General features: G+C 70.3%; 37 protein-coding genes and 1 pseudogene (1 of these 38 running past the window's edge). 15 read left to right on the forward strand and 23 right to left on the reverse strand.

The genetic code is table 11. The annotated features are described in order from the left end of the window. Together ACE3T5_RS06540 and dnaE are read right to left on the reverse strand one after the other, a co-directional pair. The coding region (locus ACE3T5_RS06540; protein WP_374665707.1) for a filamentous hemagglutinin N-terminal domain-containing protein at window positions 1-6,981 on the reverse strand (6,981 nt) is incomplete at its 3' end. A 241-nt stretch (window positions 6,982-7,222) separates the two neighbouring features. Continuing rightward, the gene (gene dnaE / locus ACE3T5_RS06545; RefSeq protein ID WP_374665709.1) at window positions 7,223-10,681 is read right to left on the reverse strand and encodes a DNA polymerase III subunit alpha; all 3,459 of its coding nucleotides are present in this window, start codon (window positions 10,679-10,681) and stop codon (window positions 7,223-7,225) included. 106 nt (window positions 10,682-10,787) lie between these two features. Between dnaE and ACE3T5_RS06550 the strand changes: the two genes are divergently transcribed. Then, window positions 10,788-13,847, forward strand: coding sequence for a fused MFS/spermidine synthase (locus ACE3T5_RS06550; protein ID WP_374665711.1), 3,060 nt, complete (start codon window positions 10,788-10,790; stop codon window positions 13,845-13,847). Here ACE3T5_RS06550 and ACE3T5_RS06555 read toward each other — a convergent pair. Genes ACE3T5_RS06555 through ACE3T5_RS06565 form a run of 3 tightly spaced genes read right to left on the reverse strand, consistent with a single transcriptional unit; the run spans window position 13,810 to window position 16,080 of the window. After that, on the reverse strand, window positions 13,810-14,715 hold the full coding sequence (locus tag ACE3T5_RS06555; RefSeq protein WP_374665713.1) for a pirin family protein: 906 nt from the start codon (window positions 14,713-14,715) through the stop codon (window positions 13,810-13,812). The two genes, ACE3T5_RS06550 and ACE3T5_RS06555, sit on opposite strands and share 38 nt — an antisense overlap. 48 nt (window positions 14,716-14,763) lie before the next feature. Beyond that, window positions 14,764-15,321 carry a flavodoxin family protein gene (locus tag ACE3T5_RS06560; protein WP_374665715.1) on the reverse strand — a complete coding sequence of 186 codons (558 nt, stop codon included), beginning with the start codon at window positions 15,319-15,321 and terminating at the stop codon, window positions 14,764-14,766. A gap of 54 nt (window positions 15,322-15,375) precedes the next feature. Beyond that, window positions 15,376-16,080 (reverse strand): pirin family protein, encoded by a 705-nt coding sequence (locus ACE3T5_RS06565; protein WP_374665717.1) that lies wholly within the window; start codon window positions 16,078-16,080, stop codon window positions 15,376-15,378. A gap of 104 nt (window positions 16,081-16,184) precedes the next feature. Here ACE3T5_RS06565 and ACE3T5_RS06570 point away from each other — a divergent pair, with 104 nt between their 5' ends. The 5 genes from ACE3T5_RS06570 to ACE3T5_RS06590 all read left to right on the forward strand — a co-directional run bounded on the left by ACE3T5_RS06570 (window position 16,185) and on the right by ACE3T5_RS06590 (window position 21,305). Continuing rightward, window positions 16,185-17,129, forward strand: coding sequence for a LysR family transcriptional regulator (locus ACE3T5_RS06570; RefSeq protein WP_374665719.1), 945 nt, complete (start codon window positions 16,185-16,187; stop codon window positions 17,127-17,129). A 104-nt stretch (window positions 17,130-17,233) separates the two neighbouring features. After that, the gene (gene gluQRS, locus ACE3T5_RS06575; protein WP_374665721.1) at window positions 17,234-18,145 is read left to right on the forward strand and encodes a tRNA glutamyl-Q(34) synthetase GluQRS; all 912 of its coding nucleotides are present in this window, start codon (window positions 17,234-17,236) and stop codon (window positions 18,143-18,145) included. Further along, on the forward strand, window positions 18,142-18,834 hold the full coding sequence (gene trmB / locus ACE3T5_RS06580) for a tRNA (guanosine(46)-N7)-methyltransferase TrmB (RefSeq protein WP_374665723.1): 693 nt from the start codon (window positions 18,142-18,144) through the stop codon (window positions 18,832-18,834). Before gluQRS ends, trmB begins: the two co-directional genes overlap by 4 nt. Window positions 18,835-18,969: 135 nt before the next feature. After that, on the forward strand, window positions 18,970-20,106 hold the full coding sequence (locus tag ACE3T5_RS06585; RefSeq protein WP_374665725.1) for an ABC transporter substrate-binding protein: 1,137 nt from the start codon (window positions 18,970-18,972) through the stop codon (window positions 20,104-20,106). A 44-nt stretch (window positions 20,107-20,150) separates the two neighbouring features. After that, entirely contained in the window at window positions 20,151-21,305 is a 1,155-nt protein-coding gene (locus tag ACE3T5_RS06590) for a radical SAM protein (protein ID WP_374665727.1), read from the forward strand. Here ACE3T5_RS06590 and ACE3T5_RS06595 read toward each other — a convergent pair. Further along, complete coding sequence (locus ACE3T5_RS06595; protein ID WP_374665729.1) at window positions 21,244-23,109, reverse strand: HAD-IIIC family phosphatase; 1,866 nt, start codon at window positions 23,107-23,109, stop codon at window positions 21,244-21,246. The two genes, ACE3T5_RS06590 and ACE3T5_RS06595, sit on opposite strands and share 62 nt — an antisense overlap. Then, the gene (locus ACE3T5_RS06600; RefSeq protein ID WP_374665731.1) at window positions 23,096-23,323 is read right to left on the reverse strand and encodes an acyl carrier protein; all 228 of its coding nucleotides are present in this window, start codon (window positions 23,321-23,323) and stop codon (window positions 23,096-23,098) included. Before ACE3T5_RS06600 ends, ACE3T5_RS06595 begins: the two co-directional genes overlap by 14 nt. 125 nt (window positions 23,324-23,448) lie before the next feature. Between ACE3T5_RS06600 and ACE3T5_RS06605 the strand changes: the two genes are divergently transcribed. From ACE3T5_RS06605 to ACE3T5_RS06620, 4 genes are read left to right on the forward strand one after another with little or no spacing between them, the layout of a single operon-like run. Then, on the forward strand, window positions 23,449-24,216 hold the full coding sequence (locus ACE3T5_RS06605) for a TylF/MycF/NovP-related O-methyltransferase (protein ID WP_374665733.1): 768 nt from the start codon (window positions 23,449-23,451) through the stop codon (window positions 24,214-24,216). A 28-nt stretch (window positions 24,217-24,244) separates the two neighbouring features. Next, window positions 24,245-25,168, forward strand: coding sequence for a WcbI family polysaccharide biosynthesis putative acetyltransferase (locus tag ACE3T5_RS06610; RefSeq protein WP_374665736.1), 924 nt, complete (start codon window positions 24,245-24,247; stop codon window positions 25,166-25,168). A gap of 5 nt (window positions 25,169-25,173) precedes the next feature. After that, complete coding sequence (locus ACE3T5_RS06615; RefSeq protein ID WP_374665738.1) at window positions 25,174-27,153, forward strand: hypothetical protein; 1,980 nt, start codon at window positions 25,174-25,176, stop codon at window positions 27,151-27,153. Further along, window positions 27,150-29,744 (forward strand): class I SAM-dependent methyltransferase, encoded by a 2,595-nt coding sequence (locus ACE3T5_RS06620; protein WP_374665740.1) that lies wholly within the window; start codon window positions 27,150-27,152, stop codon window positions 29,742-29,744. The genes ACE3T5_RS06615 and ACE3T5_RS06620 overlap by 4 nt, the downstream gene beginning before the upstream one ends. 7 nt (window positions 29,745-29,751) lie before the next feature. On the opposite strand, the gene ACE3T5_RS06625 is transcribed toward ACE3T5_RS06620, so the two are convergent. The 7 genes from ACE3T5_RS06625 to ACE3T5_RS06655 all read right to left on the reverse strand — a co-directional run bounded on the left by ACE3T5_RS06625 (window position 29,752) and on the right by ACE3T5_RS06655 (window position 41,654). Further along, window positions 29,752-32,946: a tetratricopeptide repeat protein gene (locus ACE3T5_RS06625; protein WP_374665742.1), complete on the reverse strand. Its 3,195-nt coding sequence runs from the start codon at window positions 32,944-32,946 to the stop codon at window positions 29,752-29,754. A 9-nt stretch (window positions 32,947-32,955) separates the two neighbouring features. Then, complete coding sequence (locus tag ACE3T5_RS06630) at window positions 32,956-33,987, reverse strand: glycosyltransferase (RefSeq protein ID WP_374665744.1); 1,032 nt, start codon at window positions 33,985-33,987, stop codon at window positions 32,956-32,958. Between the two features lie 40 nt (window positions 33,988-34,027). Then, the gene (locus ACE3T5_RS06635; RefSeq protein ID WP_374665746.1) at window positions 34,028-34,852 is read right to left on the reverse strand and encodes a FecR domain-containing protein; all 825 of its coding nucleotides are present in this window, start codon (window positions 34,850-34,852) and stop codon (window positions 34,028-34,030) included. A 55-nt stretch (window positions 34,853-34,907) separates the two neighbouring features. Then, window positions 34,908-36,197, reverse strand: a complete 1,290-nt coding sequence (locus ACE3T5_RS06640) for a surface lipoprotein assembly modifier (RefSeq protein WP_374665748.1) — start codon at window positions 36,195-36,197, stop codon at window positions 34,908-34,910. A 249-nt stretch (window positions 36,198-36,446) separates the two neighbouring features. Next, on the reverse strand, window positions 36,447-37,820 hold the full coding sequence (locus ACE3T5_RS06645) for a hypothetical protein (RefSeq protein WP_374665751.1): 1,374 nt from the start codon (window positions 37,818-37,820) through the stop codon (window positions 36,447-36,449). A gap of 69 nt (window positions 37,821-37,889) precedes the next feature. Beyond that, complete coding sequence (alaS, locus tag ACE3T5_RS06650) at window positions 37,890-40,514, reverse strand: alanine--tRNA ligase (RefSeq protein ID WP_374665753.1); 2,625 nt, start codon at window positions 40,512-40,514, stop codon at window positions 37,890-37,892. 126 nt (window positions 40,515-40,640) lie between these two features. Next, window positions 40,641-41,654, reverse strand: coding sequence for a metal-dependent hydrolase (locus tag ACE3T5_RS06655; RefSeq protein WP_374665755.1), 1,014 nt, complete (start codon window positions 41,652-41,654; stop codon window positions 40,641-40,643). Between the two features lie 134 nt (window positions 41,655-41,788). On the opposite strand from ACE3T5_RS06655, the gene ACE3T5_RS06660 reads away from it, so the two are divergent. Beyond that, window positions 41,789-43,267 carry an NAD-dependent succinate-semialdehyde dehydrogenase gene (locus tag ACE3T5_RS06660; RefSeq protein WP_374665758.1) on the forward strand — a complete coding sequence of 493 codons (1,479 nt, stop codon included), beginning with the start codon at window positions 41,789-41,791 and terminating at the stop codon, window positions 43,265-43,267. A 13-nt stretch (window positions 43,268-43,280) separates the two neighbouring features. Here the strand turns inward: ACE3T5_RS06660 and ACE3T5_RS06665 are convergent, their stop codons facing one another. The 6 genes from ACE3T5_RS06665 to ACE3T5_RS06690 all read right to left on the reverse strand — a co-directional run bounded on the left by ACE3T5_RS06665 (window position 43,281) and on the right by ACE3T5_RS06690 (window position 52,416). After that, window positions 43,281-44,558, reverse strand: a complete 1,278-nt coding sequence (locus tag ACE3T5_RS06665) for a GAF domain-containing protein (RefSeq protein WP_374665760.1) — start codon at window positions 44,556-44,558, stop codon at window positions 43,281-43,283. A 107-nt stretch (window positions 44,559-44,665) separates the two neighbouring features. Beyond that, complete coding sequence (locus tag ACE3T5_RS06670) at window positions 44,666-46,978, reverse strand: PAS domain S-box protein (RefSeq protein ID WP_374665762.1); 2,313 nt, start codon at window positions 46,976-46,978, stop codon at window positions 44,666-44,668. Continuing rightward, on the reverse strand, window positions 46,962-48,176 hold the full coding sequence (locus ACE3T5_RS06675) for an ATP-binding protein (RefSeq protein WP_374665764.1): 1,215 nt from the start codon (window positions 48,174-48,176) through the stop codon (window positions 46,962-46,964). The genes ACE3T5_RS06670 and ACE3T5_RS06675 overlap by 17 nt, the downstream gene beginning before the upstream one ends. 112 nt (window positions 48,177-48,288) lie before the next feature. After that, complete coding sequence (locus ACE3T5_RS06680; protein WP_374665766.1) at window positions 48,289-49,992, reverse strand: mechanosensitive ion channel family protein; 1,704 nt, start codon at window positions 49,990-49,992, stop codon at window positions 48,289-48,291. A 189-nt stretch (window positions 49,993-50,181) separates the two neighbouring features. Then, window positions 50,182-51,306, reverse strand: coding sequence for an ISAs1 family transposase (locus ACE3T5_RS06685; protein ID WP_374665768.1), 1,125 nt, complete (start codon window positions 51,304-51,306; stop codon window positions 50,182-50,184). Window positions 51,307-51,507: 201 nt separating this feature from the next. Further along, window positions 51,508-52,416 carry a LysR family transcriptional regulator gene (locus ACE3T5_RS06690; protein WP_083483057.1) on the reverse strand — a complete coding sequence of 303 codons (909 nt, stop codon included), beginning with the start codon at window positions 52,414-52,416 and terminating at the stop codon, window positions 51,508-51,510. Between the two features lie 170 nt (window positions 52,417-52,586). Here ACE3T5_RS06690 and ACE3T5_RS06695 point away from each other — a divergent pair. Next, a pseudogene (locus ACE3T5_RS06695) lies at window positions 52,587-52,682 on the forward strand (TetR/AcrR family transcriptional regulator); the annotation flags it as partial. Between the two features lie 19 nt (window positions 52,683-52,701). Here ACE3T5_RS06695 and phbB read toward each other — a convergent pair. The 3 genes from phbB to ACE3T5_RS06710 all read right to left on the reverse strand — a co-directional run bounded on the left by phbB (window position 52,702) and on the right by ACE3T5_RS06710 (window position 55,768). Then, on the reverse strand, window positions 52,702-53,448 hold the full coding sequence (gene phbB / locus ACE3T5_RS06700; protein WP_374665771.1) for an acetoacetyl-CoA reductase: 747 nt from the start codon (window positions 53,446-53,448) through the stop codon (window positions 52,702-52,704). Window positions 53,449-53,458: 10 nt separating this feature from the next. After that, the gene (locus ACE3T5_RS06705; RefSeq protein WP_054666179.1) at window positions 53,459-53,902 is read right to left on the reverse strand and encodes a phasin family protein; all 444 of its coding nucleotides are present in this window, start codon (window positions 53,900-53,902) and stop codon (window positions 53,459-53,461) included. 108 nt (window positions 53,903-54,010) lie between these two features. Then, complete coding sequence (locus ACE3T5_RS06710) at window positions 54,011-55,768, reverse strand: alpha/beta hydrolase (RefSeq protein ID WP_123676508.1); 1,758 nt, start codon at window positions 55,766-55,768, stop codon at window positions 54,011-54,013. Between the two features lie 322 nt (window positions 55,769-56,090). Between ACE3T5_RS06710 and ACE3T5_RS06715 the strand changes: the two genes are divergently transcribed. The 3 genes from ACE3T5_RS06715 to hlyD all read left to right on the forward strand — a co-directional run. After that, the gene (locus tag ACE3T5_RS06715) at window positions 56,091-56,699 is read left to right on the forward strand and encodes a TetR/AcrR family transcriptional regulator (RefSeq protein WP_054666182.1); all 609 of its coding nucleotides are present in this window, start codon (window positions 56,091-56,093) and stop codon (window positions 56,697-56,699) included. Window positions 56,700-56,767: 68 nt separating this feature from the next. Further along, entirely contained in the window at window positions 56,768-57,187 is a 420-nt protein-coding gene (locus ACE3T5_RS06720) for a hypothetical protein (RefSeq protein ID WP_054668692.1), read from the forward strand. Between the two features lie 27 nt (window positions 57,188-57,214). Beyond that, window positions 57,215-57,671, forward strand: the start of a protein-coding gene (gene hlyD / locus ACE3T5_RS06725; protein ID WP_123676509.1) for a secretion protein HlyD. Its footprint extends 584 nt past the window's final position; the window shows 457 of its 1,041 coding nt (coding positions 1-457); the start codon lies at window positions 57,215-57,217; the stop codon falls past the right edge of the window.

A 57,671-nucleotide genomic window follows, 5' to 3' on the forward strand; every position in this document is an offset into this window, starting at 1 on the left:
CGGTGCGGGCGTTGGTGCGGGCGTCGGTGCGGGCGTTGGTGCGGGCGTTGGTGCGGGCGTTGGTGCGGGCGTTGGTGCGGGCGTTGGTGCGGGCGCGCCTGCCCCCGCGAGTGCCTCCAGCTGCAGCGAGACCGGCGCAGGGGATGGCGTGACGGCAGCCAGGAAGCCCGGGACGGCCGGCAGGGTGCCGGAGACGACGCCCGAACCGCTGCGCAGCACGTCGAAGGTCTGCCCGGCGGCATAGCTGGCGGCCGGCGTGTTCGACACCGTGAGCACGGTCCCTGGCCCGACGAACACGTTGCCCGATGCGATCACCGCGTCGTGCACCAGGCCGTCCTGCAGTTCCAGCAGCACGCTGCCGGCGCTGGTGTCCAGACCGCCCGTCACCAGCAGCTGGCCCGTGCCGCCTGCCAGCGGACCGGGTGCCAGCACACCCTGGTTCAGCAGGGTGCCCGCCCCCATGTTCAAGGTACCGGTCCCGCTCACCGTGCCGAGGTTGGTGAAGCCGCCCGCGCGCTGGAACTCCGCCCCGGCCTCCACATGCAGCCGTCCTGCCTGGCCGAAGCCGGCACCGACCACCAGCGAGCCCGCTTCCACTGACAGCGTGCCGCTGTTGACCACGTTGACCGTGCTCGCCACGGCATGACTGCCCGCCGCGGTCAGCCGCACGTGGCCTGCGTTGTCCACGGTGCCCGTGCCGCCGTACAGCGCGATCGGTGTCGGATGGCTGGTGTTGATGTTGAACAGCGCGCCCACGGCATTGCCAAGGGTGTTGCCGCCCCCTGCGGTGGCCCCGAGATAGATGAAGTCGTCGCCGTTCAGGTTCAGCGTGCCCTGGTTCGTCCAGGTCTTGCCGCCACCGATGCCGAGGTACCCGCCCGCGGTCGCCATGTCGATGGTCGTCACGCCCCCGGTCGTGAGCAGGCCGGTCCCGCTCACCTGCACCGTGCCCGTCACGTCCAGCGGGCCCACGACGGTCACATCGCCAGGGCCCGTGAGCAAGCCGCCCGCCAGCTCCAGCCGGGGCGTGCCGAGCACCAGTGGCGCATTCACGTTCACGGTGCCTCCGGCCACCTTGAGCGTGCCGGTCCCCGTGAACGCCACGCCGGCGTTCAGGTCGCGGGTGCCGCCCTGCAGGTTGAGCGTGGCGCCGGCGGCGATCTGGTAGCTGCCGGTATCGGTGCCACCACCCTGCAGCCGCAGCTCCCCGGCGGCAACCTGCACCAGCCCGGTGTTGTGGAAGGCAATGCCTGATGCGATGGTCGGCGACCCCGCGCTGTTCTGGTTGAACGTGCCGGCGTTGGCGACCGTGTTGGTGCCGCCGTAGGGCGTGAACGGTGTGGCATGGCTGGTGTTCAGCTGGATGACGCCGCCCGGCGCGTTGCCGAGGGTGTTGTTGCCGTTGGCCGTGGCGCCCATGTAGATGAAGTCGTCACCACCCAGCGTGAGCGTGCCCTGGTTGATCCAGGTCTTGCCGCCTGACAGACCCACCCAGCCGCCGCTGGTCAGGGGCATGTCGATCAGCGTCGTGCCCTGCGTCGTGAGCGTGCCCGTGCCTTGCAGTTGCGCCCCCGTGCCGGTGATCGCCATGGCTCCGGCCACGGTGAGCGGGCTGGCGCCGGTGAGCGTGCCGCCGGCCAGCGTGAGCGTGGGCGTGCTCACCGTGAGGGGCGTGTTGACGCTGACCTGGCCGCCGGAGATTCGCAGGGTGCCCGCGCCGGTGAAGGCCACGCCGGTGTCCAGCTGGCGGGTGCCGCCAGCGAGATCCAGCACCTGCCCCGTGCCGATGGCATAGGACCCGGTGTCCGTGCCGCCGCTGGCGACGCGCAGCGTCCCGCCATTGACCTGGACGGCACCGCTGTTGTGGAAGCTCACGGCACTGTGGATGCCGTGCGTGCCGGTCGCCGCCTGCGTGAGCGTGCCCGCGTTCACCAGCACGTTGGTGCCCGAGTAGAAGTTGATCGGCTCGGCGTGGCTGCTGTCGAGCACGAGCAGGCCGCCGGCCGCATTGAGCAGCGTGTTGGTCCCTGCCGCGGTCGCCCCCATCAGGATGGACTCGTCGCCCTGCACGGTCAGGGTGCCCTGGTTCGTCCATGTCTTGCCGCCGGACAGGCCGACATAGCCGTTGGTGGCCGCCGGCATGGAGACCGTCGTCGCGCCTTGGGTGACCAATGGCGCGGTACCGGTGAGCCTGCTGACACCGGTGATGTCGAAAGGCGCGGCCACGGTGAGGCTGGCCGTGCCGCCGAGCTCGCCGCCTGCCAGCTCCAGCCGGGGCGCGCTGAGCGTGAGGGGGGCATTGACGTTCACCGTGGCACCCGTCAGGCGCAGCGTGCCGGCACCCGAGAAACCAGCCCCGGCCTCCAGGTTGCGCGTGCCCCCCTGGAAGGCCAGCTCGGCGCCGCTGGCCACCACGTAGCTGCCGGTGTCGGTGCCGCTGCCCTCGAGCCGCAGGGCACCCGCGGCCACGTTGACCGTGCCGCTGTTGTGGAAGGCCACGGCGCTGTGCACCGCGCGCGTGCCGGCCACGCCGTGCTGCACGGTGCCAGCGTTCGTGACGACGGCGGTGCCGGTGTAGTAGTTCAGCGGGGTCGCATGGGTGCTGTCGAGGTTCAGCACGCCGCCGACCGCATTGGCGAGCGTGTTGGCGCCCGCGCCCGCGTAGCCGAAGAACAAGTAGTCGTCGCCGGCCACGGTGAGCGTGCCCTGGTTCACCCAGGTCTTGCCGCCGCTCAGGCCGAGGTAGGTGCTGCTGCCGGGCATGTCGATGAGCGCGTCCCCCTGCGTGGTGAGCGTGCCCGTGCCGGCCAGCTGCGCGGTCCCGGTCACGCGCATCGGCGCCGCCACGGTGAGGTTCGCGGCGCCGGTGAGCACCCCGCCGGCCAGCCCGATCGTGGGCGCGGTGAGCACCAGCGGCGCATCCACGCTGACGGTGCCACCGCCGATCTGCAGCAGTCCGCCGCCACTGCCGGCGAAGCCGGCCTGCAGGCTGCGGCTGCCGCCGTGGAAGGAGACCGTGGCCCCCGGCCCGACCGAGTAGCTGCCGGTGTCGACGCCGCCCCCCATGATGCGCAGCGTGCCGGCCGTCGCGCTCACCGTGCCGCTGTTCTGGAAGCTGATGTTGCCGTGGATGTCATGCGTGCCCGCGGCGGACTGCACTAGGCTGCCCTGGTTCTGCAGCGTGGCGGTGCCGGTGTAGAACTGGAGCGGCACGGGTGCGGTGCCCGTGATCTGGATGGTGCCGCCCACATCGTTGACCAGCGTGCTGCTGCCGCCGCCGCTGTAGCCGAAGTAGAGGAAGTCATCGCCGCCCAGGGTGAGGGTTCCCTGGTTGATCCAGGTCTTGCCCGACAGGCCCAGGTAGCCGCCGGAGACGCCCATGTCGACCAGGCTGCTGCCCTGTGTGGTCAGCACGCCGGTACCGCTCAGCATCGCCGCGCCCGTGAAGGCGAGCGGCCCGGTCACGGTGAGCGGCGACGCCCCGGTGAGATGGCCGGCGGCGAGGGCCAGCGTCGGCCCGCCCAGCGTGAGGGCAGCGTCCACGCTGGCGGTGGCACCGCCTACCTGCACGGTGCCTGTGCCGGCGAGGGCCATGCCAGTGGTCCACGTGCGCAGGCCACCGGCGTAGTTGACCACCGCCCCTGCATCGGCCTGCACCGTGCCGGCATCGGTGCCGCTGCCGTCGATGCGGAGCTCCCCCGCCGACGCGCGCAGGGTGCCGGTGTTGTTGAGCGTGATCCCGCCGTGCACGACATGCGTGCCCGCAGCGGCCTGTGTCAGGGTGCCGGCGTTGTTCACCACCGCGCTGCCCGAATAGTGGCTCAGGGGCGTCGAGTGGCTGGACGACAAGGTGATCGTGCCGGTGGCGGTGTTCTGGAGCACCGGGCTGCCACCGCCGGTGTAGCCGAAGAACAGGTAGTCGTCACCGCCGATGGTGAGCGCGCCCTGGTTGACCCAGGTGCGCCCGCCGTGCAGGCTGACGTACCCGCTGGCCGGCGCGAGATTCAGTGTCGTCGCGCCCTGCGTGGTGAGCGTGCCGGTGCCCTGGAAGCTGGCGATGCCGGTGATGAGGAGCGGCCCGCTGACCGTGACCGGCCCGGCCCCCGAGAGGCTGCCGCCCGAGACCTGGAAGCTGTTCACGCCCAGGCTGGCCGCGCCTGTCAGCGTGCCGCTGGCCAGGCCGAGCGTGGTGGCGGCCAGCGTGGTCGGGCTGTCCACGCTGACAACGGCGCCCTCGATCTGCACCAGGCCCGGCCCGCTGAAGCTGACCCCGTTCCAGGCGCGCGTGCCGTTCGCGAAGCCCACCTGCGCCCCGGCATCCACGGCGTACACGCCGCTGTCGGTGCCGCCACCCCCGAGGGTGAGCACGCCGGCATCCACGTTCAGGGTACCGCTGTTGTGCACGGTGATGCCGCTCTGCGTCTGGTGCACGCCGGCCGCGGTCTGGTTGAGCGTCCCAGCGTTGGTGAAGGTGGCCGTGCCGCTGTAGAAGTTCAGCGGCAGAACGTTCGAGGTGGACAGGTTGAACGTGCCGCCCGCGGCGTTGGTGAAGCTGTTGGTGCCGCCTGACGTGTAGCCGAAGTACAGGTAATCGTCGCCGGCGAGCGTGAGGGTGCCCTGGTTGACCCAGCTGCGCCCGCCCGTCACCGCCACGTATCCGCTGGGGGTGGAGAGGTTGACGGTGGTAGTGCCCTGCGTGGTGAGCGTGCCCGAGCCGGTGATCGTGCTGGTGTCGCCGATGGTGAACGCGCCGGTCGTGGTCACCGGGCCCGTGCCCGAGAGCGTGGCGTTCTGCAGGCTCATGGCGCCGGCCGTGAGGCTGCCTGTCACGGCCAGGTTGCCGCCATACACGGCCAGCGTGGGCGTGGCCAGGGTCACGTTGCCGGTCACGTTGACGCTGGTGCCCGTCATCGCCACCGTGCCGGTCCCCGCGAAGGTGGTGCCGGCGGCGAAGTTGCGCGTGCCGCCGGACAGGTTCAGCATCGTGCCCGGTCCCAGCGAATAGGCGCCGCTGTCGGTGCCGCTCGCGCCCAGGGCCAGCGTGCCGGCCTGCACGTTGACCGTGCCGGTGTTGTGGAAGCCCGCGCCGACGGCGATGCCATGGCTGCCGGTCACGGTCTGGTTCAGGGTGCCGGCGTTGTGGAAGTCGGACGTGCTGCTGTAGAAGTGGATCGGCGTGGCGTGGGACGACGACAGGTCGACCGTGGCCCCCGCGAGGTTCTGGAAGGTGTTCACGCCGCCGGCCGTGTAGCCCAGGTAGAGGTAGTCGTCACCGCCGATGGTCAGCGTGCCCTGGTTGACCCAGGTCCGCCCGCCGGCCAGCGCCAGGTAGCCAGAGGGCGTGGCCATCGATATGAGGCTGTTGCCCTGCGTGGTGAGCGTGCCGCTGCCGGTGATCGATCCGGTGGCGGTGGCGTTGAAGTTGCCGCTGACCGTGACGTTGCCGGCGCCGGCGAGCGAGCCACCCGTCAGGTTGAGTTGCCCGACCTGCATCGCCGAATGCACGGTGGCCGTGCCGGAGGCCAGGTTCACGGTCTTGCCGGCCGCGTTGATGAGGCCGCCATTGCCGCTGAGCGAGACAGGGCCCAGGTTCACCGCGCCGGCGCCCGAGCTGTCCTGGTCGGGGTTCAGCACCAGGTTCAGCTGGCCGACGGTGGACGTGATGGACGCGTTGACGTTGATGTGGTTGTGGGCATTGAGGGTCAGCGTGGCATCGCCCCCCGCCGTCTTGGCGATGGCTGCCGCCACGGTGATGTCGCCGGCCTCGGCGCCGGCGCCGGTCGTGTCCAGCGTGACGTTGCCGCCGGCGTTGAGCACGCCGGCGATCGTGCTGGCCGCGACGGTGGAGCCGGTCGCGCTGGGCTGGTAGTGGGCATCCGGCCCGGCGTCGATGTCGCTCACGCTGGCGTCCGCACCGCTCACGGTGAGGTTGTAGGGATCGATCAGCCATGTGCCGCCCCGCCCAGCCGGTGCGCTGACGTCGACCGAGATGCCGCGCAGGTCGAGCCGGGCCGCCGAGGTGTCGATGAAGCCGCCATCACCGCCGAGCGGGCCACCACGCGCCGACAGCGCCCCCTGCACGCTCGCGCGATCCGTGGCCCGGACGAGGATGGTGCCGCCCGCGCCGGCGCCCCCCGCGTCCGCGGCCAGCCGCGCGCCCGGCGTCACCACCACCTCTTCGGCCTGCAGCACGATGCGGCCGCCCTGCGCACGGGCTTGCCGCGCCATCACCAGGCCAGAGTGGCGCAGCGTGCCGGCGAACAGGCCCACGGCATCGCCTTCGAGGCGGCCCAGGTTGAGCGCCTGGTCCGCCGGTGCCTGCACCGCCATGTGGATGCCTTCGAGGCCACGCCCCGTGATCTCCGCCCGGCGCCCCGCGGCCAGCACGGCACTGCCCTCGACGACACGCACCGCGGCGGCCTCTCCAACCTCGACATGGGGCGCCAGCAGGACGCCGTCGCCGCCGCGCGCCAGCACCTGACCGTGCACCACCACGCTGCCGGCAGCGCCCTCGGCGGCGAAGCGCAGGCGGCCCGCCAGCGCATCGGCCTCGCTCATCCGCAAGGTGGAGGCCGTGAAGCCCGCCGTGTCCACCACCGCACCCGGACCCACCGCGATGCCGGCCGGGTTGACCAGCACCAGCCGGCCGTTCGAGCCCAGCGTGCCCAGGATGCGGCTCGGGTCGGGGCCCAGCACGCGGTTGATGGAGAGGCTGCCCGACGAGGGCTGCGTGAACCAGGTGGTGGTGCCGGCCGGCACGCCGAAGCTGCGCCAGTCGATGGCGGAATGCTGCGTACCGGGGCCGTTGCCGGTGACGACGTGCCAGCGGTTGCCCTCGCGGCCCACCTGCACACTGCCGTGGATCGCCTGCGGCCCGACCGGCTGCGCCTGGGTCGGGCGGGCGACGATGAAGCAGGAAGCGAGGGCCAGCGCCAGCGCCAGCGGCCGGTGGCCCGCCGCAGCCGGCGGTGCGGCACACAAGACAGGCCCCTCGGCCGCGACGTTCTGGCGCCGGGCCGATGGTGCTGTTGACGGTCTGCAAGAGGCCATGGCGGTCCCTCCTGGCGAAAGAGGTACTGCTGCAGACTCCCTGCCGATGATTCTTGATCGGAACCGGCGCCGACGCCACGGGCGGGTTCACGCCGCAGGGGATTGCCCGACGGACGGCAGCGGCGGGGCGGGGGAACGCTGGGGTTGCGCTGGCGCTCCACCCCAGCGTTCCCTACTCGTACACCACCTGCGCCAGCCCCTCATGCGCCTGCGCCATCCAGCTCGCGAGCGCGGCGTCGCTCGGGAAGAACTTCGCGTCGTCGCCGAGCTGCAGCTCCGCGCGCGCGGCCTCGCGCTCCACCAGCAGGCGCACGCCCAGGCCGCGCACCAGCTCCCCCGCCTCCGAAGGCTCGCGCCGCGGCGGGAAGTCGCGCAGCAGCCGCGCGATGTCCGGTGCCTGCCCGTTCACCGCCACGCGCAGGTACTTGCCGAAACGGCAGCGCGCGGTGGCCAGGTCCCAGATCTGCGTGACGTTCAGCCGGAAGCCGCCGGAGAAGCGATCCGGCTGCAGCTTGGCCATCACCACCACCAGCTCGTCGTCCTTGAACCAGGCACGGTGCGGGTTGAAGACCGATTCGTCAGCCGCCGCGTCGATCACGTCGGTCTTGTCGTCCAGCTTGAACAGCGCGAGCCTGCCGCGCTGGCCGGTGATGATGCGCAGGTCGCCCACGATGCCGGCCAGCAGCAGGGGCTCCTTCGTGTCCACCAGGTCCCCGATGGCGCGGCGCGCGAAGCGGCGCACCTCCAGCTCGACCTCGTCGAACAAATGGCCCGACAGGTAGAAGCCAATGGCCGTCTTCTCGTGCGTGAGGCGCTCCTTCACGCCCCACGGCGTGGCCGCCACGAGATCGGGCTCCTGCGTGCTGGCGGCGTGCGAATCGCCCATGTCGAACAGGCCGCCCTGGTTCGCGTTCGCCTCGCGCGTGGCGGCGAACTCGAAGGCCCGGTCGATGGAGGCCACCAGCGCCGCGCGGTTGCGCTGCAGGGCGTCGAAGGCGCCGGCCTTGATGAGCGCCTCCACCGTGCGCTTGTTGATGCGCGTGCGGTCCACGCGGCAGCAGAAGTCGTACAGGCTGGTGAACGGGCCGCCCGCCTCGCGCGCGGCCACGATGGCCTCGATGGCGCCCTGCCCCGTGCCCTTGACCGCGCCCAGGCCGTAGCGCACCACGTCGTCGGCCACCGGCTCGAAGCGGTAGGTGCCGCGGTTCACGTCCGGCGGCTCGAAGCGGATGCCGAAGTGCTTGCGCGCGTCCTCGAACAACACCTTCAGCTTGTCGGTGTTGTCCATTTCGATCGTCATGTTGGCGCAGTAGAACTCCGCCGTGTAGTGCACCTTCAGCCAGGCCGTGTGGTAGGCCAGCAGCGAGTACGCGGCCGCGTGCGACTTGTTGAAGCCGTAGCCCGCGAACTTCTCCATCAGGTCGAAGATCTCGTCGGCCTTGTGCTCCGCGATGCCGTTCTTCGCCGCGCCGGTGCGGAAGATCTCGCGGTGCTGGGCCATCTCCTCGGCCTTCTTCTTGCCCATGGCCCGGCGCAGCAGGTCGGCGCCGCCCAGCGAGTAGCCGCCCAGCACCTGAGCGGTCTGCATCACCTGCTCCTGGTAGACCATGATGCCGTAGGTCTCGGCCAGCACCGGCTCCACCATCGGGTGCGGATAGGCCACCTCCTCGCGGCCGTGCTTGCGCGCGACGAAGCTGGGGATCAGGTCCATCGGGCCCGGGCGGTACAGCGCGTTCAGCGCGATCAGGTCCTCCAGCCGCGTGGGCCGCGCGTCGCGCAGCATGCCCTGCATGCCGCGCGATTCGAACTGGAACACCGCCTCGGTCAGGCCGTCCTGGAACAGCTTGTAGGTGGGCGCATCGTCCAGCGGCACGTTCTCGAAGCGGAAGTCCTCCTGGCCCTTGTGCCGGCGCACGATGAACTCGCGCGCCAGCTCCAGGATGGTGAGCGTGGCCAGGCCCAGGAAGTCGAACTTCACCAGGCCTGCCGCCTCGACGTCGTCCTTGTCGTACTGGCTCACCGCGGACTCGCTGCCGGGCTGCTGGTACAGCGGCGTGAAGTCGGTCAGCTTGCCCGGCGCGATGAGCACGCCGCCGGCATGCATGCCCACGTTGCGGGTCAGCCCCTCCAGCTTCTGCGCCAGGTCCAGCAGGGTGCGGACTTCGTCCTCCTTCTGGTAGCGCTCGGCGAGCTGCGGCTCCTGCTTGAGCGCCTCGGCGATGGTGATGTGCGTGCCCGGCTTGTTGGGGATGAGCTTGCTGATGCCGTCGCAGAACGTGTAGCTCATGTCGAGCACGCGGCCCACGTCGCGCACTGCCGCGCGCGCGGCCATGGTGCCGAAGGTCGCGATCTGGCTCACGGCCTCGCGGCCGTACTTCTGCTTCACGTACTCGATGACGCGGTCGCGGTTGCCCTGGCAGAAGTCGATGTCGAAGTCGGGCATGGACACCCGCTCCGGATTGAGGAAGCGCTCGAACAGCAGGTTGTAGGCGAGCGGGTCGAGATCGGTGATCTTCAGGGCGTACGCCACCAGCGAGCCCGCGCCCGAGCCGCGGCCGGGGCCGACCGGGCAGCCGTTGTTCTTGGCCCAGTTGATGAAGTCGCCCACGATCAGGAAGTAGCCCGGGAATCCCATCTTGAGGATGGTGTCCAGCTCGAAGGCGAGGCGCTCCTCGTAGCGGGGCCGCTGCCGCTCGCGCTCGGCCTCGTCGGGGTACAGCTGCAGCAGGCGATCGCGCAGGCCCTCGCTCGACGCGAGGCGGAAGTACGCGTCGATGGGCATGTCGTCGGGCGTGGGAAAGTCGGGCAGCCGCGGCTTGCCGAGCGCCAGCACCAGGTTGCAGCGGCGCGCGATCTCCAGCGTGTTCGCCAGCGCCGACGGCACGTCCGCGAACAGTTCGGCCATCTGCGCGGCCGACTTGAAGTACTGTTCGCGCGTGAAGCGGCGCACGCGCCGCTGGTTGCCCAGGATCTCGCCCTCGCTGATGCACACGCGCGCCTCGTGCGCCTCGTGGTCCTCGGCCCGGGTGAACTGCACCGGATGCGTGGCTACCACCGGCAAGCCCAGTCGCGCCGCGAGCTGCACTGCCGCCGTGACATGGGTCTCGTCGTCGGGGCGGCCGGCGCGCTGCAGCTCCAGGTAGAAGCGGTGCGGGAACAGACCGGCGAGCTGCAGTGCGATGTCGGCCGCGCGCGCGTCGTCGCCCTGCAGCAGCGCCTGGCCCACCGGGCCGGCCTGCGCGCCGGCGAGCAGCAGCAGGCCTTCGCCGAGCTCGCGCAGCCATTCCAGCCGCAGCACACCCTGCGCGCGCACCACGTTCGCCGTCCAGGCGCGGGCCAGCAGCTCGCACAGGTTCAGGTAGCCCGCGTGGTTCTGCACCAGCAGCAGCACGCGGTACACGGCCTGCGCGTCCGCGCCCACGCCCTGCAGCATCACCTCGCAGCCGACGATGGGCTTGACGCCGGCCCCGCGCGCCTCCTTGTAGAACTTGATGGCGCCGAACAGGTTGTTCAGGTCGGTGATGGCGAGCGCCGGCTGGCCGTCGCCCGCCGCCGCCCGCACGACGTCGTCGATGCGGTTCGTGCCGTCGACGATGGAGAACTCGGTGTGCAGGCGCAGGTGGACGAACATGGGGGAATTCTAAGGACGTCCGCCCTGCGGAACGCGTGCGGCCTGCCAGCTTCGACCGTGAAGTAGTTGGGCGACCGCCGCGGAGGCGGCCCCTAGAATGCGCGCGATGAACGCCACCGCCCCCTTGTCGACGACGGCGTCCGCGCCGCGAGCTGTCGCCGTCCTGTATGGCATCTTCTTCCTGTCGGGCTTCTGCGGCCTGATCTACGAGTCGATCTGGTCGCACTACCTCAAGCTGCTGCTGGGTCACGCGTCCTATGCGCAGGCGGTCGTGCTGGTGGTGTTCGTGGGCGGGCTGGCCATCGGCGCGTGGCTCACCGGCCGCTTCTCCGAGCGGCTGCGCCACCCCGTGCTGCTGTACGCGATCGTCGAGGCGATCGTGGGTGTCATCGCCTTCCTGTTCCAGCGCATCTTCGAGGCCGCCTCGGCCTGGGCCACCACCTCCTTCCTGCCGGCCTACTGCGGCGAGCCGGGCGCATGCTCGGCGTCGTGGCTGCTCGCGGCCGCGCTGATCCTGCCGCCCTCGATCCTGCTGGGCACCACCTTCCCGCTGATGAGCGTGGGCGTCATGCGCATGGGCGTGCAGCCCGGGCGCGGCCTGAGCCTGCTCTATTTCCTCAACAGCGCCGGGGCCGCCCTGGGCGTGCTGGGCTCGGGCTTCCTGCTGATCCCCACGTTCGGCCTGCCGGGCACCATGCTGCTGGCCGGCAGCATGAACGCGCTGGTGGCGCTGGCCGCCTTCGCCGCGTGGAGCCACAGCCCCAAGGCGCCACCGATGGCCGTGCCGGCCGCCGCGGCCGCGGCGGCGCAGCAGACGCCGACGCAACTGCGACTGCTGCTCCTGGTGGCCTGCCTGACCGGCCTCTCGTCCTTCATCTACGAGGTGGTGTGGATCCGCATGCTGACGCTGGTGTTCGGCGCCGCCACGCACTCGTTCGAGCTCATGCTGGCGCCCTTCATCCTGGGCCTGGCCTTCGGTGCCTGGTGGGTGCGCAACCGCATCGAGTCGGCCACGCAGCCCCTGCGCCTGCTCGGCACGATCCAGGTGGTCATGGGCGTGGCAGCCGTCGCCACGCTGCCGTTGTATGTGAGCCTCTATGACGCCATGGCCTTCCTGCTGCGCACCCTGACGCGCACCGAGGGCAGCTACACGGTGTTCAACCTGGTGCTGGGTCTCATGGCCGCCGCGGTCATGCTGCCGGCCACGTTCTGCGCGGGGATGACGCTGCCGCTGATCACCGCCATCCTGCTGCGGCGCGGCGATGGCGAGCGCCAGGTGGGGCAGGTGTACGGCATCAACACCTTCGGCGCCATCGCCGGCGTGCTGCTGACCGTCCATGTGCTGATCCCTTCGCTGGGCCTGAAATGGTCGCTGGCCTTCGGGGCCGCCATCGACGTGGTGCTGGGCTTCGCCCTGTGGCGCCTGGCCGGCCGCGACGCCTCGGCCCCCGCGCTGTCGGCCGGCTGGCGGGCGGGCTATGCCACCGCGGGCGTGGCCGCCGCGGGCCTGCTGGTCGCCCTGCCGATGGCCGCGCCGCTCGGCATCGACCGCATGGCCTCCGGCGTGTTCCGCACCGGCAAGGCCCGCTTCGGGGCCGACGACTTCAAGGTGGTCTTCCATCGCGACGGCAAGACCGCCAGCATCACCGTGCTGGAATCCCAGGACGGCGTGCGCAGCCTGCTGACCAACGGCAAGCCCGACGGCGCCACGCATCCGCAAAATCGCACGCCGACGCCGGACGACCAGACGATGGTGATGCTGGGCGCGCTGGGTCCGCTGCACCACCCCAACGCCAGGCGGGCGGCCGTCATCGGGCTGGGCACGGGCACGTCGACCTCCGTCCTGCTCGAATCCCGCGCGCTGGAGGCGGTGGACACGATCGAGATCGAACCCATGATGGTCGAGGCGGCCCGGCACTTCCTGCCGCGCACGGCCGCCGCCTTCAACGACCCGCGGGGTCGCATCATCATCGACGACGCGCGAGCCCATTTCTCCAAGGCACCGGGCCGCTACGACCTGATCCTGTCGGAGCCCTCTAACCCCTGGGTGAGCGGCGTCGCCAGCCTGTTCACGCGCGAGTTCTACGAGCACATCCAGCGCCATCTCGCCGACGACGGCGTCTTCCTGCAGTGGCTGCACCTGTATGAAGCCAGCCCGCAGGTGGTGGGCTCGATCGTGCGGGCGCTGTCCACGGTCTTTCCCGAGTTCACCGTCTATGCCACCAACACGCTGGACGTCGTGATCGTCGCCCGGGCGGACCGCAAGCCGGCCACCATCTCCCCCGAGGCCTTCGAGCGCCAGGCCGGCCTGCGCCAGCGCCTGCGCGAGATCGGCATCGACAACCTGGGCATGCTGTCCCAGCACAGCGCCGGCCCCGGCAGCGCGATCCGCATGCTGGCCGACTCCTACGGTGCGCCCCCCAACTCCGACTACTTCCCCTACGTGGACAATCGCGCCGGCCGCGACCGCTTCCAGAACGTGACCGCGCGGGCGCTGTTCGGCCTGCCCGATGCGCCCCTGCCCTTCCTGGAGTTCGCACGGGGTGCCTCCCCCCACGCCGGCGCGACACGCCAGGCCGGCGGCTTCATGCCCGACGCCGTGCGCATCGCGGCTGCGGGCTCCGTCGTGTTGCGGTATCTGCAGGGCGAAACCCTCACGCCTGCGCAGCAGGCAGGCCTGGGCGGCCTCGCGGTCGAGCTCGCCCTGGTGCGCGGCTGGCGTCAGACCTGCGCGCTGCCCAATGGCACGGGCCTTGGCTGGAACGCGATGATCCGCACGGCGGCCATCCTGCCGCAGGGCGTGAAGCCCGCCGACCTCACCCGCTTCTGGGAGGAGTTTGGCGCCAGGTGCCGCAAGAACGCCACTCCCGATCAGGCCGCCTGGCTGGATCTGCTGACGGCCGTCGCGCGGCGGGATGCCGGTGCGGCGCGCGAACAGGGGCTGCGGGTGCTGAGCCTCGATCGCCAGCTCACGCCGGAGTCGCGCGAGTACGCGACGCTGGCCACCGTCAGCGCCCTGATCGCGATGAACGAGCGCGACCAGGCCGCGAGCATCCTCGGTGAGCAGCGCCGCTTCCTCAGCGCCGAGCAGATGGAGCAGCCGTGGATGCGGTACCTGGTGCTGGTGCTCAGCGCACGGGCCCAGAACCGCCCGCCGGCCGGCTGAACCCCACCGCCGGCAGCGGAATCACGTCCGGCTCGCCCGGCACGCCGGGCATGCGGCCCGCAGCCCAGTCGGCCGCCGCCTCGTCGAGGCGCTCGCGGCGGCTGGACACGAAGTTCCACGCCATGTGGCGCGGCGCGTCGAGCGGCGCGCCACCGATGACGACGAGCCGGGCGCCCTCGGGGGCGTGCAGGGCCACTGGCCCGGGCGCCAGCACGCCCAGCGTGCCGCGCGGCAGCAGTTCGCCATCCACCCGCAAGTCCGCGTCGACGGCGTAGACCGCCGCCTCGGGAGCCAGCACAGGCAGCGCCACCCGGCCTTCACGAGCGAGCCGCAGATCGAGGTAGAGCGTCGGCGACAGCGTGACCACGGGCGAGCGCAGCCCGAAGGCCTCGCCCACCAGCACCCTCACCACCGCGTCACCCACCTGGCCCTCCGGCAGATCCTTCGCGGGCACGTGCATGAACGCGGGCTCCGCCTCCTCGTGCTCGCGCGGCAACGCCACCCAGAGCTGCAGGCCGTGGTTCACGTAGGTCGCCTCGGCAAGGTGCGCGGGCTTGCGCTCCGAGTGCACGATGCCGCGGCCGGCCGTCATCCAGTTGATGGCACCGGGCTCGATGAGCTGCTGCGTGCCCAGGCTGTCGCGATGCATCATCGCGCCCTCGAACAGGTAGGTGACCGTGGCCAGGCCGATGTGCGGATGCGGACGCACGTCGTGCGCCGTGCCCGGATGCTCGGTCACCGGACCGAAATGGTCGAAGAAGATGAAGGGCCCCACGCTGCGCTGGCGCGCGGCGGGCAGCAGGCGGCGCACGAGGAAGCCGCCGCCCAGGTCCTTCTCATGCGGGTTGAGGGTGTGGACGATGGGCATGCGGCCTCCTTCGGGGCAGGTGCGGGCCAGGCCCGCGGATCCGCGAGCTTACGCGCGCTGGAAGCGGGCCGCGACCTGGGCCACGCGCTCGCCGAACAGGCGCGCCGTCTCCAGGTCACCGGCGGCCATGGCGTCGGCCCCGGCGTCCGAGGGCGACTGCGCGATCGCGCCGCTGTACGACACGAGGTAGTTCACGTCGTCACGCTTGGCGCCGCGGGTGTTGCTGGGCATCAGGCCCTGGCTGACCCAGATCATGCCGTGCTGCATGGCCAGGGTGAACAGCGTGGTCAGCACCTGGTGCTTGTCGCCGTTCATGCCGGCGCTGTTGGTGAAGCCGGCGGCGATCTTGTCCTTCCACTCCTGCGCGAACCAGGGCTTGGACGACGCATCGGCGAATTTCTTGAATTGCCAGCTCACGCTACCCATGTAGGTGGGCGAGCCGAAGATGATGGCATCGGCGGCCTTGAGCTGCTCCCAGCCGCCGGCGGGCAGGTTGCCCTCGGCGTCGATGGCCAGCAGGCTGGCGCCCGCGCCATCGGCGACGGCCTGCGCCATGCGCTGCGTGTGGCCATAGCCCGAGTGATAGACGACGACGATGCTCGGCATGCAATGAACTCCTGTGCGTGAGGTTGAAGAGAAAGGGGGAAGTCGATGAGGCGCTCAGTCCGGCGTGACGTCGAAGACGAGCACCTCGGCATCACGGGCGGCATCGAGGCGCAAGGACGCCTCGCCGCTCAGCAGGGCGGCGTCGCCGGTGGCGAGCGGCGTGCCGTTGACCGACAGCTCGCCGCGCACCAGATGCACATAGGTGCCGCGCGAAGGGTCGAGCGTGAGCGTGGTGGCCTCGTCGCCATCGAACAGGCCGGCGTACAGCCGCGCGTCGGCGTGGATCTTCACCGAGCCTTCGGCCGCGTCGGGCGAGGCGACCAGGCGCAGGCGGCCGCGCTTGTCTTCGCTCGTGAACGTCTTCTGCTCGTAGCTGGGCGTGATGCCGGTCACGTTCGGCTCGATCCAGATCTGCAGGAAGTGCGTGGTCTGGCCTTGCGCGTGATTGAACTCGCTGTGCATCACGCCGCGGCCGGCGCTCATGCGCTGCACGTCGCCAGGCGGGATGCCCTTGACGTTGCCCATGCTGTCCTTGTGGGCGAGTTCGCCCTGCAGCACGTAGCTGATGATCTCCATGTCGCGGTGACCATGGGTGCCGAAGCCGGTGCCGGGGGCGATGCGGTCCTCGTTGATCACGCGCAGGTTGCCGAACCCCATGTGGCGCGGGTCGTAGTAGCCGGCGAACGAGAAGCTGTGGAAGGACTTGAGCCAGCCGTGGTCGGCGAAGCCGCGATCCTGGGACTTGCGAAGGGTGAGCATGGGGCCTCCTGGGCTGCGATGGAAGGAATGTAGGGCCGGGGGCATGCCCTGCGCAGGCCTGGGGTTTGATGGCATCATTCAAATGCCTTGAACGATCGTCCGCCATGCCGACCCCCCGTGAAGTGCTGACCCCCGACGCGCTGTCGCTGCTGCAGGCGGTGGCCGATACCGGCAGCTTCGCCGGCGCTGCCCGCGCGCTGGGCGTGGTGCCCAGTGCCGTGACCTACCGCATCCGCCAGATCGAGGACGCGCTGGATGTGCTGCTGTTCGACCGCAGCTCGCGCCAGGCCCGGCTCACGCCCGCCGGTGACGAGCTGCTGTGCGCGGGCCGCCAGCTGCTGCGCGAGATCGACGACGTGGCGCACCGCGTGAAGCGCGTGGCCACCGGCTGGGAGGCCGAGTTCACCGTGGCGGTGGATTGCGTGCTGGCCCCCACGGCGGTGATGGAACTGGCCGAGGCCTTCTATACCCTGGCGCCGACCACCCGCCTGCGCTTGCGCGACGAGGCGCTGTCCGGCACGCGCGAGGCCCTGATCTCCGGCCGCGCCGATCTGGCGCTGGGCCTGGTGGGCGATGACGGCACCACCGCCGGTCTGCAGACACGGCCACTCGGTGACCTGTCCTTCGTCTATGCCATGGCACCGCACCATCCACTGGCCCGTGCGCGCGAACCCGTGCGCGACGAGGTGCTGGTGCGCCATCGCGGCGTGGCCGTGGCCGACACCACGCAGCGCGGCGACGCGCTCACCATCGGGCTGCTGGCCGGCCAGGATGTGCTGACCGTGCACTCGATGCGCGCCAAGCTCGACGCCCTGATCCGCGGCCTGGGCAGCGGCTTCCTGCCCGAGCCCCTGGCGCGCCCGTACCTGGAGACCGGCCGCCTGGTCTCACGGCGGGTGCAACGCCAGTCCACGCAATCGGTGCGCCTGCTCTACGCCTGGCGCGAGGTCGGCCCGCTCGGGCCGGGGCGGGCCTTGCAGTGGTGGCTGGCGCAACTGGAAAGCGCGGCCACGCGCACCGCGCTGCTGGAGCGGCACCGGCTGCCATGAGGGTCAGCACCCGTCACTCCCGCGCAGGCGGGAATCCAGAAGGTCTTCACATGCCCCCCCCCTCCTGGGTTCCCGCCTGCGCGGGGACGATGGGGGGAAGCCCCATGACGCCCGCCTACACCGGCCGCTTCGCGCCCTCGCCGACCGGGCCGCTACATGCGGGCTCCCTGGTCGCGGCGCTGGCGAGCTGGCTCGACGCGCGGGCCCACGGCGGCCGCTGGCTGGTGCGAATCGAGGACGTGGACCGGCCGCGCTGCGTGCCGGGCGCCGACGAGACGCTCCTGCAACAGCTCGCGGCCTGCGGACTGGTCAGCGACGAGGTGCCGCTGTGGCAGTCGCGCCGACACGACCGCTACCAGCGCGCGCTGGATGACCTCGTGGCCCTTGGCATGGCCTACCCCTGCGCCTGCAGCCGCAGCGACATCGCCGAGGCCCTGGCGGCGCGCGGCCGGTCGCGCCCGCGCCATGGGGAGCTGGTCTACCCCGGCACCTGCCGCGAGGGCCTGCACGGCCGGCCGGCTCGGGCCTGGCGCTTCCGGCTGCCGCCGGCTTCACGCGTGGCATGGACTGACCGGCGCCTCGGCCCGCAGGCCCAGGACGTCGCGGCGGAGGTGGGTGACTTCGTGCTGCGGCGCGCCGACGGCCTGTATGCCTATCAGCTCGCAGTGGTGGTGGATGACGCCGACCAGGGCATCACCCACGTCGTGCGCGGCGAGGACCTCGCCGACAACACCCCGCGCCAGATCCTGCTGCAGCGGGCGCTGGGCCTGCCGACACCGGTCTATCTGCACACCCCCCTGGTGCTGGCGGCCGACGGCCAGAAGCTCTCCAAGCAGAACGGCGCGGCGCCGCTCGACCTGCGCGACCCGCTCGCGGCCCTGCAGCAGGCCGGCCGCGTGCTGGGCCTGCCTTCGCGGATCGGCGACGCCCCGACCGCCCTGGGAGACTGGCTGCAGCACGCCGTGCACGCGTGGCGCGCGGCGTGGCCGGCCCGCGGCCCGACAATCGGGGCATGAACGACACCGACGAGGCTCCGCCCCCGCACCGCGCGATCCGCAGCTTCGTGCTGCGCGCCGGACGCACCACGGTGGGCCAGGCACGCGCGCTCGAAACCCTCGGCCCGCGCTACCTGGTGCCCTACCAGACCACGCCGCTGGACCTGGCCGCCACCTTCGGCCGCGACGCCCCCACCGTGCTGGAGATCGGCTTCGGCATGGGCGATGCCACCGCGCACATCGCCGCGCTGCGGCCGGAGACGAACTTCCTCGGCTGCGAGGTGCACCCGCCCGGCGTGGGCGCCCTGCTCAAGCTGATCGGCGAGCGCGGCCTCGCCAACCTGCGCATCGTGCAGCACGATGCGGTGGAGGTGCTGGATCACATGCTGGCACCGGGCAGCCTGGCCGGGGTGCACATCTTCTTCCCGGATCCCTGGCACAAGCTGCGCCACCACAAGCGCCGGCTGATCCAGCCGCCCTTCGTGCAGAAGCTGGTGAGCCGCCTGGCGCCGGGCGGCTACCTGCACTGCGCCACCGACTGGGAGCCCTATGCGCAGCAGATGCTGGCGGTGCTGGGCGCGAACCCGGATCTGCGCAACACCGCCGACGGCTACGCGCCGCGCCCCGACTATCGGCCGCCCACCAAGTTCGAGCGGCGCGGCCTGCGGCTGGGGCATGGCGTCTGGGATCTGGTGTTCCAGCGCCGCTGAGCCGCCGGCCCCCGCCATGCCGGATGCGCATGGCTTCATCCCAAGGCGGCAATCCCACCCGATTGTGGGGAATGGGGGATCGGCGTATCGTCCATGGCACTCAAATTGCAAGCGCCGGCCCGAGAGCAAGCCACCATGCACACCACCCGCAGACACCTGCTCGCGGCGGCCGCCGCGGGCGCCACGCTGATCGCCGCGCCCGCCTGGGGCCAGGCGGCCAAGCCGCGCAAGATCATCCTCGGCCAGTCGGTACCCCTCACCGGGGCGGGCGACCAGATCGGCCTGGCCTTCGCCGGCGGCTCCAAGCTGTATTTCGACGCCTTCAATGGCCGCAAGAACAACCCCGGCTGGACGTTCGAGCTGCAGCAGCTCGACGACGGCTATGACGCCACCAAGGCCGCGGCCAACGCGAAGAAGCTGCTCGCCGACGGGGCGGACCTGCTGTACGGCTTCGTGGGCACCGCCGCCAGCGAGGCCGGCGCCGAGGTAGCCGCCAAGGAAGGCGCGATCTTCTTCGCGCCCTACGCCGCCTCCGACAAGTTGCGCGACCCGTCCGCCAGCAACGTCTTCCACGTGCGCCCCAGCCTGTATGACGAGGCGTTCAAGATGGTGCGCCACTGCGCCACGCTGGGACAGAACCGCATCGCCGTGCTGGCCGAGGACGACGCCATGGGCCGCGCCGGCCTGGCCGCGGTGCAGCAGGCCATCACCGAGCTGAAGCTGCCGCCGCTGGTCGCCAACGCCGTGGTGCCGGTCAACAGCGACAAGGTCGACGCCGCCGTCACCAAGCTGTTCGCCGCGCAGCCGCAGGCCATCATCCAGGTCTCGCTGTTCAACAGCACCGCGCACTTCATCCGCAAGATGCGCAAGGCGGGCTACGCGGGCTCGTTCCTCAACTTCTCCGTGGTCGGCATCGACCCGCTGTTCGCCGCCCTCGGCAAGGAGATCGGTGGCGTCGTGGTGAGCCAGGTCGTGCCCTCGCCGCGCAGCAGCGCCACGCCCATCGTGAAGGAGTACCTCGCGGCCATCGACAACTCCGACCAGACGCCGTCGTACGAAAGCCTGGAGGGCTTCATCGCCGCCAAGACGCTGTCCGAGGCGGTGCGCCGCGCCGGCCGCAACGCCGACAAGGCCGCGCTGCTGAAGGCCATGGCCTCGATGAACGACTACGACGTGGGCGGCTTCCGCATCAACCTGCGTGCCGGCGTGCGCGACAGCATCCGCGCCATCGACCTCGTCACCATCACCGCCGACGGGAAGATCGTGCGCTGAGGTGGCGGGGGCGCGAGCGAAAGCGCCCATGTCAGAATCCCTCCGTGCATATCTGGCCTTCCGACTGGGACGAGGACGACTATCTCCGGCGCCACGCGGACGTGGCCGAGGCCGTCCGGCAGGGCGGCTTCAAGTCGGGCTACGAGCACTACGTGCTGCATGGCGAGCAGGAGGGTCGTGCGCGCTCGGCGGCCATCCGCCCCGAGGGGCCGCGACTCACCCGCCTGTGCCACGACCCGTGGATCAACCTGGAGGTGGCGGCCAGTGGCGAGCTGCGACCCTGCTGCAACTCGGCGCCGGTCGCGGGCCAGGACGTGCGCGACATCCAGCGTGACGCGCCCGTCTTCCGCCAGCTGCGCGCGGCCCTGCTGAGCGGCGATCTGCCGGCCATGTGCCGCACCTGTCACATCCGCCCCACGGCCACGACCGAAGCGCTGCGCGACAGCCTGGCCGCGCTCGTGGCGGACGGCACGGATCTGCTCGCACCGCAGCCCCTGCAGTCGCTGCGGGTCGACGTCAACGAGCAGTGCAACCTGCGCTGCACCTACTGCGCGGTCAGCCAGCCCGGCTACCAGGGCCTGGCGATGGCAGGCGACGTGTTCGACGGCGTGCTGGCGCTCGTGGACGCGAATCCGGGCGCGCGCATCGACCTGAACGGCCACGGCGAGACGACCTTTCACCCCCGCTGGGTGGCGTTCGCGCAGCAACTGCACCAGCGCCGCGCGCAGGTCACCATCCTCTCGAACTTCGCGCGCCTGTTCACCGAGGTGGAGGCCGTGACGATGGCGCGCATGGCAACGATCCAGATCAGCATCGACTCCGCCGACGACGCGTTCCTCAAGGCCATCCGCCGCAAGGTGTCGCTCGCCACCATCCGCAGCAACATCGCGCTGATCCGGGCCAAGGCCGCAGAGCTGGGCCTGGCGCCGGCCTGGTCCGTCAGCTGCGGCATCTACGACCTCAACCTCCCGCACCTGGAGGCCCTGGCCGACTTCATCCTCGCGCAGCGCTTCGACAGCGTGACCTTCTGGAAGCTGGTGGAGTACCCGCAGGTGGCCGACGAGCTCCACGCGCGCCCCTTCGACTCGCTGCCACCCGAGGCCCTCCGCGCGGCCCGTGCCACCGTGGCCGCGGTGGTCACGCGGCTGCGGGCGGCGGGGGTGGTGGTCTGGCTGCCGCCGGATCTGGAACCCGCGTAGCCCCCGCATCGGCGTCGGTCTCGATGTGCGTCGTCCACGGCAACGGGGACGCCAGCTCGAAGCGCCACGCGTGCGCGACCCCCGGCTCCGCAACGAAGCCCATGCGCGGATAGAGATCGGCCACCACGGCATTCCGATCGGTGGGTGCATACGTTCCCACCAGGGCGCGCGCACCGCGGCGAAGGGCCCAGGTCGCCAGCGTCTGCAGCATGCACGCTTCCGCCGTGCGGCCGAACACGCGGCAACTGAGCAACCAGCTCACGATGCGCACCGTGCCGCCTGCCTCGCAGGCCACCAGTGACCCGACGAGACCGTGGTCCGCGAAGCGATCCGCCAGTTGCAGCGTGAGCACCACCGCGTCGTCACGCGCCATCCATGCGGCCAGCTGCGTCGCCGTCAGGCGGGGCGTCATCAGGTTGAACTGGCTGGTCTTCAGCTCCATCTGCGCCAGCCGGTCCAGCTGGCCGGGCTGCGCAGGCGCGCAGCGACCGCGCATCGCCAGGCCCGCCAGGAAGGCTTCGAGATCCGTGCCGGCGGCCTGCGCCGCCTGCAGGTGCGCACGCCCCGCGTAGGAGCGCGCACGGCCGAAGTCCTCGGCCGTGCAGATCTGCTGGTCGAACCAGTGGCCGGCCTCCAGCCGTGCGATGAAGCCGGCCGGGTCCGTGCCCAGATCCACCACGCCCACCTCGGGCAGTGCCTCGCGGACCCACGCGCGTTCCGCCGGGTTGTCGTCGGCCAGCACCAGGGCATCGAGCCCGACGCCGATCTCGGCGGCCACGCGGCGCAGGCCCTGCGCCTTGTCCGACCAGCTGCACTCGAAAGCCGCGAAGTCCGCCTGCCGCAGGCAGCCCGCGGGATGCGCCAGGCCGGTGACCGCGATGGCCGGGTCGTTCTTGCTGCACACGGCAAGGATCACGCCGCGCTCGGCCAGGTGACGCAGATAGGCCTGCCACTGTGCGAACGCCTCGCCACGGGCGCCATGGTCCGGGCCGAGCGCGATGCCCTCCACACCGGCATCGCCGATCGTGCCGCCCCACAGGGTGTCGTCGAGGTCCAGCACCAGCACCTTGCGGGGGCGCCCCACGAGGCCACGCCAGACCCCCTGGAACAGGCGCATCCAGGCCGGCAGATGCCGCAGGTGAAAGGGCAGGCGGGCGTGGGCACGCAAGGCGGGCGCCTCCCACTGGGCCAGCCCCACGCGCTCGGCCAGCTGCTGCGCGTCCACCCAGGCGACGCGCGGCCCGGCCGCCTCCAGCAGCGCATCGTTCAAGGCCCGCACCCGGCTGCCCACCGAACTGGCGAGGCGTCGCTCCGCGAGCCCGCGGCCGGCCGCGGACGGCGGCACCAGTGTCTGCTGCACCACGCGGCATCCGTCCGCCAGCAAGGCATCCCACATGGCCGAGAAGGTGGAGACGACGCGCTGCCGCTCGGCATCGACTTCGCCGGCCGGTGTGTCGGGCGGCAGCGGGGGCAGCCAGGCTTCCACCGCCGGCACCAGGACCACCACCTGCGCCCCCATGCGGCGCAGGGCGGAGGCCGGGTCGAGGCAAGCCTGCGCCAGGGCACCGAAGGGGGCCAGGTGCACCCGCACAAGATCTCCTTCGGCAGCGGCCGCGCAGGCGACGGCCTGCGCCACGAAATCCAGCGTCATGTCGCCGGCGAGGCCGATGCGCAGCGGCGTGGCGCCCGCCCCCTCGGCCTGCGCGGCTTCCTGCGCCAGGCGGCTGGCCTGGGCACACAGGCCCGCGGCGTCGAGCGCCGGATCGTGCAGCGCGCGCCGGATCGCTGCGTCAGGCCACGCCATGACGGGCCAGCACCGCACGCACGGCACGCACCGAGGTGAGCGAGTCGATCTCCTCGCTCTGCAGCGTCAGGCCGTAGCTCACCTCGATCATGCTGGCCAGCAGGACGATCCGCAGGCTGTCCCACTGCTCCAGGGTCTCCACGCCGTCCTCGTCGGACAGGCGGGCGGGGTCCACCTGGAGCACGGAGGCAATCAACTGGGCGACGTCTTGCATGGGCGAGGGGCAGTTTCCATCGGCGGGCCGGCCGGGCGGGATCGGGGAGCGGTCTCGCCGAGTGCGGCAATCGTAGAGGAAAGCGGCCAGCGCCCGGATGCGGGGTCACTAGAATCGCGCCCAGCATGCCAGACGCCGCCGCCCTGTACCTCGACTTGCTCAAGCGCGTGCTGACCGGCACGGTGGACACGGCGGAGCCCGATTTCGAGCGCGGCACCACGGACAGCCGGTTCATGGTCGATTTCCTGCGGCACTACATCCAAGGCGATGCCGTGACCATGCTGCCGCGGCGCCGGCTCGACCACCTGCAGCAGTGCATCGAGACCGCGCTGCACGACGCGGTCCCGGGTGACCTGCTGGAGGCCGGCGTGTGGCGCGGGGGCGCGACGATCCTGATGCGGGCCGTGCTGGCTGCGCACGGCGAGCCCGGGCGTCAGGTCTGGGTGGCCGATTCGTTCGAGGGACTGGCAGCGCCCGATGCAGCGCGGCATCCGCGCGAAGCGCGGGCCTACGCGGGCCCGGTCATGCGCGACGCCCTGGGCCGGCTCGCCGTGGGCATCGACGAGGTCCGCCACCACTTCCAGCGCTTCGGCATGCTGGACGACCGGGTCCGCTTCCTGCCCGGCTGGTTCCAGGACACCCTGCCCGACGCGCCCATCGGGCCGCTGGCCGTGCTGCGCATCGACTGCGACTTCCACGACGCCACCCTGCAGGTGCTGGAGGCACTGTACGACCGCGTCTCGCCCGCCGGGTTCGTGATCGTGGACGACTACGGCGAGGACGCCTGGACGCATTGCCGCGAGGCCGTCGACGGCTTCCGGCAGCGTCGCGGCATCACCGAGCCCCTGGTGCACGTGGACGCGGGTTGCGTCTGCTGGCGCCGCGCACGCTGATGCCCGGGCTGACCCTGCCATCGCCAACATGACCCCGCTGGCCGACGCCTACCTGTACGTGATCGAGCCGCAGGGCAGCTGGTCGCCTGACGAGGTGCGCAACGTGCTGGTGTATGGCAACTGCCAGGCGCACGCCGTCTACCAGGCGCTGGGGCATGTCGGCTTCCAGGGTGCACCGTGGCGCTTCATCTTCGCGCCGAACCATGCGCCGGGCAGCCAGGGCTACCCGGGCGAGACGGACCTGTCCGACGACCTGCTGGCGTCGGTGGCCCTGGTGCTCTGGCAATGCGAGACCTTCGAGAACCCGCGCGGGCAGGTGGTCCGCGGCCGCCTGCCGGCCGGCGTGCCCACCGTGCGCTTCCCCGCCGTGTTCATGCCCTGCCTGTGGCCCTTCATCTGCCCGGAGCCGCGTGCCGTGCCCGAGCCGCGTTTCCCGCACACCCGCTTTCCCTATGGCGACATGATCGGGCTCGAGATCGCGAAGCTGGGGCTCACGGGACCGGCGGCCGTGTCGGCCTACATGGATCTGTCCCGGGTACGCATGCCCGATCTCCCGGTGCGACTCGAACGCGACTTCGCCCGCATGCGCAAGACCGATGCCGCGTGCGACGTGGGCATCGCCGGTTTCGTGGCCCGGCGCTTCCGCCACAGCCATCTCATCTGGAGTGCCTATGGCCATGCCGACCATGCGCTGGTGTTCGAGATCGCCGATCGCGTGGCGCAGGCGGCCGCTCGTCAGCTCGGGCCCGTGACCCACCCCTTCGACAGCGCGACGGACGAGATGAAGGACCGCGTGGGCATGGGCCCGGTCCAGATCCCCATCCATCCCGCCGTCGCCGAGGCCTTCGGGCTCGGTCCGTGGATCGTCGACAAGCGCTATGCCTGGATGGGGCAGCACTGGGACTTCGTCGAGTACCTGCAGCGCTACATCCCCTACGACACCGACTGGTAGACCCGATGCCCAGCCCCTCGGTCCGAGCCGCTTGCCGGCGCCTGCCCAGCGCGGCGCAGGCGCGGGCGACGGTGCTGCCTGACGCGGTTTACGGCGCGCTCACCAGCGAGTTCGACCCGGCGTTCTACGCCCGGCAGCTCGCACTGCCCCTGCAACGCTTCTCCGAACGCTCGCGCCTGCGCCTGCTGGCCCACTACATCACGGTCGGCTGGCGGGAGGGCAAGAGCCCTTCCGCGCAGTTCGACGTGGCGAGCTACCTGGCGCTCAACCCGGACGTGGCCGCCGCCGGCATGGAGCCGCTGCGTCACTACCTGGTGCATGGCCAGGCCGAGGGCCGGCCGCTTCGCGCACACACGGCCCCGCAGGCGGACGCAGCGCCGCTGGGGCGCCTGGCGCGGCTCGGTCTCACGCCGGACGACGTGCGCGCGATGGCGCCGTGGTTCGACGAGGCCTTCTATCGCCGCGCGTGGCCGGTGCCCGCCCTCGCCGAGGGCGAGGCGCTCGCGCACTACCTCGAGCACGGCTGGCGAGAGGGCCGCGACCCCTCGCCCCGCTTCTCCACCGATTACTACCTCGCCAGCAACCCCGACGTGAAGGCCAGGGGTGTCAACCCCCTGCTGCACTTCGTGCGGTCCGGCCGGTTGGAGGGGCGCACGCACCGCTTCGCCGGTGCCTGGCGCGCGCAATGGCTGGCCCGTGTGCAGGGCCTCGATGCCCGCGCCAGTGCATGGAGACGGCCGCTGCCGCGGCCGCTGTGCCAGGCAGCGGAGCTGGACGAAGCCCTCGCCGCGCGCCTGGGCGACCCCGCCCGCGTGGCCGTGGTGATCGCGCTGCTCCAGGACCGCTACCAGGAACGCGTCGGTGGCGTGCAGCTGTGCGCGCAGGAGGAGCAGCGGCTGCTCCAGGCTGCCGGCCACGCCTACCTGGCCATCAACCCTTGGCAGCCCTTGCCCGGCCTGGACACGGGCGTCGCCGACGACTGGCTGTGCGATGTGTCCATCGACGGTCACTGTCTGGGCACGGCCCGCGGCAGAGACGTGCTGGCGGTCCTGGCGCGGCGACTGGCGCCCCATCGCTGCCATCTGGTGGTGCATTCGCTGCTGGGCCACCACGTCGAATGGATCGCGCGGCTGGGCGAGGTCGTCCGATTCGGGCAGCGGCTCTTCTGGCTGCACGACTACCTCTCGCTGTGCACGGGCTACAACCTGCTGCGCAACGACCTGAGTGCCTGCGGTGCACCGGAGGCCGACAGCAACAGCTGCCGCCTGTGCTTGCATGGTGCCGCACGGCCGGCGCACCTCGAACGGCTGCAGGCGCTGTTCAGCCGCCTGTCCTTTCGCGTGATTGCGCCGTCCGCCACGGCACGGGCCTTGTGGACCGGCAGGACGCAGCTGCCCCATGCCAGCGTCGACGTGCTGCCGCACCGCACGCTCGACGTGCGGGCCGTGACCCGCACCGCGCGGCCCACCGGTCGCCCGCTGCGCGTGGCCTTCGTCGGCCAGCCCGCGGTCGACAAGGGCTGGTTCGTCTTCCGCGACCTGGTGGACAGCCTGCGGCGGGACACCCGCTACGCCTGGTACCACCTGGGTGCCACCGCCGATGCGCACCCGCAGGTGACGCAGGTGGACGTGCGGCACACACCCGACGATCCGCAGGCCATGCAGGAGGCGATCGCGGCACAGGCGATCGACATCGCCCTGGTCCTGTCCCCCTGGCCGGAGACGTTCTGCCTGGCGGCGCACGAGGCGCTGGCGGGCGGTGCGCTGGTCGTTGCACTGGCGAGCGGTGGTCATGTGGCCGCTCTCGTCCGGTCCACGGGCGCCGGCCACCTGGCCGAGGATGAAGACGGTCTGCTCATGGCGTTTCGCGATGGTTCGCTGATCGACGCGGTGGACCGCCACCGTGCACTGGGGACTGCATTCGAGCTGCGGTCCAGCGGCCTTTCGGCAGCCGCCCTGGGCCTGATCGCGAAGGCGTGTGCATGATGCAGGAGACCCCGGTCGCCACCGGCCTCTGCTGCCTGACCGTGTGGCGCTTCGCGCAACTGCCGCAGGCGCGCATCCTCGCAGCGACGTTGAAGCGGCTGCACCCGGCGTGGCACCTGGTGGCCGCGCTGGCCGATGCGCCGCCGCCCGGCCTGGCCTGCACCCTCTCGGACGACGGTTTCGACGAGGTCTTGCCCGCGCCCACGCCGCAAGCCGCAGGGGCGACCACCCAGGCGGCCTCGTCACGCGATGCCGCACACGCCGCCGCCCTGCAGCACCTGGCGGAAGCCGGCCACGACCGCATCGTCGTGCTGGCACCGGGCGTCGCGGTGCTGAATCCGCTGACGCCCCTGGTCGATCTGCTGGCGTTGCACCCGATCGTCCTGGTGCCGCACCAGCTGGTGGCGTCGGAGGGGTCTGCGCAGGACGACATCTTCACGCCCGGCTGCGTCGCCTTCCGCGCCAGCGCGGAAGGCGCCCGCTTCGCCGCCGAATGGGGCCGGCACCTGCGGCACGGCCAGGCGCAACATTGGCTGGACCGCGTGCCGGTGCTGTTCGACGGCGTGCACATCCTCAAGGATCCCGGTTGGCAGGTGTCCCGCCGCAACCTCGCCGAGCGGACGCTTGCCTTCGACAGCGCCGGCCGGCTGCTGGCGAACGATCATCTGCTGCGCACCTTCGACGGGTCGGACCGGGTCGCCGACGCCGGGCCGGTGCCCGTCGACCCACTGCGCTTCAGCGTGGCTGCGCACGATGTCCTGTGCTGGTACCGCCTGGAAGTGGCGCGCTTCGACGACCCGGCCTTGCCGCGGGAAGATGCGAGGCCTGAGTCACCCGCACCGGCCGCCGCGCTGGCGGGACCGATGCCGGCGCCCCCAGGCCGCCCCGCATCGAGCCCAGCTGCCCAGGGCACGACGCCCACCCGCTACGGGGTGATGCGCTGCTTCCTCGACGACGACCTGATCTCGCGCTACCTGCGGGTCTACGGTGAGTGGGCCCACTTCGAGACCCAGCTGCTCGCGTCGCTGCGGTGCGCGCGGGTGTTCGACATCGGCGCCTACCTCGGCACCTTCAGCCTGGGCGTCGCCGTGTCCGAGCCCGACTTCGTGCTCGCGGTCGAGGCCAACCCCGAGGCCCATGCGCTGCTGCGGGCCAACCTCGCCCGCAACCTGCCCGCGCCCTACGCCACGCTGAACGCCGCCGTCCTGCAGGACAGCGGCGCGGTGACCGGCGCACCCTCGGCCGTGGACAACCGCGGCACGTTCACCGTGCACGCCCCCTCTCCCGGCGCGCCCGGCCCGGTGATTCCCGCGCGCACGCTGGCCGAACTGCGCGCCGAGTTCGGCCCCTACGACCTGCTGAAGCTCGACGTGGAGGGCAGCGAGCGTGAGGTGATCCGCTCCGACGCCGAATGGATCGCCGCCAACAAGCCGGTCATCTGGGCCGAGTGCAACGAGCACCCGGACAGCCTGGCCCTCTTCTCGCTGCTGCAGGCGCTGGGCTACGACCTCTGGTTCTACCGGTTCCCGGCCTTCAACCCCGACAACTTCCTCGCCAGCGGGCAGCGCCTGGTGCCGCTCGGGCATGAGGCGGGCCTGCTCGCCGTCGCCCCCGGCGGGCCGCCGCCAACGTGCCCCCCCGAAGCGGCCCGCGCGGGCGCCGAGCTCGTGCGCGTGGACAGCGTCGAGTCGCTGCGACAGGCCCTGTGGCGCACGCCCCGCCATGGCGACGCGCGGTGGGATTTCCTGTCGCGCACCGAACTGCTGGGGCTGCTCTCGCGGCAGCCCGACGAAGCGCGAGGGTACGACGCGTTCCTGAGCGGGCGCGCGGCGCCCGCGCCCGCCACAGGCGAGCGCGTGACTGGCCGCGACGTCGGCGCGAGCTACCGCAACGACGTGGCGGCCATCCTGCAGGCCTACGGCGAACAGGAAGGCATGTCCATGGCCGTCGGCGGGCAGTTCGAGGCCGTCGGGCAGATCGAGTGTGCCCTGCTGTTCCAGCAGGGCCTGCATGACCAGGCGAGCATCATCGACGTGGGCTGCGGCAGCGGCCGGCTCGCCTCGCAGCTCAAGGACCGGTTTGCCGGGCGCTACGTGGGCATCGACGTCGTGCCTGCCTTGCTGGCCTACGCCGAGCGCATCTGCAACCGGCCGGACTGGCGGTTCTACCAGGCACCCGGCTTCGCCATCCCCGAGCCGGACGATTCCGCGGACTTCGTCTGCTTCTTCTCGGTCTTCACGCACCTGCTGCATGAGGAGTCGTACACCTACCTGCAGGACGCGAAGCGCGTGTGCAAGCCGGGTGGGCGCATCCTCTTCTCGTTCCTGGAGTTCCGCATCCCCTCGCAGTGGCCCATGTTCGAGCTGGCCGTGGCCGACACGCGGCCGGACAAGGTGCTCAACCAGTTCATGTCGCGTGACGCCATCGAGGCCTGGGCCGGGCACCTGGGACTGGAGATCCTGGCGATCCATGACGGCGACAAGCCTCACATCGACCTGCTGCCGCCAGGGTCCGCCGCCAGCGGCGAAGGCGCAACCCGGGTGAGCCTGGGGCAGTCCGTCTGCGTGCTGACCAAGCGGGCGCCCGCCTGATCGCGATCTAGGAACGGGTGCGCAGGCGCCGGGCCAGGGCCTCGATCTGCCGGGCGATGCGCGTGCCGTCCAGCAAGGGGGATGCCCTGACCTGCTCACGCAGGCCTTCTCGCAGCGCGGCCAGGCGGGGCAGGTCCCGCGTGAGGCCGACGGCCGTCTCCACGTAGCCCTCCACCGTCTCGGCCACCCATTCCGCGTGGCCCACGGTGCTGACCAGCGAGGCCCCCTGCCGCGCGCCCGACCACTGACCGGCCAGCGTGACGACCGGCACGCCCATCCAGAAGGCATCGAGCAGGCTGAGGCCGCCACTGCCGGGAAAGGTGTCGAGCACCACATCGACCCGCTGCAGCGATTCGAGAAAGCGCGTGTGATTGCGATGCGGCTCGAAATCAACGCGCCCGGCCGCGATGCCCGCGCGCGCCAGCAAGGCCAGCAGGCTGCGTCGCGCGGGCCAGTCATGGCCGAGCCGCCCCAGGCACAGCAGGCGCGACCGCGGCAGGCGCTGCATCACCTGCGCCATGGCCTGCACGGACTCGTCGTTCAGCCGCACGTGCCGCGCGATGACGCCGAAGGTGACCTCACCCGCGTCCAGCGCCGGCAGGCGGTTGACCGGCGGGGGTTCCAGCGGTGGCTCCCAGCACCACTGGCCACCCTCCAGCCACTCCACGGTCTCCGTGTACCAGCCGCGATGATCCTGCGGCACGGACCATCGGTCCGCGAGCAGCACGTCGAACAGCCCGCCGGAGGTGCCCCAGGTGCCCAGCCACCCCACCTGGCAGGTCGCGATGCGCCGGCCCAGCACGCGCAGCAGGCCGAACTGACCCAGATCCGGCGCCAGGCTGCCCAGCGGATGCAGGCCGCCCGTGTCGATGACGATCTCGATGCCATTGGCCGCGCAGATGGCCGGCAGCCGCTCGAGATCGATGCGCCGCAACTGCACGTTCGAGGGCAGGTCGGGCCAGTGCTCGTCGCTGAACAGCAGGATGTCGATCTCGGCCTGCGCATGGGCCGCCAGCACGCGGCGCAGCAGGCTCTGGTGCGGCTGGGTGGCGAGGTACGCGAGCCGCGGGCGGCTGCCGCGCGAAGGCAGCGTCAACTGACCTTGCGCGCCGGCTGCGGCCCTGGCACGCGAGGCCTCACTCGTCATGCCACGTGACCAGTCCCGCGCCTGCAGGGCCAGACCGATGGGCGTGCTGCGCGCGCTCATCCAGGCGAAGTACAGCGCCGCGCACTGCAGCCAGCTCTCCTCGGGCTCCCGTTCGCGCGCGTAGTCGCACAGGCGCGCCATGTCGGCATGGGCGTGCAGGTGCACCGCGTTCGCCATCGCCTGCCGCAGGGCGGCCAGCCGGGCGGGCCGGTCCGCCGCATCCAGCAGCGCCGCCGCGCCGGGGTGACCCAATGCCACCGCGCGGCTCACGATCTGCAGCACCGCCGCATCGTCCGGCGCGCGCGCCAGCAGCTCGCGGCACAGCGCCACCGCGGCGGCGCCGTCGCCCTCGTCATCCACGCCACCCTCGGTCAACAGGCGGGCCCGCAGCAAGCGGGCCGCGTGCACCTCCGCGGGCGCGCCCTCCAGCAGCGCCAGGGCAGCGCGCCCCTCGCCGGCCCGCAGGCCCAGCTCGGCGCGCTCGATCAGGATGTCGGGCTGGTCGGGCTGGCACGCACGCGCCTGCTCGCAGGCCGCGCGCGCTTCGGCGAAGTCGCCCTGCTCCATGTGGATCCAGGCCAGGCGGCGCCAGTGCTGCGCGGCGTCGGGCTGCAGGGCCAGGGCCTGTTCGATGGCCCAGCGCGCCTCGCCCCAGCGGCGCTGGAAGTAGCGCACCTCGGCCAGCGCCCGCCAGGCATCGGCGCGCCAGGCATCCGGCTGCCGCGGCCCCTCGGCCAGCAGGCGCTCGGCCAGGCGTTCCGCGGCGGGCACGTCACCGCAGCGCGCGAGGATCAGCGCGCCCTGGATGCGCGCCGCCGTGTCCTCGGGGGCCAGGGTCAGCAGGTGCCGCACGGCATCGGCCGCGGCCTGCAAGTGGCCCAGTTCGGCTTCGGTCCAGGCGAGGGTGCGCCAGGTCTCGATGCGGTCGCTGGCCAGGCCCGTGCTGCGCAGCAGCCAGCGCCGGGCCGCCCGGCGCCGCCCGCGCAGGCTGGCCGCGACGGCCAGCAGGCGCAGGGCCTCGGGTTGCGCCGGCGCGCGGCGAAGCAACGGCAGCAGCGATCGTCGTGCGGCCTCGTGGTCCCGCCGTTCCAGCAGCAGGTGCACGCGCAGTTCGGAGGCGGCCGGATGATCGGGATCGGCCTGAAGGGCCTGATCGACCAGCTGCATGGCCTCGTCGGTCTGGCCGGCGCGACGCCGGAACTCGGCCAGTCGCCACCAGTGGCCGGCCTGTGCGGGTTGCAAGGCCAGCGAGCGTTCGATGGCGGCGGCCGCCGCCGCCGCATCGCCCTGGGCCTCGTGCACCTGGGCCAGCAGATCCCAGCCGCGCGCGTCGTCGGGCGCCACCGCCGTCAGCCGCCTCGCCACGCGCTTGGCAGTGACGGTGCGGCCGTGCTCGCGCAGGGCCACGCCATAGGCCAGCAGCAGATCCGCATCGGCCGGCAGGCGATCCAGCGCGGCCTCCAGGGTGCGCAAACCTTCAGCCGCCCGGCCCAGGTGCACCAGGCATTGGCTCAGGTGCAGGGACAGGCGGGCTGCGACAGACGCGTCCTCGGGCCGCTGGGCAAGCGCCTCGCGGTAGAAGCCCGCGGCCGCGCCGAAGCGGCCACTGGCCTGCTCCAGCCAGCCAGACTGCAGCAGGCGCGGCACCGTGCGGCGGGCGCGCAGCGCCTGGCCGGCCCAGGCCCGGGCCTCCACGGTCTGCCCCAGGTCATGCAGCAGCCAGGCCAGCGAGAACGCCGCCTCGTCGAGCGAAGGGTCGAGCTCGCAGGCGCGCCGCAGCGATGCGGCCGCGCCCTGCCGGTCGCCCTGCCGGTGCAGCACCCAGCCCAGGTACCAGTGCAGCGCGGCCTGCACGGGCCAGCGCGCCAGCGCCGGACGCAGCACTGCAGCGGCTTCGTCCAGCTCGCCGGCGTCATAGAGGAAGAAGCCGAGGGCGGCGGCCGCCATCGGATCCGACTCGTCCCGCGCCGCCTGCCGGGCAATCGCGATGGCCGCTGCGCGGTCACCGGCCGCGAAGCGGGCCCAGGCGTCGTCGATGCGGGCGGACGGGTCCATGCGCGCGTGTCAGCGCTGCGCGTGCGCCGCCAGCAGCCCCAGCAGGTCGGCCGCGATCAGCGGCGTGGCGGCGGCATGGGCCAGGCCCTTGCGGCGTGCGGCATCCCCGAAGCCCTCGGTATCGGCATAGAGCCGCCGCAGGGCATCGACCCAGTCCTCCACCGGCGCATGCGGCCCGAGCGTGAGGCCGCCCTCACCCACGTTGTCCACCAGCGCGCCGCGGTTGCTGGCCAGCACGGGCAGGCCGTTGAGCTGCGCCTCCACCACGGTGCGGCCGAAGGACTCTTCCCACACCGAGGGCATCAGCAGCACGCGGCTGCGGGCATAGAGGCTGCGCATGTCGTCGGTCGGCTCCTGCCACTCCACGTTGCCGAGCTGCAGCGCGCGCCAGCGGCAGTGGCGTCGCCACGTGGGCTCGAGGTTCCAGCTTTCCACCACCAGGAAAGGCAGGTCCGGGCATTGCGCGGCCAGGGCGAACATCAGCTCCACGCCCTTGATCGGCGTGGGGTTCACGAACAGCACGCGATCCCCCGTGACGGGCGTGAAGTAGCGCTCGCCATCCACCACCGGCGGGATGACCGCGCAGTCGAGGCCGAACAGCGCGCGCCAGCGCTGCGCGGTGAAGTCGGAGTTGGCGAGAAACAGCAGGGCGGGGTCGGGGCGCAGCGCACCATGGAGCTGGTGCGTCTCCACGTTGTGGAGATAGACGGCTGTCGGCCTTCCGGTCTGCAGGCTCGCCAGCAGCATCGGCGCGAGCGCGGTGCCACTCTGCACGATGATCACGCTGGCGTTCCAGGCGGCTGCGATGAGCGGCAAAGCACCCTCGGGGTCGGGGGCGCGAAAGACCGCATAGCCCAGGGTCTCGTCCGCGCGGGCTGACGCCCCGCCGGCCGCCGCGGGACCGTGCTCCGACAAGCCGCACAGCACGGCCGCCTCGGCGCCGACGTTCTGCAGGGCCAGGCACAGGTCGTGCGTGGTTGTCTGCAGGCCGCCGCGGATGTCAGGCAGGTGCGGGTAGTTCGACGCGAAGAGGACGCGCATCGTGGCGGTGCTGGCGCGGGCGCAGGGCCCGCCACCGGCATCAGGACTGGTTCGGGATGCTGCCGCTGCCCAGCAGGTTCTGCAGGGTCGGCGGCGCGGCATTGCCACCCTGGCTGGGCGGCGGCGGCGTGGACGGCCCGCCCAGGCGGTCCGGCGAGAGATTGGGAGCGGGCGTGCCGCCTCCCGGCAGCGTGCCCCCGCCTTGCGAGGGCCCGGGTGCCGGCCCAGGCGCCGGCCCCGGTGGCGGGGCAGGCGGCGGGGGTGGCGACAGGCGGATGGGCTGGCCAAGGCCGCCGGGGCCGAACATCACCCCGAAGCCGGGACGATTGATGATCAGCGGGGGGGCCCCGTTGTTGCCATTGTTCGTGAGCGACATCGACAGGCCGAACAGGAACTGGGCCATGAGGTTGGGGCCGTTCGACTGCAGCGTGCTGATGCCGCCGCGGATGCCCACCGTGGCCGTGGCCGTGCGCACCAGGACCTCGTTGCGCTTGCTGATCACGCCGCCCACGACGCGCAGGAAGCCGCGGGTGAATTCCAGCGCGATGCTGCCTTCCTTCTTCTGGGCGTCGTACTCCAGCCGGGCAATGGCCACTTCACTGTTGGGGCCGACTGTCACGGCGGACTGATCCGGGAACAGCACGTGAACGGTCTGGTTGGGCCCCGTCACCACCTTCTGTCCGCGTGCGGCTTCCATGTAGAGCGGTTGCACAACGGCCGGCTTGCCGGGTTCGGTGGTGGTGATGACGCCGGCGGGCCCGCGGGCCTGCGCGCTCGGCGGCGTCGTCTGCGCCAGTGCGGAAGGCAGCGCGGCGCCGGTCAGTGCGGCGGCCAGCCACCAGTCCTTGGGAATCGGGGGGCTCATCGGTCACTCCTGGCGGCGGGATGGCGCGGGCTGGATCGGTTGGGCATCGTCGTCTTCAGAAAGAGCGCATCAGGCTGGCCGATGCCGATGTGTTGCGGTAGCGGAAGTTCGGCAGGTTGGAGCGGTTGCGGGCGTGCTCCACCGAGAACAGGGCCATCCACTGGCTGGTGATCGGCACCGCGTGGTTGACCGACAGGCGCCACTCGCTGTCGGTTCGTGCGGCATTGGCGTTCACGCCCGGATCGGGGGCGTCGTAGTCGCGCTGCAGCGCCGCGAGCGAGACCGAGGTCGTCCACCCCGGCGCGGTGGGCGACACCGGGCTGGCATAGGACACCGCGTAGGTGACGCGCGCCTCCTGCTGGTCGTAGTCGTGCAAGGCGAGGCGGGTGGCGTTGGCGCGGAACGCGACCTCGCCAGTGAAGACGTGCCCGGGGCGCAGTTCGCGCGACAGCCGCGCGCGCACGCTGGCGAGCCGGCCGCTCACGTCAGCGGCGTTCAGGAAGTCGACCCGCGTCTCGAAATCACGGTGCTGCGTGTCGACGGTCACGTCGAGCACGGTGCGCTCGTCCTGCCGCCAGGAGATGTCGAGGCCCAGGCCCTTGCCGTCCATGTAGCGATGACGCTGGGCCGTGATGTTCGCCAGGCTCAGGTGCGGCCGCAGGGTGAGTTGCGGCGTCGTGCCGGGCATGGGCTTGAACTCGAAGCCGGTGTTCAGGTCCAGCGCGGTGAGGTCGTAGGCGTGCGTGGGGCTGGCCTGCAGCGCGCTGCCGCTCGACGCGTGGTAGTCCACCACGTAGGCGGAGAAGTTGCTGGTGATCGCCGCGCTGTTCTGCCACTCCAGGTCGTAGGTGTGCTGCAGGCGCAGGCCGAGGTTGATGTCCCAGTCGGAGTCGGGCTTCTGGCTGGCCGCGACGGGCACCACGATGCCCGCGGACTGCACCTGCGAGGCACTGGTGCGATACGCCGGATTGGACTGCGAGCGGATGCCCACGACCGCGTGGCCGCGCAACTGCGTTGGCTGGTTGCGGCGCAGGGCATCCCTGGCGATGGTCTCCGCGAAGGCACGTTGCGCGGCGGGCAGCCGCGAGTCGGCCAGCGCCTGGTTCGCCAGCGCGGCCGCCTGCCCGTAGGAGCCGAGCCGGTAGTAGAGCACCGCGATCTCGAGCGGCAGCTCCGGCGGGTAGTCGGGCTGCAGCATCAGGCGCTCCAGCGCGCCGATGGCCCCTTCGTAGTTGCCGCCTTCCACCTGGATGCGCGCGTACTTCGACCACAGGGCGAGGTCGTTGGGCTGCTGCAGGATCTGGCGGTAGGCCTCGTCGGCCTGGCGCTCCAGGGCGGGATCCATCTGAACCTGGACCTGGGCCGTCGCGGCCCCGGCTGCCAGCAGGGCCGCGATGGCGACGGCGCCGAAACCGAGCTGTTGACCTTCGCACCGTTGCCGCACGGAAACCCCCGAGATGATGAACCTGAGCACTATAGAGGAGAACAGGGTTGACGAGCCTGACAGACGACGTCGTCGGCGCGGTTCAGTGTGAACAGCGCCACAGACCGGCGCCTTCGTGTCAGGTCCATCCCGCGACCGTGGCCGCTCCGCTCACGATGCCACACGCCGGATCGCCACGGACCGCCCGTTCGGCAGCGTGAGCGTGGCCGCGGTGGCGGAGCTCGCCTCGAACCGGATCGAGCCGATCCGATCAGGCAATGCGATCGCCTCGCGCCAGCCTCCACCCAGCGTCTGGCCGCTGCGCATCTGCTGCAGCGCCACCACGAAACTGTCGGGGCTAGTGAGCGGTGCAGAGGCCACGTACCACACGGGCTGGCCCGCTTCGTTGTACATGAACGCGCCGAACAGCACGGTGCTGCCCTGCACATCCACCACGTAGCCGCGTCCGCTCTCGGCCTCGCTCCACCACATGCCGTTCTGGAAGCGCGCGGCGGAGGGCTGGATGGGGCCGCCCGTGACGGAGAAGCGCTCGATGCCGATGGCGATGGGGGCGCCGTCAGCCGCCCGCCCCTCCAGCATCCCTCGCGTCGGCGTGCCGAACCGGGCACCGAACCACCTCGTCGCGGCGGATGCCGTCGGCGGCCGCCACGCGCCGGCCAGCGACTGTCCGCCCTGGTGGCGCTGCAGTTCGCCGCCGAACTCGTTGAAGATCGGCCCTACGCGCGTGAGTTGCCCCGAATACCAGGTCGCCCATTCGCTGGGCTCGAACATGTACGCACCCAGCAGCACCTGGTCATTCCGGTAGTCGATGAAAAAGCCGCGCCCGGGCTCGGCGGGGTTCCACCACATGCCGCTCTCAGGCGCGAGCCCCACCTCGGGCACGGTGTAGACGCTCACGTCGTCAATGAGGAAGGACGTGGGCAGGGTCTCGTCCGTGGTGGACTGGAAGCGCAAGGGTCCCGTGTAGCCGCGGTAGTAGCTGATGTCGAAGGGCCCGGCTCTTGTCCAGCCCTTGGTCCGGTTCACGTTCGACAGGGTGGTCACGACCCCTGATGTCGTATCGCCGGCGAAGGCGAGCACTTCGAGCACGTCGTAGGCGGTGTCCTCGCTCTTCTCCTCCGTCAAGACCTGATACCAGAACTCAAGGTAGATGCGGTGCGGACCCTTGGTGCCGGTGATGGTCTGGCTGAGCTGGTCGCGAAGGCGGTTGTCACCGCCCAGCCACGCCATGCGCGAGCCGGTGTTGGGCGGTGCTGGGGGCGCATTGAAGCCACCGGTCAGGGCGTAGCCCGCAGACGACACGCCAGACCACCCCGCCTCACCCTGCTCGAAGCCGCCGTTGACCATGAAGTCGCCCGCGATGGGCGTGGCGGCCTTGCGCAACGCCTGCGGATCCGTCGCGACGGGCCCTGCAAGCGGCGAAGCCGCCTTCACCGCCCGCAAGCCTTCGTCACCGCCCCCGCCGCAGGCGCCCAGCAGCGCAGCCGCCAGAAGCCACGCACTCCAGCCGAATCGTTTTCGCATCGCCCCTCCCCGGCGCCAACCTCGCGCCTGATGGGACAGGAGACTAACCGATGACGGTGACGGTAAGCCTCACACCTTGCCGGCCACCCAGCCCTGCACCGAGGCCAGCGCCGCGGGCAGCGCGGCGGCGTCGGTGCCGCCGGCCATGGCCATGTCGGGCTTGCCGCCGCCCTTGCCGCCCACCTGCTGGGCGACGAAGTTCACCAGCTCGCCGGCCTTGACCTTGCCCGTGCTGTCGGCCGTCACGCCAGCGGCCAGCTGCACCTTGCCGCCTTCCACCGTGGCCAGCACGATGGCGGCCGTCTTGAGCTTGTCCTTGAGCTTGTCCAGCGTGTCGCGCAGGGTCTTGGCGTCGGCGCCGTCCAGGCGCGCGGCCAGGACCTTCAGGCCCTTCACGTCCACTGCCTGGCTCACCAGGTCATCGCCCTGCGAAGAGGCGAGCTTGCCCTTGAGCTGCGCCACTTCCTTCTCGAGCGCGCGCACCTGCTCCAGCACCTGGTTCACGCGGCCCTGCAGTTCGGTCGGGGCGGCCTTGAGCGAGCCGGCGACGGACTGCACGGTGCCTTCAAGCTGCTGCAGGTAAGCCAGGGCATTGGCGCCCGTGACTGCCTCCACGCGGCGCACGCCCGCGGCCACGCCGCTCTCGGCCACGATCTTGAACAGGCCGATGTCACCGGTGCGCTGCACGTGCGTGCCTCCGCACAGCTCGCGGCTGCTGCCGATGTCGAGCACGCGCACGCTGTCGCCGTACTTCTCGCCGAACAGCATCATGGCGCCGGTGGCCTTGGCGGACTCGATGTCCATCACGCGCGCCTGCGTGGCGGCGTTGGCCAGGATCTCGGCGTTCACCCGTTGCTCGATCTCGCGCACCTGCTCGGGCGTGACCGGCGCGTTGTGGGTGAAGTCGAAGCGGGTCTTGTCGGCATCGACCAACGAGCCCTTCTGCTGCACGTGGCCGCCCAGCACCTCGCGCAGGGCCTTGTGCATCAGGTGCGTGACCGAGTGGTTGCGCATCGTCGCGTGGCGGCGCGCCATGTCCACCGAGGCCTGCACGTGATCGCCCACGGCCAGCGTGCCCGTGGCCAGGTGGCCGTGGTGGCCGTACACGTCGGCCTTGATCTTCTGCGTGTCCTCCACCTCGAACACGGCCGAGCCGCTGGTGATGCGGCCGGCATCGCCGACCTGGCCACCGCTCTCGGCATAGAAGGGTGTGCTGTCCAGCACCACGATGCCCGGCTGGCCCCACTTGAGCTCGGCCACCGGCGTGCCATCCACGTAGATCGCGACGACCTTGGCGCCCTCTTCCAGCTTCTCGTAGCCGACGAAGCGGTTGCCGGCGCCCGAGTAGTCGAGCACGCGGTCCATCTTGAACTTGCCGGCGGCACGGCCCGCGGCCTTCTGCTTCTCCATCGCCGCATTGAAGCCCGCCTCGTCGACGCTCACGCCGCGCTCGCGGCACACGTCCGCCGACAGGTCGAGCGGGAAGCCGTAGGTGTCGTGCAGCTTGAAGGCCACGTCACCCGGCAGCACCTGCTGGCCACCGGCCAGCGCGGCATCCAGGATTTCCATGCCGTTGGCGAGCGTCTCGTAGAAGCGCTCCTCCTCGGCCTTCAGAACGTCCATCACGCGCTGCTGCTGCTGCGCGAGGTTGGGGTAGGCCTCGCCCATCAGCTGCACCAGGGTGGGCACCAGCTGGTGGAAGAAGGGCGTCTTGCGGCCCAGCTTGTAGCCGTGGCGGATGGCGCGGCGGATGATGCGGCGCTGCACATAGCCGCGGCCCTCGTTCGACGGGATCACGCCGTCGGCCACCAGGAACGCCGTGGCACGGATATGGTCGGCGATGACGCGCAGCGAGGGGTTGCTCAGGTCCTGCGTGTCGGTGGCCTTCGCCGCGGCGGTGATCAGCGTGTCGAAGAGGTCGATCTCGTAGTTGCTGTGCACGTGCTGCAGGATCGCGGCCAGGCGCTCCAGGCCCATGCCGGTGTCCACGCAGGGCGCGGGCAGCGGCCGGACCGAGCCATCGGGCTGCATGTCGAACTGCATGAACACGTTGTTCCAGATCTCGATGTAGCGGTCGCCATCGGCCTCGGGGCTGCCCGGGGGGCCGCCGGCGATGTGCGGGCCGTGGTCGTAGAAGATCTCGGAACACGGGCCGCAGGGGCCGGTGTCGGCCATCATCCAGAAGTTGTCGCTGGCGTAGCGCGCGCCCTTGTTGTCGCCGATGCGCACCACGCGCTCGGGCGGCAGGCCGATCTCCTTCGTCCAGATGTCGTAGGCCTCGTCGTCCTCTTCGTAGACCGTGGCCCACAGGCGATCCGCCGGCAGCTTGTAGACCTCGGTCAGCAGCTCCCAGGCCCACTTCAGCGACTCGCGCTTGAAGTAGTCACCGAAGCTCCAGTTGCCCAGCATCTCGAAGAAGGTGTGGTGCCGCGCGGTGTAGCCCACGTTCTCCAGGTCGTTGTGCTTGCCGCCGGCGCGCAGGCAGGCCTGCACCGAGGCCGCGCGCACGTAGCTGCGCTTGTCGGTGCCGAGGAACACGTCCTTGAACTGCACCATGCCGGAGTTGGTGAACATCAGCGTGGGGTCGTTGCCCGGCACCAGCGGGCTGGAGGCCACCACCGTGTGCCCCCGGTCCTTGAAGAAATCGAGGAAGGTCTGGCGGATCTGGGCGACGGTGAAGGTGGGCGTGCTCATGGCGGGGGCTTGGGGGCAGGGGCGGAATGGACGCGCGGGCGCGCCTAAACGCTTGATTCAGAAGAACATTCGATTATAGAAGCGGGTGCGGTGCGCAAGGGCCCCGCGCAGGGCCGTGCCCCCGCATCAGCGCGGCGGCTGCAGGTCTTCGCCCTGCAGGCGCCGCCACAGCCACGCGAGGCCGGCGCGGATGTCGCCGCGCGAGCCCTGGTTGCGCGCCTGCACGGGCACCCAGCGCCCGGCCTCCTGCCGCGCCACCACGAAGCTGAAGGTGTAGTGCGGCTCCTGGCCCATGCGCAGGTCGGTCACCCGCGCCAGACCGTCGGCCGCATGCACCTTGTAGAAGCCATGGCTGAAGCGCGCGAGCCGCTCCACCGCATCCACGCCCGCCAGCTCACCGCGCAACGCCGCGCGGCCCTCAGGTGCATGACGCTCCCAGCGCAGCGGGTGCGCATCCAGCAGCGAGTGGAAGCCCTCGTCGTAGCTGCCGTCGGGGTGCATCGCCACCACGCGCCACAGCACGGTGTTGAACGCCGTGGGCGTGACGAGCAGGCGGGCGGGCGGTGCGCCCTTCGCGGCCAGCGAGGCCTCGGCCACGCTGCGCACATGCGCCTGGACGGCCACACCCCAGGCCAGGTAGGCGGTGGACAGTGCCAGCCCCACCTGGTTCCAGCGCAGCCCGCGCCCGCCGCCACGCGCCAGCGCCACGCCCAGCCCCACCAGCAAAGGCAGGGTGTAGAGCGGGTCGATGATGAAGATGCTGCCCACGCCGTAGGGGTGATCGGTGAACGGCCGCAGGAGCTGCGTGCCGTAGACCGTCATGGCATCCAGCAGCGGATGGGTGGCGAGTGCGAGCCAGATCGCCAGCAGCCACCCCCGGTATACGGTCCACTGCCGGTGCACAGCCGCGGGCACGGCCGCCAGCACGGGCGCAGCCACGGTCAGCCAGAACAGCGCGTGCGAGTCGGCGCGGTGCAGCGTCATGTTGCGCACCGCGTCCCCATGGTCCACCAGCACGTCCAGATCCGGCAGCGTGCCGGCCACGCCGCCCCAGAGCGCGGCCTTCCACACCGCCGTGCGGCGGCCCATGACGGCCACGCCCACGGCGGCGCCCAGTGCGATTTGGGAGACGGAGTCCACGGGCGCGGAGCCTACCGCAGGCGCCCATGCCGGCGGCGCCAAAGGGTCTTGCCCTTGCGCCGCCACGCCACTTGCGCGATCCGGCTGCCCTGGCGCCGGCGTTACCATCGGCCGAACGCATTCCGGAGACCGCCATGGACATGAAGACTTCCCCCCTCGCCCTGCTGAAGGACCCCACGCTGCTGAAGACCGATGGCCTGATCGACGGCCAGTGGGTCAAGGGCAGCACCCGCTTCGACGTGCACGACCCCGCCACCGGCCAGCGCCTGACCGACGTGGCCAACCTGGGGCCTGCCGACGCCGAGGCCGCCATCGCCGCCGCCGACCGCGCCTGGCCCGCCTGGCGCAGCAAGACCGCCAAGGAGCGCAGCATCATCCTGCGCAAGTGGTTCGACCTGCTGATGGCGAACCAGGAGGACCTGGGCCGCATCCTCACCGCCGAACAGGGCAAGCCCTTCGCCGAGGCCAAGGGCGAGATCGCCTATGGCGCCAGCTTCGTCGAGTGGTTCGCCGAGGAGGCCAAGCGCATCAACGGCGAGACGCTGCCGCAGTTCGACAACAACCGCCGCCTGCTGGTGATCCGCCAGCCCATCGGCGTGTGCGCCGCCATCACGCCGTGGAACTTCCCGCTGGCGATGATCACGCGCAAGGTGGCGCCCGCCCTGGCCGCCGGCTGCCCGGTGGTCATCAAGCCGGCGGAGCTGACGCCGCTCACGGCGCTGGCCGCCGCGGAGCTGGGCCTGCGCGCCGGCTTCCCGCCCGGCGTGCTGAACGTCATCAGCGCCGACGGCGCCAACAGCATCGCGGTGGGCAAGGTGTTCTGCGCCAGCGACACGGTGCGCCACATCAGCTTCACCGGCTCCACCGAGGTCGGCCGCATCCTGATGGCGCAGAGCGCGCCCACGGTGAAGAAGCTCGCGCTGGAGCTGGGTGGCAACGCGCCCTTCATCGTCTTCGACGACGCCGACCTGGACAGCGCGGTGGAAGGCGCCATCGCCAGCAAGTACCGCAATGCCGGCCAGACCTGCGTGTGCGCCAACCGCATCTACGTGCAGGACGGTGTGTACGACGCGTTCGTCGAGAAGTTCGCGGCGCGCGTGGCCGCCATGAAGGTGGGCAACGGCTTCGAGGAGGGCGTGGTGCAGGGTCCGCTGATCGAGGACGCCGCGGTGGACAAGGTGCAGCGGCACGTGGCCGACGCCCTGGCCAAGGGCGCCCGCGTGGTCACCGGCGGGCAGAAGCTGCAGGGCCAGTTCTTCCAGCCCACCGTGATCGCAGGTGCCACCAGCGAGATGCTGTGCGCGAAGGAAGAGACCTTCGGCCCGCTGGCGCCGGTGTTCCGCTTCCACACCGAGCAGGAGGCCATCGCGGCCGCCAACGACACCGAGTTCGGCCTGGCCAGCTACTTCTACAGCCGCGACGTGGGCCGTATCTTCCGCGTGAGCGAGGCGCTGGAATACGGCATGGTGGGCATCAACGTCGGCATCATCGCGACCGAGCACGTGCCCTTCGGCGGCGTCAAGCAGTCGGGCCTGGGCCGCGAGGGCAGCCACCACGGCATCGACGAGTACGTGGAGATCAAGTACCTCTGTGTGGGCGATGTGCTGAAGTAGGCGCTACGCCGCGTCAGGCAGTTGCCGGGCCGCCGCTGGTGTCGGGCGTGTCCGGCCCGCGCACGAGGCGCGGCACGCCCATGCCCAGGATGCACGGCGTGCCGTCGATGTCGATGCGGCGGCCGGTCAGCGAGTACGGCAGCAGGCGGCCGTCACGCGTGCGCAGGTTGGCCTCCACCGAAGCCTCGCCCTGCTCCAGCGCCTGCGTGATGCGTCGCTGGATGCGAGGTTGGTCCTCGGGTTCGAAGTAGTCCAGCGGGCTCATCGCCGCCAGTTCGTGGCCGCTGTAGCCCGTGATGGTCTCGGTGTTGCGGTTCCAGCGCAGGTAGCGCTTGTTCAGATCGAACAGGAACACGAGTCCTGGCAGGGCCTCGATCATCCCCTGTGACAGCTCGCGCTCCGTGCGCGCCTGGTTCTCGGCCTGCTCGCGCATCCGCTTGCGGCGGAAGCGGTCGATGGCATAGGAGAGGTTGGCGGTCGCGCGCGCGAGCAGCTCGATCTCCCGGTCGTGGAAGAAGCCGGCCTCGCCCGCGTAGACCGACAGCACGCCCTTCACCTCGCTGCCTTCGCGGATCGGGAACCCCGCCGTGGCACGGTAGCCGTGCTCGCTCATGTGCGCATGCCAGGGGCTGCTGGCACTGTCGGCCAGCACGTCGTTGCGCACCGAAGGCTTCGCTGTCCGGAAGGCCGTGCCCGAGGGCCCGTGGCCCAGCTCGTCGTCGAGCGTGGAGACCGTGATCTTCTGCAGGTAGCCACCCTGATCGCCGGACTCGGCCACCGGCACCAGGCGCCCCGGAGGATCCGACTCCCAGCCGATCCAGGCCATGCGGAAACCGCCGTGGCGCACCAGCGCCTCGCACACGCGGCGGAACAGGTCCTCCTGTGAGGTCGCCCACAGGCTCGCATGGTTGATCTCGCTCAGCGCCTCGAACAGGCGGCTGAAGCGCGCCACCTCGGCCTTGCGCGCCTCCAAACCCCGGTACGCGCGGTCGAGCCGGCCGAACACGCGCAGGATCAACGTCAGCAGCAGGACCGACGTCACCAGCACGAAGGCGAGGCCCTTGTAGGTGTTGAGTTCCACCACCTCGTGCAGGTCGTCCGCCAGACGCCTGGCCACCTCGTCGGACAGGTAGATCCAGATGGCGGCAAACACCGCGTAGAACAGCGTGATGCGCACCGCCCGCCGCACCAGGCTGGTCTGCAGGTGCCCTTGCGACAGCAGGGCTTCCCACTCGAATGGCTTGGCGGCTGGCGCCGCGGCCGGCCGGTCATCTGCTTGCGTGGTCGCCATGGCTGCTCCTGACAGACGGATCTCGGCAGCGCCCGGAAGGCAACTGATACGTGTAACGCATCGTAGCCGAGTTCACCCCCGCCAGACAGTCCGCCAGTTGGACAGGGTCACGCCGCCGCAGGGGCTGGCACGCCGGGCAGCAGCAGCGCGAAACGGGTTCCCTCGCCGGGGCGCGACCACACCCGGACGTCCCCGCCCGACTGGCGCACGAAACCGTACACCATGGGCAGGCCCAGCCCCGTGCCCCGGCCCGGGCCCTTGGTGGTGAAGAAGGGTTCGAAGAGACGGTCCATGTGCTCGTCGACGATGCCGGTGCCTTCATCTTCCACCGCCAGCTCCACGTAGTCACCAGGGGTCAGCGGCCCCCCTACCCCCGACTCGCCGGCTTCGAGGCGGCGGACGCAGGTGGAAACCACCAGCGTGCCGCCCTCGGGCATGGCGTCGCGTGCATTGAGGCAGAGGTTGAGCACGGCGTTGTCCAGCTGCACGCTGTCCACCCGCGCCAGCGCCGGCGCGGGGGCCACCGACAGGCGGCAGGTGATGCGGCCGCCCAGCATCGGTGCCACCAGGCTCACCACGCTGCGGGCGACCTCGTTCACGTCCACCACCTGGGGCCGCAGCGGCTGCCGGCGGGCGAAGGCCAGCAGTTGCTGGGTGAGCGCCGCACCGCGCTCGGCGGCCTCCACCACCAGCCGGGCCATCGGTTCGAGCGCATGACCGGGGCCCAGTCGCGTGGCCAGCACCTCGGCATTGCCGAGGATGACGGTCAGGAGGTTGTTGAAGTCATGCGCCATGCCGCCGGTGAGCTGGCCGATCGATTCCAGCCGGCGGGCGCGGTCGAGTTGGGCCTGCAGGGCGAGGTAGTCCGTCACGTCGACTGCCGTGCCCACCAGCCGCTGCACCACGCCCTGCGCGTCACGCACGGGGAAGGCGCGGTCACGCACCCAGCGCTGGCTGCCGTCGGGCCGGACGATGCGGTAGGTCTCGTCGTAGGTGCCTTCCTGCTGGCGCTGCGCGGCCGCGACGACGCGCTCTCGGTCGTCCGGGTGCACCGCGTCCATCCAGCTCGCGGGGTGCTCGTGCAGCTCGCGCCGCGAACGGCCCCAGATGCGCTCGTAGGCCGGGCTCACGTACAGCATCACCGCCTTGGTGACATCGGTGAGCCAGAACACCTCATTGATGTTCTCGGCCAGCTGTCGCATGCGCTCCTCGCTTTCGCGCAGCGCGGCCTCCACGCGCACGCGCTCGGAGATGTCGATGCCCACGCCCACCAGGCAGGGGCGGCCATCCACCTCCACCCGGCGGCCGGTGAAGAGATGGGGCGTGAGGGTGCCGTCGCGCGCGCGCAGGCGCGCCTCCACGCTGGCCTCTCCGCTGGCGAAGACCAGCTCGATGCGATCCCCCACGCGCGCCGCATCCTCGGGCGGGAAGAAGTCGCCCGGCTTCATGCGCGCGATCTCCTCGGCGGTGTAGCCCGAGGTGACCTCGAAGCTGCGGTTCCAGCGCAGGAAGCGCAGCTCGTCGTCATAGAGGTACAGCACGCCGGGCACGGAATCGACCAGCGCCTGCGAGAAGCGCTGCTCGGCCGCGACGGCGGCCTGCGCGCGACGCCGCTCCGCCTCGCGCACGAAGTTGTCCAGCGCGAACGACAGGTCCGTCGCGGCCTCCTCCAGCAGGGCGATCTCCCGCTCGCGGAAGTAGCCCGCCTCGCCGGCGTAGAGCGACAGGATGCCGACCACCCGCCCGCCCTCGCGCACCGGCATCGACGCGGCGGCGCCCAGCCCGCTGCGCCGCGCGGGTGCGTACCAGGGCAGATCCGGCGGGCTGGCCATGAGGTCGTTGTCGACCACGGTGCGGCCCTCGCGGAAGGCGGTGCCGCTGGGGCCGCGGCCCATGGGCACGTCATCCGGCGAGACGCGCACCGCGCTCAGGTAGCCGAGGTGGTCACCCGCCACCGCCGCCGGCACCAGCAGGCCGGGCGGATCCGACGGCACGCCGATCCACGCGATGCGGAAGCCGCCATGCTGGACCAGCGCCTCGCACACCCGCGGGAACAGCAGGTCGCGGCTGGTGGACATCACGATCGCCTGGTTCACCTGGCTCAGTGCCGCGTAGAGCCGGTTGAAGCGTGCCAGCTCGGCCTCCTGCAGGCGCAGCCGCCGCACCGTGCCGTCCAGGGCACCGAAGGCGCGCACCATGAGCGCGAACAGCAGCAGCGCCGTGACCCCGACGAAGGCCACGCCCTTCCACACGCCCCACTGCAAGCGCGCTGCGGGGTCGCTCACCAGCGCCTCGAGCGCGCGGTCGGAGTACCAGATCCAGGCGACGGCCACGAGCGCATACAGCGCCGCGATGCGTGCCGCGCGCCGCACGACGCCGCTCTCGGGCCGCGGAGGCGCTGGCTCAGCCGGTCGTTCCACGGGCGCCCCCGGATCGCAGCGATGCCGCGAGCGTGAGCGCCTCGCGCAGCCGCGCCAGGCGCGGCGGCTTGTCGATCCAGCCGTCGACATGGGGCGCCCACTCGCGCATGCTGTCTGCCTGGCCACCCCAGCCGGTGAGCACCAGCACCACCACCGAGGGATCCGCCTGCTTTGCGGCCCGCGCGACCTGGCCGCCGTGCAGGCGCGGCATGCCGAAGTCGGTGAGCAGCACCTCGTGCGGACGGCCGGACTGCCGGGCGCGCTGCAGTTCGTCGATCGCCGCCTCCCCGCCATGCGCGACGGTCACCACGTGGCCCAGCGCCTCGAGCGTCTGGCGCAGCGACAGCAGCACCATCGGATCGTCATCCACCAGCAGCACGCGCAGCGGCGTGCCCGGCTGCGCCGGCAGGCCGGCCGCCGGGGCGGCCGCCCCGTCCACCGGCAGTGGCAGCCGCAGCGTGAAGCAGGCGCCACCGGAAGGCGGGGCCTCGGCCGCGACCTTGCCTCTCATGCGCGCGACGATGCGCTGCACGCACGCCAGGCCCATGCCCGCGCCAGGAAACTCCTGCTGGCCGTGCACCCGGCCGCCGGGGGTGAACAGGCGGCCGGCGTAGTGCGGATCGAAGCCCGCACCGTTGTCGGCCACCGAGAGTTCGCACCAGCCGTCGGCGGCGCGGGCCGTCACGCTCACGCGGCGCGGGTCCCGGCCGCGGGTGAACTTCAGGGCGTTGTCGAACAGCAGCGCGAGCGCCTGTTCGAGCAGCGCCGAATCCGCCAGCACGGTGACCGATGCGTCCATCGACCATTGCACGGCGTCATCCGGGTGCTGGCGCTCGGCCCAGGCACGCGCCCGCTCGGCCACCGGCCCCACCGGCATCGGCCGGGCCGAGAACGGCGCGTGCGCGACGCGCGCGTAGGCCAGCATGCCCTGCACGAGGCTGCTGCCCTGGGCCGCGGCCTCCACGATGCGCTGCACGTAGTGGCGCTCGCGTTCGTCGAGCCCTTCGCCCGCGCGCCGCTGCAGCGCGGTACCGAACTCGCCCACGCGCTGGAGCACGGACTCCAGCTCCTGCGCGAGGCGGCCGATCAGCATGTCGGCATCACGCGTGACGTCGGCGAGGCGTGCGTCGCGCTCGGCCAGCTGGGCGCGCAGAGCCGCCTGCACCTGCTGCTCGCCTTGCGACTCGACATCCTTCACCGGCGGTCCTCCTTGACTGCAGTCGCAGCGCCCGCCGGCGACCCGGATGCGTTGCTGCCAATGCATCTTACGCGGCCGGCCGGGTGTTGCAACCCTCACCGGATGGACAGGTTCAGGCGGGCGGCTCGCCTTGCGCAACGGGCGGCCGTGCGGGCGGCTCATACCAAGAGCCGGGCGGCACGATCTTCGGTTGCGCGGGGTCGCTGCGGTAGTGCGGCGACATGATCTGCACGCCATGCGTGTTGAACACGTCCTGGATGCGTGCATGCAGACGGCTGAGCACCTCGGCGCGGGGCCGCGGCTGCTCGGCCCGGGCCTGGCAGACGAGACGGTACTCGGGGTAGAAATCCGTCAAGGCGGTCTGGAACACCTGCGGCGGCGGATCGGCCAGCACGCCAGGCGTGCCACGCGCCGCCTCGATCAGCATCGCCTCGACCTGACGCCATGGCGTGTCGTAACCGATGGTCACCACCGTGTCGACCACGAAACCAGGCCCGTCGACCGCGCGCGAGTAGTTGCGCGTGACCGATCCCAGCACCAGCGCGTTGGGCAGCGTCAGCTCCTCACCCAGGCCGGTGCGCAGGCGGGTCGTGAACGCGCCGGTCTCGGTCACGGTGCCTTCGTGCTCGCCGATGCGCACGTACTCGCCGATGCGCAGCGTGCGCGAATAGAGCAGCACCAGGCCGCTGGCGGCCTGGCTGAACAGATTGGAGCCGCCGATGGTGACCATCAGACCCAGCAGCACCGAGATGCCCTTGAAGGCCTCGCTGCCCGAGCCCGGCAGGTAGGGATAGGCCATGACCACCGCGAACACGGCCACGCCCAGGCTGAACAGGCGCTGCGTCGGCCGCGCGGTATCGGCGTCCAGCCAGCCGCCACGTCGCCCGCCCGCGGCCACCCGGGCAAAGAAGGGCCGCATCAGCACGACGATGCCCCGCGCCAGCCCGAAGATGACGGCGGCGACCACCAGGCCCGGCAGGGCCTCGACGACACCGCCACCGATACCCGAGAACAGGCCGAGCAGGAAGGCGAGCAGGCCCTCGCCCCAGGGTCGCGTGTAGGGAAACTGGCGCAGCACGAAGCCGAGCCACTCGAAGGCCAGCGCGCCGATGAGCAGCGTGGCCAGCAGCGCGAGGCCCGAGCGCGCGACGGCGGCGGCGCGCTCGGCCTGCACCAGCTGCGCGCCCGCGACATGCAGCGTCTGCGCCCGCCGCGCAACGCGGTGCGCCAGCCAGCGGGTGGCCCTGCGCCGCAGGTGCCAGATCAGCCAGGCGACGGCGACGGCCAGCGCCGTGGCCAGCAGGCTGAAGGCGATGGCCTGCGCCATCCGGCGCCAGTTGCGGCTCTCCTGCGTCTCGGCGAGTGCCCGCCGCAGGCGGTCTGCCGCCTCGGCGCTGGCCTGCCCGAGCGTCTGCGAGCGCAGGCGGTCGGCATCCGCCTCGGTGAGAACCAGCACCAGTTCGCCCTCGACCAGCAGCGCGTGGCCTTGCGGCTCGACGCGCAGCATGACGGCGTCCGGCCCTGCGTCGTGCGCCAGTTCCTTCAGCACGGCTTCCGCCCGGCGCGCCCGTCGTTGCGGGTCGACCCCGACGAAGGTGCCACGCAGCGTGGTGATGGTGCGGTTGGCGAAGCGCACCGGCGCCTCCGGCGGCGCAGCGGCCTCGGCCGCGACGCCGCCTGCAGGCCCCGAAGAGGCCCCGGGTTGCGGGCCCGGCGACTGCGCGAAGGCCCAGCTCGCGCAGGCCAGCCACAGTGCCAGCAACCTCGCCAGGGCGATCAGGGACAAGCGGAGGTGACTGCCATGGCCGAGCTGCATGCGGCCATCATACGGGCGGCCGGCACAGGCCCGTGGCGTGTGCGGCATGGAGCGGGCGAAGGGAACAGCACCCACAACCCAACCGGTTGATCAACAAAGAATTTCTTGGGGTCAGCTCCCCAAGAAGGCCTCTATTCTGGACTCAAAAATCCAAGTCGGTCAACGTGACCAGGGCAATCGCATGAACGGTCATAGCATGCGGAGGAGTTGAGCTCGATAGGAGTCTGATGTGGCGGCGATCAGGCGGCGGGCTTTGATTCCGCCTTTGCGCTGGGTAGGATCGAGACGGATCAGGTTCAAGGTGAGTTGTTTGAGGACGGAAAGGTTGTGAGCGGCATGACCGGTGCGGGCACGCATCTGATCGTCGGCGAAGGCGACATCCATGCACCAATGCAGGCAGTTCTCGACTTTCCAGTGTTGGCGAGCAGCGTACGCCAGGCGCGCTGCTTCGGCGGGCAGGCTGCTGATGTAAAAGCGCCGTTCCGTGCTCAGTTTGCCGTTGGCCAGACGTTCGGATTCGATCACGGCGAAGGATTTCAGGCCCGGCCATTGCTCAGCGCGGTGCAGGCAGGCGAGTTGGTCGAAGGCGTAGCAGCGGCGGGTTTCCAGTCGGCCGTGGTCCTTCTCCACCGTTTCGGCGACGGTATGCGGCGTCTTCTCCGGTGCCGCCTTGAACAGGGCGAAGAAGTCGCGAACCGAATCGGCCAGAATCGGCTGATTGTCCTTCACGGCCAGCACATAGTCGGCGCCCCGCTCCCGGATTGCCTGAGCGATATTGGCCTGGGTGCCCATGGCATCGATCGTGACGATGCAGCCTTCCAGCGCCAGGACTGAAAGCAGTTGCGGAATTGCCGTCTTCTCATTGGATTTCTCGGCGGTCGCCCGCTGGCCCAGAACCAGGCCGGCCCCGGCGGCAAAGGCGCTGACCAGGTGCAGCGGGGTGGCATCGACCTTGCCCGAGCGCCGGCTGGTCTTGCCGTCGATGGCGACAATCTCAGCCCCCAGAGCCGGCACCACGGAGCTGACCCAGCGCCGGAAAGCTGCTTCGAATTCCCCCGGGTCGATCAGGCCGAACAGCCGGCCAAAGGTATCGTGAGAGGGAATGCCGTGTTCCAGCTTCAGGTAGCCCTGCAGCCAGTCCAGTTTCTCCTTCGCCCACAACTCGATCTCAACAAAGGTGTCGGCCCCTACCAGCACGGCGCTGACCGCCACCACCAACAGTTCGACCAAGTCGTGCTCGACCTTACCCGGCTGCCTCGGGTCGGTGATCGATACAAATACCTCCGCCAACCTCAGCCTGTCTTCCGTCTCCATGGCTCACCCCAAAAAGATAGAAAACTACCGAAATCCACCCTCTGTGAACAGATCCCGTTCAACCCATTGATCGTCAACGGTTATTTCAACCGTCCACGACAGTGTCATTCATGCGATTGCCCTGTCAACGTGACGGACCAGATAAGTCCACCCAGAGCCGGAGACGGCTGCCAATAGCCAACGTACCTGGACCGATGCGGGTCAAGGAGCGTGCACATCGCCTTGCGGCCGGAACAACCGCCGAGCACGCTGCAAGAACCGCTTCATCGGTTCCGAGGGCTCGCTCTGACGGCGCAGCAGATAGGTCGTCAGCGTGGGCGTGATGCCCGCCAGCGGGCGTATCGCAATGTCGGGCCGCTGCCAAGTCTGCACCTGTGCACCGATGGCAAAGCCGATGCCATAACCGGCTCCCACCAGCGTGAGCATCACGCCAAGGCTTGTCACGTGGTCGGCTATCTTGGGCGTGATGGCCGCGCCGTCGAGCAGTGCCTGAATCTGGTCATGGCAGCCCGACGCCGCATCCGGGTGACACAGCACCAGCGGAAACTTCAAGGCGTCTTCCAACTTGACCTGTGCATGCGCGAGCAGCGGATGGCGTGTCGGCACGATCACCGATAGCGGATCGCTCCAAGCAGGCTCGGCGATCAGCCCTCCGTTGACCGCATCCGACAGCGCGAAGCCGACATCCAGCAGGTCATCGTGCAGGCCCTTGAGCTGCCGCGAAAACGGCAGATCGAAGACCCGAATCCCCAATTCAGGTTCTTCCTCGCGACTGCGCGCCAGTAGCGAGGCGATGCGTGGCTGGGCAAGGCTGTCGCAGATGGCGATGCGCAAATAGCTCTGGTAGCCCTGCGCTGCAGCCTTGGTAGCTTGAACCGCTTGGTCCACGGTGGCCAACACGCGCCGAGCTTCGCCCAGCAGCACCTGGCCGGCCCAAGTCAGCCGCGTCTGCCGGGCACTGCGGTCGAACAATGAGACGCCCAGCAGGCGTTCGAGGTCGCGCATTGCTCGTGATACGGGAGATTGCTCGATGCCGAGACGCTCGGCCGCGCGGGCGAGATGCAGCTCTTCCGCGACTGCAACGAAATAGCGTAGCAATCTAGGCTCCAAGGCAGCCTCCTATCGGCCCTTTCCACCAGACCTTGGTACGAGCCAGCCACCAAGCGATGGGGGTGTCGATCAGGATCAGGGTGAGGACGCCTGCTAGACGTGCGGTCAACCGGAGGGCTTGCAGATCACTATCCGTCAGCACGCAAACACCCTCGTGTCAATGCGCATGCTTCGGGTCCGAGCACCCGAGTGTGCCAAGGATGCTCTTCGGTGAATTGCAGCGACCGGGGGAGACGTTGCCCACGCGAATGGTCCAGACTTTCATGCCGCAGGCTCCTCGACTACTCAATACATATGCTGGCCGCCGTTCATCGCCACGTTGCTGCCGGTCATGAAGGCGGCGGCTTCGCTGGCGATGAAGGCGACAAGTGCCGCAATCTCGGCCGGCTGACCGAGACGGCCAATCGGAATCGCATCGATGATCTTCTGGCGCACATCCTCGCGCACCGCCATCACCATCTTGGTGGCGAAATAGCCCGGCGAGACGGTGTTGACCGTCACGCCCTTGCGCGCCACCTCCTGCGCCAGCGCCTTGGTGAAGCCGTGCACGCCGGCCTTGGCCGCCGAGTAATTGGTCTGGCCGAACTGGCCCTTGCTGCCGTTGATCGACGAGATATTGATGATGCGTCCCCAGCCAAGCTCCACCATCGGGTCGATGAACGGCTTGGTGACGTTGAACATGGAGTCCAGGTTGGTGCGCAGCACGGCGTCCCAGCCGGATTTGTCCATCTTGCGCAAGGTCGCGTCACGGGTGATGCCGGCGTTGTTCACCAGGATGTCAACGTGGTAGCCGTCCGCCTGAATCTGACGCGCCAAAGCCTGGGTCGATTCCCAGTCGCCGACATCGACGCCGTAGGCCACGAACCGGTAGCCTTTGGTGTCCTGCGCGTCGAGCCAGGCAGCGACCTTATCGTTGCCGGGCGTGTGCGTGATGATGACGCGGTGGCCCGCGTCGTCCAGGGCGCGGGCAATGGCCGCGCCAAGACCGCGATTGCCGCCAGTGACCAGGGCGGTTCGTCCGGAACTGCTCATGTGCACCTCCTTACTTTTTGGCCTTGCCCTGAGGCGCGGCGCCTGGCGCGCTCCAGGGCTGCGTCCATTGCTGACAAAACTGCGCGAAAGAGGCTGTGCCACCGCTGGCGCCGAATACTTCGGAGACGGATGCCTGCCAGGTCGTCAGCGCCTCGCGCAGGCCATCAGCGAATGCCGCCTGGCTCTTGGCAGCAGCCTGGCCGACCGCCTGTGTATCGCCCATACGGCCCTGACACAATCGCCAGAACACCTCGGATGGCAAGGTGGCAAGCGCCTGCCAGTCCGCCGCCTGTTGGAGGTTCTGGATGCGCGAGGTGGTCTCCAGCACGCCGCCAGCACTGAGCTGTTGCATGGCTTCGAACCAGTGGTGGCCGCTTTCTTGCAGCAAGCGAGTGATCTGAAGCTGCAACTCGGCATTGGCCTTGTAGAGTTGGATGGGCAGTTCGTTGTTCATTTCAATTCTCCACGGTGGTGATGTGCCCCTCTGGGGCGGGTGTGGGCCATGCCTGCGCAACGACCCGATGAAAGTTGAGTGATGTGTTCGTGGACGCGTTTTGCCATGTCATCGCATGGCCACATAGGTTCCCGGCGCATCGCCAAGCGGTGGTTGCGTCCCGCCCATGGCAGGCGGAGCGACGCGCCCGGCCGAGCGCCCGGCCAACCATTGCTGCCATGCCGGCCACCAGGAGCCTTCGTTCAGCGGGGTCTCGGCACGCCACAATTGCGGATCGATATAGCGATCGCCAGCGGCACGGGTCGCAATCTGGAAGCTGCGCCGGGGGTGCCCTGGCTCGCTGACGACGCCGGCGTTGTGCCCGCCGCTGGTCAGCACGAAGGTCAGCTCCGCATCACTGAGCAGATGCATCTTGTACACGGATGGCCAGGGAGCGACGTGATCGCGCACCGTGCCGACGATGAACATGGGCACCTCGATGTCGGCCAGCGCCACGGGTCTCCCGCCGACGCGGTAGCGCCCCTCGGCCAGGTCGTTGTCCAGATACAAGCGCCGCAGGTACTCGCTGTGCATGCGGTACGGCATGCGGGTCACGTCGGCATTCCAGGCCATCAGGTCATTGAAGGTCTGGCGCTCACCCAACAGGTATTCACGCACCCGTCGCGACCAGATCAGGTCGCGCGAGTTGAGCATCTGGAACGCGCCGGCCATCTGCCTGCCGTCGAGATAGCCCTTGTCCCACATACCGGCTTCAAGCCAGGCCAGTTGACTGTCGTCGATGAAGAGCGCGATCTCGCCCGATTCGCGGAAATCGATCTCCGACGCCAACAGCGTCAGGCTTTGCAGCCGCTCGTCGCCATCGCGCGCCATCGCGGCGGCGGCGATCGTGAGCAAGGTGCCGCCCAGGCAATAGCCCACTGCTTGCACTTTGCGCTCGGGCACGATGGCCGTGACCGCATCCAACGCGTCCATGACCCCCAGCCAGCGGTAATCCTCCAGACCGAGGTCGCGATCGGCCGCCGTCGGGTTCTTCCATGAAAGGATGAACACCGTGTGCCCCTGATCGACCAGGTACTTCACCATCGAGTTGTGCGGCGACAGGTCGAGGATGTAGTACTTCATGATCCAGGACGGCACGATCAGTACCGGCTCCGCATGCACATCCGGCGTCGTGGGTGAGTACTGAATCAACTCGATCAGGTGGTTTCGAAACACCACCTTGCCTGGAGTGATCGCCACGTCCTTGCCCACCTCGAACCCTTCGACCCCTGCTGGCGCATCGTCGAGCGCGAGGCGTCGCGCATCGTCAAGGAAGTTCACGGCGCCGCGCCACAGGTTTGCGCCACCGCTTTGCGTGATGGCGTGCAGCACCTCGGGGTTGGTCCAGATGAAATTCGAAGGCGACCACATGTCCAGCCACTGCCGCCCAGCGAACGTGACCATGTTCTCGTGATGGCGCGACACGCCACGCACGCCCGTGGTGGCGTTGTGCCACCACTGCTGCTGGAGCAAAAAACCCTGGTGAATCACGTTGAAGGGCCACTGCTGCCAAGCCGGGGCGGCAAAGCGCCGATCCTGCTCCAGGGGCTCGATGCAGGTCGGGCAATCGTGCGCGCTGGCAACACGCAAGGCATAGCGCGCAAGGCGTTGCTGTTTGTGCAAGCCCTTTTCGATCAAGCTGCGTTGCTTGCCTGGCGAAAGGCTCAGGTGCAGCGCCCAGTCGTACCAAGCCAGCAGGCCGGCCGCCGGTGACAACCCCCCCGTGCTGCGCGCCCGCCAAGCATTCGCAAGCGTATCCAGGGCGTCAGGGCGACAGGCTTCGGGCTGCGTCAGATCGGCCCTGCCATGTATTGCGACGTTGCTCATTTCCAGCCTTTCATTTAGCGAGTAACATATTACTATCTTATCGCTCGCAGGAAAAGTTGCAAGCCTTCCGCAGGGGCGCAAAGTTTTTTCAGCCTTCACAAACGCAATCACTGCCGCAGCTGAAGCTCCAGGCCCAACGATCACGCATCTTCCGATCTGCCTGATATGGGATCCAGCTTCTTGAGTTGCATCAAGTTGACCGATCCGCTCTCCGTATGAAAGGCCCGCAGTTCTGTCTCATCCGACAAGTTTCCGATCTTGCGTCATGGTCATTTTACGTGTTACGATAGTAATAGATCACTTACTACATGGAGTCTGAATCGTGAGCCAACGCCCCCAGTACCTGTCCGCCGAAGATCGGCGCGCGGCCACAGTGCAAGCCGTGGTTGATCTGGCAGCCGAGCAAAACCCGGCCGAGATCACGACCACGGCGATTGCCGACCGAATGGGCTTGACGCAGGGCGCGTTGTTTCGTCACTTCCCCAACAAGGAAGCCATCGTGGAAGCCACGATGTCCTGGGTCGGCGAACGCCTTCTGGTCAGCGTGGACAAGGCGGCCGAAGGCGCCGCATCTCCTGGCGCGGCGCTCGAAGCCATGTTCATGACGCACATCGACTTCGTGTCCAAGCACCCGGGCGTGCCACGCATGCTGTTCGGAGAGTTGCAGCGCTCTGGCGAGACGCTCGCCAAGCGCATGGTGCAAACCCTGATCCGCCAGTACGAGCAGCGCCTGCGCCGCCTGATGGAAGCGGGCAAGGCGCAGGGCGAGCTGGATGCGGATCTGGACGTGGATGCCGCCGCCGTGCTGTTCATCGGCACGATCCAGGGGCTGGTCATGCAGTCCCTGCTGGCCGGCAAGGTCAGTCGGATTCGTCGCGATGCGCCCGCCGTGTTCGCCATCTATCGCCGTGGCATCGAAAGCGGCACATGAAGCACCCGTCCAGTCCTCAAACGGCACGACGATCCAGCAAACCCTCCGAAGAACCGGGAGCAATGAACATGACAGCACACAACGGGCGCGGCATCTGGATGCGTGTGATCGCCCTGATTGCCATCGGTTTTGGCCTGATGACCATCCGGGAAGGCGGCGCCGTCCTGTTTTATGACGGTGCAGGGCGTGACGCGGCCGGAAGCTATGTGCCCTTCGTGCTTTGGTTCAACTTTCTGGCCGGGTTCGCCTACGTCATCGCTGGCGTCGGGTTGTGGATGCGTCGGCGCTGGGCCACATGGCTGGCCATGGCCATCGCAGTTGCGACGGCACTCGTATTCCTGGCCTTCGGAGTGCATGTGGCGCTCGGCGGCGCCTGGGAGCGGCGCACGGTCATTGCCATGACGCTGCGCACGCTGGTGTGGGTCGGCATCGCGGCCATTGCTTGGCGTCGATCAACGGCGAATGCACCGGCCACGCGCGAGCAGTGAGCATCTTTTTTTAGTGGAAACCCATCCATGACAACTCCGAACCTCTCTACAAAAAAAACCCGTTGGGTCGTGATCATTGTTGCCCTGCTCGTTCTTGGCGGTGCACTGGCGTTCTGGTTCACGCGCGGCCATGACAATCAAGATGCATTGCGCCTCTACGGCAACGTCGACATCCGCGAGGTTCAATTGGCTTTCCGCCAGCCCGGGCGCGTCACGCAGATGGCTTTTGACGAGGGTGATTCCGTCACTGCCGGCGCGCGCCTGGCCACGCTCGACGCGCAGCCATATCAAGACGCCCTTGCAGCCGCACAAGCCCAGGTACAGGTGGCGCAGGCGGAGCTGACCAAGCTGCGCCGCGGCCTGCGACCTCAGGAAATCACCCAGGCACGCGAGGCGCTTAAGAAAGCGCAGGCGCTCGCCCTCGATGCCGAGCGCAACTTTCAGCGCCAGAGCAGCCTGTTGGCGTCGGGTGCAAGCAGCCAGC

This window comes from Ramlibacter sp. (genome assembly GCF_041916345.1).
GTDB lineage: Bacteria > Pseudomonadota > Gammaproteobacteria > Burkholderiales > Burkholderiaceae_C > Ramlibacter.

Bases quoted from the DNA above. Each gene is read 5' to 3' on its own strand.
- ACE3T5_RS06550 (WP_374665711.1), top strand. From the start codon at position 10,788: ATGAACGCCACCGCCCCCTTGTCGACGACGGCGTCCGCGCCGCGAGCT.
- ACE3T5_RS06640 (WP_374665748.1), bottom strand. From the start codon at position 36,197: ATGGATCCCGCCCTGGAGCGCCAGGCCGACGAGGCCTACCGCCAGATC.
- ACE3T5_RS06600 (WP_374665731.1), bottom strand. From the start codon at position 23,323: ATGCAAGACGTCGCCCAGTTGATTGCCTCCGTGCTCCAGGTGGACCCC.
- ACE3T5_RS06635 (WP_374665746.1), bottom strand. From the start codon at position 34,852: ATGAGCCCCCCGATTCCCAAGGACTGGTGGCTGGCCGCCGCACTGACC.
- ACE3T5_RS06610 (WP_374665736.1), top strand. From the start codon at position 24,245: ATGACCCCGCTGGCCGACGCCTACCTGTACGTGATCGAGCCGCAGGGC.
- ACE3T5_RS06625 (WP_374665742.1), bottom strand. From the start codon at position 32,946: ATGGACCCGTCCGCCCGCATCGACGACGCCTGGGCCCGCTTCGCGGCC.
- ACE3T5_RS06685 (WP_374665768.1), bottom strand. From the start codon at position 51,306: ATGGAGACGGAAGACAGGCTGAGGTTGGCGGAGGTATTTGTATCGATC.
- ACE3T5_RS06595 (WP_374665729.1), bottom strand. From the start codon at position 23,109: ATGGCGTGGCCTGACGCAGCGATCCGGCGCGCGCTGCACGATCCGGCG.
- ACE3T5_RS06620 (WP_374665740.1), top strand. From the start codon at position 27,150: ATGATGCAGGAGACCCCGGTCGCCACCGGCCTCTGCTGCCTGACCGTG.
- ACE3T5_RS06680 (WP_374665766.1), bottom strand. From the start codon at position 49,992: ATGCAGCTCGGCCATGGCAGTCACCTCCGCTTGTCCCTGATCGCCCTG.
- ACE3T5_RS06615 (WP_374665738.1), top strand. From the start codon at position 25,174: ATGCCCAGCCCCTCGGTCCGAGCCGCTTGCCGGCGCCTGCCCAGCGCG.
- ACE3T5_RS06705 (WP_054666179.1), bottom strand. From the start codon at position 53,902: ATGAACAACGAACTGCCCATCCAACTCTACAAGGCCAATGCCGAGTTG.
- trmB (WP_374665723.1), top strand. From the start codon at position 18,142: ATGAACGACACCGACGAGGCTCCGCCCCCGCACCGCGCGATCCGCAGC.
- ACE3T5_RS06720 (WP_054668692.1), top strand. From the start codon at position 56,768: ATGACAGCACACAACGGGCGCGGCATCTGGATGCGTGTGATCGCCCTG.
- dnaE (WP_374665709.1), bottom strand. From the start codon at position 10,681: ATGTTCGTCCACCTGCGCCTGCACACCGAGTTCTCCATCGTCGACGGC.
- ACE3T5_RS06660 (WP_374665758.1), top strand. From the start codon at position 41,789: ATGGACATGAAGACTTCCCCCCTCGCCCTGCTGAAGGACCCCACGCTG.
- ACE3T5_RS06605 (WP_374665733.1), top strand. From the start codon at position 23,449: ATGCCAGACGCCGCCGCCCTGTACCTCGACTTGCTCAAGCGCGTGCTG.
- alaS (WP_374665753.1), bottom strand. From the start codon at position 40,514: ATGAGCACGCCCACCTTCACCGTCGCCCAGATCCGCCAGACCTTCCTC.
- ACE3T5_RS06555 (WP_374665713.1), bottom strand. From the start codon at position 14,715: ATGCCCATCGTCCACACCCTCAACCCGCATGAGAAGGACCTGGGCGGC.
- ACE3T5_RS06630 (WP_374665744.1), bottom strand. From the start codon at position 33,987: ATGCGCGTCCTCTTCGCGTCGAACTACCCGCACCTGCCTGACATCCGC.
- ACE3T5_RS06710 (WP_123676508.1), bottom strand. From the start codon at position 55,768: ATGAGCAACGTCGCAATACATGGCAGGGCCGATCTGACGCAGCCCGAA.
- phbB (WP_374665771.1), bottom strand. From the start codon at position 53,448: ATGAGCAGTTCCGGACGAACCGCCCTGGTCACTGGCGGCAATCGCGGT.
- gluQRS (WP_374665721.1), top strand. From the start codon at position 17,234: ATGACGCCCGCCTACACCGGCCGCTTCGCGCCCTCGCCGACCGGGCCG.
- ACE3T5_RS06585 (WP_374665725.1), top strand. From the start codon at position 18,970: ATGCACACCACCCGCAGACACCTGCTCGCGGCGGCCGCCGCGGGCGCC.
- ACE3T5_RS06645 (WP_374665751.1), bottom strand. From the start codon at position 37,820: ATGCGAAAACGATTCGGCTGGAGTGCGTGGCTTCTGGCGGCTGCGCTG.
- ACE3T5_RS06570 (WP_374665719.1), top strand. From the start codon at position 16,185: ATGCCGACCCCCCGTGAAGTGCTGACCCCCGACGCGCTGTCGCTGCTG.
- ACE3T5_RS06565 (WP_374665717.1), bottom strand. From the start codon at position 16,080: ATGCTCACCCTTCGCAAGTCCCAGGATCGCGGCTTCGCCGACCACGGC.
- ACE3T5_RS06665 (WP_374665760.1), bottom strand. From the start codon at position 44,558: ATGGCGACCACGCAAGCAGATGACCGGCCGGCCGCGGCGCCAGCCGCC.
- ACE3T5_RS06560 (WP_374665715.1), bottom strand. From the start codon at position 15,321: ATGCCGAGCATCGTCGTCGTCTATCACTCGGGCTATGGCCACACGCAG.